We start from the raw sequence: 57,671 nt of genomic DNA, 5'->3' as shown, positions 1-57,671 counted from the left end.
GCCCGGTGCAGAGCGCCTTCCTCACCGGCCTGCGCGAGCGGACCGTCCTCGGCGTGCGCACCGGGGACGGACGGGTACTCGTCCCGCCCGTGGAGTACGACCCGGTCACCGCCGAGGAGTTGCGCGACCTCGTCGAGGTCGGCACCACCGGCACCGTCACCACCTGGGCCTGGAACCCGTCACCGCGCCCGCAGCAGCCGCTGGCCACGCCCTTCGCCTGGGTCCTGGTCCGGCTCGACGGCGCCGACACCGCGCTGCTGCACGTCCTGGACGCACCCGGCCCGGAGGCGGTGCGCACCGGCATGCGCGTCCGCGTCCGCTGGGCCGGACGGCGCACCGGCGCGGTCACCGACATCGCGTGCTTCGAACCCGCCGGGGACGACGGCGGCGAGACCGTGGCGACGGCGCACACCGGCGCGTTCGCCGAACCCGTCACCGGCATCACCGTGCCCGCCCGCCTGGAGTACACCTACGCCCCCGGCCGGGCCCAGACCCGTTACCTGGCGGGCCTGGCCGAGCGCCGCACCCTCGGCGAGCGCTGCCCCTCCTGCCGCAAGGTCTACGTCCCGCCCCGGGGCGCGTGCCCCACCTGCGGCGTCGCCACCGACGAGCAGGTCGAGGTCGGCCCGCGCGGCACGGTCACCACCTTCTGCATCGTCAACATCAAGGCCAAGGGCCTCGACATCGAGGTGCCCTACGTCTACGCCCACATCGCCCTCGACGGAGCCGGCCTCGCGCTGCACGCACGCATCGGCGGCATCCCGTACGACCAGGTGCGCATGGGCCTGCGCGTCGAACCCGTCTGGACCGGCGACGGCCGCTACCCCGACCACTACCGGCCCGCCGGCGAGCCCGACGCCGACTACGACACCTACAAGGAGCTGCTGTGACCACGGAGCCGAGGCCGGAGGCGCGCCGGGAGGTGGCCGTCGTGGCCTTCGCCCAGACCCGGCACGTGCGCGACAGCGCCGCGCTCTCCGAGGTCGAGATGCTGATGCCGGTGCTCCACGAGGTGCTGGGCCAGGTCGGGCTCACCGCGGGGGAGATCGGCTTCACCTGCTCGGGCTCCTGCGACTACCTGGCGGGCCGGGCCTTCTCCTTCACCATGGCGCTCGACGGGGTCGGGGCCTGGCCGCCGATCTCCGAGTCGCACGTGGAGACCGACGGCGCCTGGGCGTTGTACGAGGCCTGGGTCAAGCTCCTGACCGGCGAGGCCGACACCGCTCTCGTCTACTCCTACGGCAAGTCCTCGCCGGGGCGGCTGCGGGACGTGCTGACCCGCCAGCTCGACCCCTACTACCTGGCGCCGCTGTGGCCCGACTCGGTCGCCCTGGCCGCGCTCCAGGCACAGGCGCTGATCGACGCGGGCGACACGGACGAGGCCGCGCTCGCCGCCGTCGCCGGCCGCAACCGGACCGCCGCCGCGGCCAATCCGTACGCGCAGGAGTCCGGTGACCGGCCGCAGGGGGAGTACGTGGTGCGGCCGCTGCGCCGCGGCGACTGCCCGCCGGTCGGCGACGGCGCCGCCGCGGTCGTGCTGGCCGCCGGGGACACGGCACGACGGCTGTGCGCACGCCCCGCCTGGATCCGCGGCATGGACCACCGCATCGAGCCCCACGCGCTCGGGGTGCGGGACCTCACCGACTCGCCCTCCACCCGGCTGGCCGCGGAACGCGCCGGGGCCTTCGACGCGCCCGTCGACACCGCGGAGCTCCACGCCCCCTTCAGCTCGCAGGAGGTCGTGCTCCGCAAGGCACTCGGTCTCGGGGACGACGTCGCGGTCAACCCCTCGGGCGGCCCGCTCGCCGCGAACCCCGTGATGGCCGCCGGCCTGATCCGGCTCGGCGAGGCCGCCGCCCGCATCCACCGCGGCGCGTCCCGCCGGGCGCTCGCCCACGCCACGTCCGGGCCCTGCCTGCAGCAGAACCTGGTCGCCGTCCTGGAAGGAGAGGACCGATGAGCACGGTGACCGGCAAGGAACCCGTCGCGGTCGTCGGCGTCGGCCAGACCCACCACACCTCGGCACGGCACGACGTCTCCATCGCGGGACTCGTCCGCGAGGCGGCACAGCGTGCCCTGGTGGACGCGTCCATGACCTGGGAGGACGTCGACGCGGTCGTCATCGGCAAGGCCCCGGACTTCTTCGAGGGCGTGATGATGCCCGAGCTCTACCTCGCCGACGCACTCGGCGCGGTGGGCAAGCCGATGATGCGGGTGCACACCGCGGGGTCCGTGGGCGGCTCCACCGCCCTGGTCGCGACGAACCTGGTCGCGGCGCGGGTGCACCGCACCGTCCTGACGCTCGCCTTCGAGAAGCAGTCCGAGTCCAACGCGATGTGGGGGCTGTCGCTGCCCGTCCCCTTCCAGCAGCCCCTCCTGGCCGGGGCGGGCGGCTTCTTCGCACCGCACGTGCGCGCCTACATGCGCCGCACCGGCGCGCCCGACACGGTCGGCGCGCTCGTGGCGTACAAGGACCGGCGCAACGCGCTGCGGAACCCGTACGCCCATCTGCACGAGAAGGACATCACCCTTGAGAAGGTGCGCTCCTCGCCCATGCTGTGGGACCCGATCCGCTACTCCGAGACGTGCCCGTCCTCCGACGGCGCCTGTGCGATGGTGCTCACCGACGAGGCGGGCGGGCACCGCGCCCCGGGCCCGGTGGCCTGGGTGCACGGCGGGGCGATGCGCAGCGAGCCCACGATGTTCGCGGGCAAGGACTTCGTCAGCCCGCGGGCCGGTCGCGACTGCGCGGCCGACGTCTACCGGCAGGCCGGCATCACGGATCCGCGGCGGCAGATCGACGCCGTCGAGATGTACGTGCCCTTCTCCTGGTACGAGCCGATGTGGCTGGAGAACCTCGGCTTCGCCGAGGAGGGCGAGGGCTGGAAGCTCACCGAGTCGGGGGTGACGGAGCTCCACGGCGACCTGCCCGTCAACCCTTCGGGTGGTGTGCTGTCCACCAACCCGATCGGTGCCTCGGGGATGATCCGCTTCGCCGAGGCCGCCCTCCAGGTGCGCGGTACGGCGGGCGGGCACCAGGTGGACGGCGCACGTCTGGCGCTGGGTCACGCGTACGGCGGGGGTTCGCAGTTCTTCGCCATGTGGGTGGTCGGATCAGGGCACCCCGGAGAGTGAAGCGGGCATGAACCGGTACCGGTCCCGGGCAGGTTCTTCCATGACCTGTCCGGGCCCCGGCACGGTCGCTAGGCTGGCCCGGACGACGGAGTCGGGAGGAGAGCGGACGTGGCCGAGAGCACGATCGGATCGCCGTTGGCCAACGGGAAGAAGCCGCAGCTTGATCTGGCCGGAGCAACATGGCAGTCGAGCAGCCAGGGCACGGGAGACGTCCAGATCGCCTTCGTCGAGGGCTACATCGCCATGAGGGACGGACGGAACCCCGAGGGGCCCTCGCTGATCTTCACCCCGGCGGAGTGGCGGGCCTTCGTCCTCGGCGCCCGCGACGGCGAGTTCGACCTCACCTGACGCAACCCCGCGGGAGCGTCCGGCGGCTCGCCCTCGTCCGCGACGGCGAGCCGCCGGCGCATGCGGGTGCCGGGGAGTCACGCGGCAGTCGGACGGGCATGTGCCGGGGCACCGCGGCGGCACGTTCCCGCACGTGGGCGTACCTGATCGAGCACAGTCGATCATTCCCCGGACTCTTTTGAACAGCTGTCACCAGTTCGCATTTATCCACTCACGCAGGGTCCCCGGTGGCGTACGCTGAGGTGCCATCGGACAGGTGTCCGAGTATCACCGGTGCGCTCCCGGCGCGCGCCGGATCAGGGGCAGGGGGTGCACTATGGCGAGGCGCACACCGAAGTCCCGGCGGCCGCTCCTCGAACGCGAGGCCGAACTCGTGGCCGTCGACGAGGCGCTGGCCGAACTCACGGGCATACGGGCCGAGGGGGACCGCCCCCGCAGCGGCCCACGGCGCGGTGGTGTGCTCGCCTTCGCGGCCCCCGCGGGCCTCGGCAAGACGACCCTCCTCGCGGAGACCCGGCGCCGGGCCTCCGGACTCGGGTGCACCGTCCTGTACGCCCGCGGCGGCGACCAGGAGCAGGGCGTCGCCTTCCACGTCGCCCGCCAGCTGCTCCAGCCCCAGCTCGCCGGGGCCGGCGACGCGGTGCTCCGCTCCACCCTCGGCAGTTGGTACGGCATCGTCGGCCCCGCCCTGGGGCTGTGCACCGACGGCGAGGGCGCGCCCCCCGACCCGCAGGGCCTCGCGGACGGACTCGACTGGGTGCTCACCCACATCGCCGTCCGCCGGGCCCCCGTGGTCCTCGTGCTCGACGACGCGCACTGGGCCGACCCCGAGTCCCTGGGCTGGCTGGCCGCCTTCGCGCCCCGCGCCGAGGAACTCCCGATGCTCGTCGTCGTGGCGTACCGCCCCGACGAACTCCCCACCCGGGCCGAGGCGTTCCGCGGGCTGCCCGGCCGCTCCGGCACCCGCCCGCTCGGCCTGGAACCGCTCAGCGCCGCCGCCATCGGCCGGCTCGTGCGCGACGCCGTGGGCGAGCACGCCGACGAGGCCTTCTGCCGCGAGGCCTGGGCCGTCACCGCCGGAAACCCCTTCGAGGCCGTGGAGCTGACCGCCAAGGTGCTCGACCGCGCCCTGCGGCCCGACGAGTCCAGCGCGCACCTCCTGCGCGACCTCGCCGCCGCCGCCAAGGGCAGTGGACTCATCGCCCGCCTGGAGCGCCTGGGCACCTCCACCGTCCGCATGGCCTGGGCCGCCGCCGTCCTCGGCACGTCCATCTCGCCGGCGATCGCCGCGAGCGTGGCGGGCCTGGGCGGCGAGGAGGCCGCAGACGCCGCGGACCGGCTGCGCAAGGCCCGCATCCTCACCGGCAGCGACGTCCTGGAGTTCGTCCACCCGCTCATCGCCACCGCCGTGTACCGGGCGATCCCCGACGCCGTCCGGGTCGCCCTGCACGGCCAGGCCGCCTGGTCCGTCGTGGACGCCGGGCTCGGCCCCTCCGCCGCCGCCCGCCACCTGCTGGAGACCCACCCAGAGGGCGACTCCTGGGTCGTGAGCCAGCTGCGCCAGGCCGCCCGGGACACCGCCCGGGCCGGTGCCCCCGACGCGGCCCGCCGTTACCTGGCACGGGCGCTGCGCGAGCCGCCCCCGTTCGAGGACCGGGCGGCCGTGCTCTTCGAGCTGGGCTGTTCCTCCCTGCTCACCGAGCCCGCCACCACCGTCAACCACCTGCGCGCGGCGCTCGACGAACCGATCGTCGACCCGGCGCTGCGCGACGCGATCACCTACCGGCTCTCCCAGGCCCTGGCCCACTCCGACCGGCTCGGCGAGGCCGCGGACACCGTCGGCCAGGCCGCCCGCACCGCCACCAACGCGCGGGCCCGGCTGCGGTTGCAGGAAGAGCAGTTCATGTGGGACGCCTTCCGCTCCGACGAACCCGACTCCCCCGCCCGATCCCGCCGGCTGGCCCGCCTCGCCGACCGGCTGTCCGGACGCGACCTGACCGAGCGCTACATCATCGGCCTGCGCGCCTGGGACGCCACCTTGCGCGGCGAGACCGCCGAGACCGCGCTGCGGCACTCCGACCGTGCCCTGGACGGCGGACTGCCGTGGGCGAGCGAGGACTTCGGCTTCGAGGTCCCGGTGCTGGTCGCGATGACGTACATGTACGCCGACCGGCCCGGCCGCGCCGAGGAGCTCTTCGCCGCCGGCATCGGCGACTACGAGCGCCAGGGATGGCGTGGCGCCCACCTCGCCTTCGGCTACTCCCTGCTCGGCTACGTGCGGTACCGCCGCGGCCGGCTCGCCGAGGCGGAGGACTTCGCCCGCGACGGCCTGCGGCTGGCCGACCGCGTCGGCCGCGGCACCCCGGTCGTCTGGTACACCGTGGCGATCCTCGTCGAGATCCTGCTGGCCCGGGGCCGGGTCCGCGAGGCCGTCGCCCTCGCCGACGAGTACGACTTCCGCGAGCCCTTCCCGGCGGCCGTCACCTTCCCGGACGCCCAGACCGTCTACGGCCAGCTGCTGCTCGCCCGCGGCACGCTCAACGAGGCCATCGCCCAGCTCGCGGCATGCGGCCGGCGACTCGACCGCCGGGGCATGCGCAACCCGGCCTGGTCCCCCTGGCAGCTCCACCTCGCGCTCGCCGAGGCCCGGGAGACCCCGGAGCGGGCGCGCGCCACCGCCGCCGACGCCGTCGAGCGCGCCCGCCAGTACGGCACCGCGTCGGCGATCGGCCAGGCGTTGCGGGTCGCCGCCGAGGTGGCCGCGGAGTCCGACCGGCTCAAGCTGCTGCACGAGGCGGTCGCCCACCTGGAGCGTTCACCCGCCGGCTACGAGCTGGCCCGGGCCCTGGTCGACCACGGCGCCGCCCTGCGCCGTGAGGCCCGGCTCCACGAGGCCGCCGAGCAGCTCTACCGCGGCCTGGAGACCGCCGTCCACTGCGGTGCCGAGGCACTGGCCGAGCACGCCCGCGACGAACTCGCCGCCGCCGGGCTGCGCCCGCGCAGGCTCCGTACGACGGAGACCGACGCCCTCACCGCCCAGGAACGGGCGGCGGCCTCACGGGCCGCCCAAGGCGAGGACGACGAGCGGATCGCCGCAGGTCTGGACACCGACGTGGAGAACGTCACCCGTCTGCTCTCCGCCGTCTACCGCAAGATCGGCACCGACCGGGCAGGCCTCGCCAGGGCCCTGGCACCGTAGCGACGCGACCCCGGGCACAGGGGCCGCCCGGGGACCGTACGATGGGCGCATGTCGTTCCTCCGCCGCCGCAGCGCCGCAACGCCCACAGGGCCGGAATTCGACGTCCTGGCCATGGACCCGGGCGACTGGCCGGGCGAACTCGGCGCCGGGCTGCTGCCCGGTGAGGACGGCAGCTGCCAGGGCATCTTCCTGCGCTACGACCTCTTCGGCGGGCGCGGTCCCGCCATGCTGATCGGCAACCTCCCCGAGGGCTCGCCCGCCCGTGACCTCGAAGAGGGCCAGGTCCCCTTCGAGGTCGCGCAGCTGCTGCTGGCCCTCGGCAACGACGAGCCGGTGGAGGTCGTCGGCACCGAGGACACCCCGGTCATGCACGGTGACAACCTGCTGATCGTGCGCAAGGTGAAGCTCTCCGAGGGGCGCATCGCCTGCACGCAGTTCGACCGCAGCGACGGCGTCCTGGTCACCATCGCGACCTGGGACCGCCCGATCACCGACGACCTCTACCAGTTGCTCAAGCCCCTCCCCGCGGAGATGTTCCAGCAGGGCTGAGCGGGGCCCAGGAGGGCCGCAGGGTCACGTCCTCGGCCTTGACCCAGGCCACCCGGTGGCCGAACTGGATCTCGTACCAGAGCTGTCTGCCACGCACCACCACGTGCTGCGAGGCGTCGAAGGTGACCGCCCGGTAGTACTCGCCGCGCGTCGCCTGGCCCACCGCGTAGCCCTGCCCCGCGAGCAACTTGTACGGCAGCGGGGAGTCCGGCTGCACCGGGACGCCCGCCGGGTAGGCGGACGCCTCCGGGTAGGCGCGCCCGTACACCGGGACCTCGGCGCGGCCCTCCTTCGGCGTGACCAGCAAGCCCGTGGCGGGCAGCGCGGTCCGGTGCCCCCTGGGGTCGTGGAACCAGGCCTTCTGGCCGAGGTACCAGATCGCCGTCCAGTCCCCGCGCCGCTCGGCCACCGCGAACTGCTGGCCGGTCGAGGCACGGGCACCGGTGTCGTTCACCCCGGTCGTCGAAGGGGCCTCCCCGTGCAGACCGGTGTCCCTGACGAGCGGGGCGTCCGCACGCGGCTCGGTGTACAGCCGGACGGCCGTGGAGCCGCGGGACGGGCAGGTGTCGCCGGCGGTCCCGCACCCCGTGTAGACGGGCCGGTTGGAGACGAAGTCCGGGGCGATCGTCACCAGGGCGCTGCCCGGTCCGGCGGTCGGCCGGAAGGGCGCTTCCAGCAACTGGAAGTAGTGCGCCCAGTCCCAGTAGGGGCCGGGGTCGGTGTGCATCCCCGGGATGTTCGCGGGCGTCGGCCCCGGGACGTTGTCGTGGCCCAGGACGTGCTGCCGGTCCAGCGGGATGCCGTAGCGCTGTGCCAGGTAGCGGACCAGCCGGGCCGACGCACGGTACATCGCCTCCGTGTACCAGGTGCCCGGATCGGTGAGGAAGCCCTCGTGCTCGATGCCCACCGACTTGGCGTTGACGTACCAGTTGCCCGCGTGCCAGCCGACGTCCTTCGTCCGCACGTGCTGGTCGACGTGGCCGTCCGCGGAGCGGATCGAGTAGTGCCACGCCAGGTAGTCCGGCTTCTGGACCAGTTGGAGGGTGGTGTCCCAGGTGGCCTCGGTGTCGTGCACGACGATGTAGTCGATCTTCTGGTCGTGCGGACGGTCGGCGAGGTCGTGGTTGCCGTAGTCGCCCGTGCCGTACTCCTCGTACGGGGCCGGGAGCCACTCGCAGGCGATCGTGCGCGGGCACTCCGTCCCGTCCGCGGCGACGGTGCGCAGGCCCAGGGAGCGGAGCTGGGCGGTGTCCGGCGCGAGACCGGGGTGTGCGGCGAGGGTGAGGGTCTCCCCCTCGTCCGTGGTGCGTGTGACGCCGTCCCGGACGACCTGGAAGACGTCGTCGGCGAAGACCGCGGCCGTGGCGGAGTCGTCGGCGCCGGAGTACCGGGCCACCGCGCCGTACCAGCGCGACGGGTCCGAACTCGGCGGTGCGCCCAGCGACTTCTGGGCCCGGGCCAGCAGTGCGGCGCCGCCCTCGACGTTGGCCGCCGGGTTCTCGCGCAGTTCCCCGGCGCTCAGCCCGGTCAGCCCGGCGGCGCGGTCCAGCGTGGTGAGCGCCGGGGACAGCGCACGCGCGTCCACGGCGGGCAGTCCGACGTCGGAGAGGGGACGTCCTACGTCGCCGCGAGGGTCGTCGCCGCCATCACCTCTCCGGGGGAGACCGGTGAGCGCCGTGCGGGCGTCCGTGAGGTGCATGGGGCCGTATCCGGCGGTGACGCTGGGCACTCCGCGGTGGGTGTCCCAGCGCGACTCCAGATAGGCCACGCCCATCAGCACGCTCTCCGGCACGTGGTGGCGCTCGGCGGCGTCCTTGAAGGCCTGCCGGAGCGTCACGTCCCGCTCCTCCGGGGTCGCGCCGGCCGCGGGGAGCGGTGACAGCGCGGAGAGCAGGGCGCCGACGGCCACGGTGACCGTTGCGGCGGTGACGACCTTGCGCGGGCGTCTCGGGTTGTGGGGGGTTCCTCGCACTGCAGCCTCCTGTGGTGACGCACGGGGCCGTTCGGCACCACAGAGGTATCCATTGTTCGACGATCCGTCAACAGTGCGGTGGAGAGACCGTTTACGCATGTCAGCGCCCGTGCGGGAGCTTTCCCCGCACGGGCGCCGTGGCCTGCGGTGCGTCAGTGGACTGGACCACCCGCGGTGCCGCCCGGGCCCTCGGACCGCCCGGCCGGCACCGCGACGGCACCGGAGGGCCCTCCCCTGGCCCCCGGGCCCGTGACCGCGGAGCTCCGCCGTCCACCACGCACCGGTTCCTGCCCTTTCGTCCGGGAACCGGCCGGAGGATCACCTCGTGCCGACGGCGGCCCTGACGGCCCGCCGGGCGAGGCCGGCATCGTCGTGCAACCGGCGCAGCAGCAGTCGCTGCTCCTCGCCGGCCTCGGCCGCGCCCGGACCCGCCGGGACGGTGCTGCGCATCGTGCGCTGCACGGCGGTCTCGTAGGTGCGGATCTCCCGGGTGACCACCAGCATCAGGTTGACCAGGAAGGCGTCACGCGCGATGGGTCCGGCGGCCTGCGCCATCTGGCTGATCTGCCGCCGGGTGACCGGGTCGTCGCCCAGGATCATCCAGAGCACCGCCAGGTCGTAGCCGGGCAGGTACCAGCCGGCGTGCTCCCAGTCGACCAGCACCGGGCCGGCGGGGGAGAGCAGGATGTTGGAGAGCAGGGCGTCGCCGTGGTTGAACTGGCCCTGCGCGTGCGCCAGTCCGTGCAGCAGCTTCTGCAGGTCGCCCATGTCGCGGTCGGTGAGCAGGCCCAGCTCGTGGTAGCGGGACAGCCGTGCCGCGTAGTCGATCGGGGCATCGAAGACCCCGGCCGGCGGACGCCACATGTTGACCCGGGAGATCGCGCTGAGCGCCATCCGCACGTCCGCCCGCGGCGGGGCCTCCGAGGGGTGCCGCTGCAGGGCCGCGACCCGTCCGGGCATGCGCTCGAGGACGAGCGTGCAGCTCTCGGGGTCGGCGGCGATCAGCCGCGGGGCCCTGACCGGCGGCCGGTGCCGTACGAACGCCCGGTACGCGGCGATCTCGTGCCGGTACCGCTCCACCCAGGCGGGGGAGTGGTCCAGCAGGCACTTGGCGACCGCGGGGGCACGGCCCGAGGTGCCGACCAGCAGCACCGAGCGGCCGCTGCGCCGCAGCATCTGGACGGGCGTGAACTCGGGACAGATGCGCTGCACCGAGGCGATGGCCGAGCGCAGCTGCGCGCCTTGGGGTCCGGTCAAGTCGAGCCTCCCGCTGAGCGGGTGGGAGGTCCCCGGCGCGCCCCTGCGCGGAGCGGGCAGCACCGGGCGAGGACGTATGGCGGTCCCGGTCCCGGAGAACCCCGGGAACTGGGTCGGCCGGGGCGGTGCGGACACGGAGGACGATGCTGAATACATATGGGGAGACAGATCCCTTCGTGTGCCAACGAGCTCTTGACGAGGTGGCGGGGCCGGCGCGTGGACGGATCCGGAGCCGGAGTCGGCGTCCGGCCCCGCACCCTGGGGAATGCGGGTCCGGGCCGGCGGTCCGAACTGTCCACGCGCCGTACGCCCCTCGCGTACCAGTACGCACATGCCTCTCGAGTTGTTCAACGCTGATCGGCGTTTTTCGAAAGTTGTTCATATGCGACCGTTCGCGAGCCGGCGAGTGCCGGGCCGGGTGGCGCGTTCTTACTTGACCACCGCATGCGGGTGGCAGACCATCTGGCGCACCCTGGCGAACCATGGCGAATGCTCGCGGCGGCGCTGACCGGCCGTTAGTGTCAACAGTGCCGAGGAACCTGGGGGCTTGGATGGACAAGGAAGCCAACACACGGCTAGAGGACCTGTTCGCACTCACCGGATGGTCCAAGGGAGAGCTCGCGCGACTCGTCAACCGGCAGGCGGCGGCCATGGGCCACCCGCAGCTGGCGACGGACACCTCGCGCGTGCGCCGCTGGATCGAGACCGGTGAATCTCCCCGCGAACCCGTGCCGACCGTGCTGGCGGCCCTGTTCACCGAGCGTCTCGGCCGTGTCGTAACCATCGAGGATCTCGGGTTCGGCCGGCATCGGCGTACGGGAAGGAAGCAGTCCGTCAGCGCCGACGGGCTGCCCTGGCCACCGGAGCGAACAGCCGCGGTCCTCACCGAATTCACGGGAATGGACCTCATGCTCAACCGACGCGGTCTGGTGGGCGCGGGAGCTGCGCTCGCCGCGGGTTCCGCACTCAGCAACGCCATGTACGACTGGCTGCACACCGATCCGGCGCTCGCGGCCGACGCCCCCACCACCAACGACCCCTTCGCCGCCGACGCGGCCTCCTACGACCGCTACGAGGCGGCCCCGGTCGGCTCCCAGGAGATCGAGGCGCTGGAGCGCTCGGTCGAGGTGTTCCGCGCCTGGGACGCGTCCCGCGGCGGCGGGCTGCAGCGCAAGGCGGTCGTCGGACAGCTCAACGAGGTGGGCGGCATGCTCGCCTACCAGCACCCCGAGCACCTCAAGCGCAGGCTCTGGGGCGTGGCCGCCAACCTCGCCGTCCTGGCGGGCTGGATGTCCCACGACGTGGGCCTGGAGCCCACCGCCCAGAAGTACTTCGTCATCGCGGCGCACGCCGCCCGCGAGGGCGGCGACCGGCCCAGGGCCGGCGAGGCGCTCTCCCGCGCCGCCCGGCAGATGGTCCACCTGGGCCGGCCGGACGACGCCCTCGACCTGATGAAGCTGGCGCAGTCCGGCTCCGGGCAGGAGACCCTGCCGCGCACCCGCGCCATGCTCTGCACCATCGAGGCCTGGGCACAGGCCTCCATGGGGCACGGCCAGGCGATGCGCCGCACCCTGGGCAAGGCCGAGGACCTCTTCGCCACCGACCGCGGCGACGTCCCGCCGCCGAGCTGGATGCAGATGTTCGACGAGGCCGATCTGCACGGCATGCAGGCCCTCGCGTACCGCACCCTCGCCGAGTACGAGCCGCTGGCGGCACGGACGGCGCAGCAGCACGCCAAGCATGCGCTGGAGCTGCGCGGCAAGGGCCGGGACCGGTCCAACATCTTCGACTACATCTCACTGGCCTCGGCCTGCTTCATCGCCGACGACCCGGAGCAGGCGGACCGCTACGCCCGACTGGCGCTGCTGACCATCAGGCAGAACTCGTCGCTGCGTACCTGGGACCGGCTGAGGGAGATGTACCGGCTGACGGCCCGCTACTCCGACTTCACCAAGATCCAGGACCTGCGTGAGGAGATCGAGATCGCGTTGCCGAGCGGTCCCCGGCGCAAGGGCCCCGCGATCTGAGCGGAGCACCGCGCGGACGGCACGGACGATACGGACGATGTGGACCTCGATGAGCGGGACCAGCCGACTCGACGCCGAATGAGCCGGCTCTCCCGGATGTCCTCCTCGTGTCGACACATCGAGCACATCGACATGCCGACAGGTCGACCCCCGGCACCGTACCCAGGTGCGGCGCGGCTTTCGCGCGTCGGTGGTCGAGCCGTGGGCCTCAGTGGAACTTGGCGATGAGCACGCAGGCGTCGTCCTCGCGCTCGGGGGCGCCGAGTTCCTCCACCACGATGCGCACGCACTCCTGAGGGTCGCGCGCCAGGGCGAACCTCGGACCGAGCGCCAGAAGGTGCCGCACCGCGGCGGCCGCGTCCGAGGCCGCCACGGCGCCGGTACGCCGTGGCAGCAGGCCGTCGGTGTGCAGCACCAGCAGGTCGCCGGGGAGCAACCGCTCGGCCGCCTGGCCGTACTGGGCGCCGGACGTGGCTCCCAGCAGGACGCCCTCGGGTGCCTCGAGCGGCCGCCCCGTCCCGTCGCGGAACAGCAGCGGGACGGGGTGTCCGGCCTGCGCCCACACCAGCGAGCGGTCCTCCGGGCGGTAGCGGCAGCACAGGGCGCTGCCCAGTGAGGGCTGCGCGGAGCTGTCCAGCAACTGGTTGAGCCCGCCGAGCAGCGGTGCGGGGTCCAGTCCCGTCATCGCCATGCCGCGCAGTGCGCCGAGCAGCATGGCCATGCCGGAGGTGGCGGAGACCCCGTGCCCGGTGAGGTCGCCCACGGTGAGCAGCGTCGAGCCGTCGGGCAGTTGCAGCGCGTCGTACCAGTCGCCGCCGACGAGGGCGCCCGTCGAGGAGGGGAGGTAGTGGGCGGCGAGGTCGACGGTGGTGGGTCCGCCGTCCTGCGGGAACCGCAGGGACCCGCGCCACGGCGGCAGCACGGCTTCCTGCAGTTCGACCGCCAGCCGGCGCTCGGTCTGTTCGATCTGCCGTTCGCGCTGCAGCGAGTCACGGGTCTCGCGCAGCGTCCGCTGGCTGCGGCGCAGTTCGCTGACGTCGCGGAGCACCGCCCACATGGAGGCGGTGGCGCCGGCGGCGTCGAGCACCGGCTCGCCCACCATGTGCACCGTGCGCACGGCACCGTCCGGGCGGACGATGCGGAACTCGCAGTCGATCGGCCGGGCGTCCACCAGGCAGCCGGTCACGGCGGCGGTGAGGGTCTGCTGATCCTCGGCGAAGAGCCAGGAGGGCAGCTCGTCCAGGGTCAGCGGCCCGTCCTCGCGGGTGCGCCCGAAGATGCGGTAGAGCTCCTCCGACCACTGGACACCGTCCGTGACCAGGTTCCACTCGGCGCTGCCGGCCCGCCCCAGGGCCTGCACGGCACCGGGAGCCGGCACGAGGGCGGGGGGCGTCTCCCGGGGCGGGCGCGCCGCGTGGGCGGCGGCACCCTGCTCGGCGCCCGCCTCCCGGTCGCCGAGGGCGGGGAGTCCGTCCCGCAGCTGTCCGAGGTGCGCGCCGAGGTCGTCGAGCTGGTGGACGGCGAGGTCGCACAGCGCGCGCTGCCAGCGCAGCTGCGGGTCCTCCTCGTCCTCGGTGGCGGCGTCGCGGCGGACGGCGTCGACCTTGCCGCGCAGCTGGCGGGTCTGGGAGATGAGCGCGTCCACGGTGCCGGGCTCAGGCTTCGCGGTGGTGCGATCCTCATGCAAATGCGGCGGCATGACGCTCTCCGAACATGTCTCCGAACCGGGCGCCGGCCTCAACGGGGGCCGTACGGATGGGCCAGTCACGACTCTTGCACAAGGAGTGATGGCCCGTAAGGGTTTCTGCAATACCCGATCCGGTGGTGCTGCAGGCATATGCCAGGAGCCTGCGGTGCCCGCACGCTCGGGGGACTCCGCGGAATGCCTCGGTCCGGGTAAGCTGCGGGACGCCGCCCGTGAGCGTGCTCGCGGGCCGCCCGGGTGCCGTGCAAAGGGTTTGAACCCGGGGCGATCTGCGAAGATACCTCGCAGCCGGTAACGGAAAATCCCGTTGCCAACCAACCCCCCGCACCGGATGCTGACCTCATGTTCGACCCCGACATAGCGCCCAGCGGTACCCTTCTCGGCCTCCTCCAGAGAGGACGCGGAGACGGGACACTGCACGCCCTCGCGGCGCAGCGAGCCGACGCGCTCGCCGCGCTGGAGCAGTGCGTCCTGCGCGACCCCCGTCACGACTGGCGCGTGGAGTCCCGCTCCCTCTATTACGCGCGCCTCTACTCGGAGCTCGAGGGCCCGCTCGACGGGATCGAACAGCACCTCTTCCACCCCGACGACATCGTCAGCCCGGACGAGCACCGCTGCGGCCTCGCCCTGTCCGTCCTCGGCCACCTCGCCGGCTACGGCCGCCGGGACGCCGTCCTGCTGCTGCGCCGCTACGCCGCCACCGGCGGCAACTGGGAGTGGGCCCTCGACGAGCTCGCCGTACGTGACGAGGACGACGCGCTGCGTGCGCTCGGCCCGTCCGTGCTCGCCCGTTTCCCGCGCACCACGGAGGGTGACGCCCAGCTCGCCGCCGCGCTCCGCGAGGCGTACGAGCCACGGCCCTGGCGCTTGTGGTCCGAGGATCCGGACCCCGCCGTCTCCGAACGCGTGCGCAAGGCATCGGAACAGACCGCCTTCGACCGTTGGCAGCGCCAGATGCGGCCCGCCGGGCCGACCCCGGGCTGGAGCGTGGGCGCCGTGCTCGAATGGGCCCAGGAGGGCCTGGCCGCCCACCCGGCGGAGCACCGAGACGCCCCCGCCGCCCGCTGCCTCGCCGCCGTCGCCGGTCCCGAGGACCGCGAGGAGCTCGTCCGCGCGGCCCGCGGCGGCCCCGAGGCGGCCCGCGCCGCCGCCCTCCGCCACCTCTCGGACCGCCAGGACCGCGAGGCCCTCGACCTCATCGAGGCCGCCGCCCTCTCCGCGTCCGAACTCGTCGCCCGCGCCGCCGTCGAGTCGTTCGAGCGGATGCGCAGCGTCGCCGCCCTCACCCGGGCCCGCCTGTGGTCACGCAGCGAGGACGCGCTCGGCGCGGCCGCCGCCCGCATGCTCGCCTGTCGCGGCGGCGAACAGGACGCCGACCGCGTCCTCGGTGCGCTGCGCCGCCTCGTCCAGCGCGAGGGCGCCGACGCCGAGGGTCTGGCCGCGCTCGTCGAGGGGGCCGGCCGGCTCTCCATCGAATGCGCCGCCCCCGTGCTGCGTCACGTCTACCGCGAGACCAGCTCCTCACAGCTGCGCGGCGTCGCCGCCCACGCCCTCGGCCGCACCGACCCCAGTTTCGGCGCCGGGCTCGCCGTCGAGTGCCTGTGGGACTGCGAGGAGACCACCCGCGAACTCGCCGCGCGCACGGCCACGACCGCGGACGTCCGCGTCCTGGCCCGGCTGCGCAGCCTCGCCGCGGATCCCGCGGAGGAGGCCGAGGTCCAGACCGCCGTCCGTGGCCGCCTCAGTTCCGGCGACCCCGCGCGGTAGCCCCCCGGCCGCGGCTGCCGTCGCCCGCGCCTACCGTGTCCCCGTAGCCGGAACACGGAGCGTGAGGACGGCACATGCCGGGACCGGACCGGATGTACGGCCGTGACCTGCCGCTGCTGAGCCTGACCTTCGCCCGCCGTATCCCGCCGTGGGAACTCCTGGCGCGGATGGGTGTGAACGGCCGGCCGGCCCTGCTCACCCAGGAGGAACTCGCCGAGGAGTCCGGCGACCTGCTGTACGCCGACGACGGGTACATGGTCAGCGCCGGCCGCCACGGGGAGTGGGCCCGGGCCTGGGAGCACGGCAGTTGGCGCTGCGTCGAGGGCGACCGGCTGGTCCTCGACGTCTCGGCGGGGACGCAGGCTCTGGTGCTGCACGCCAACGAGAAGCCGACGGTGGAGTTCCGCTACGCCGAGGACGGGCACCTCGTCACGGGCATCAGCACCCTGCCGGGCCTCCACCCGGACCACTTCACCGGCCGCGATCCCCTGCGGTTCACTCCCGCGCTGCGTGCCCTGGGGGCCGTACCCGAGGACGGGGACCACGGCCCGCTGGGCCCGCGCGGACTCTTCCACCGCCTCGCCGAAGGACTCGGCGCCGGCCTCCCGCACGCCGACCTGACCGTCCGCCCCTTGCTCGTCGCCGGGCTCCTGCCCGGACCGGCGAGCGGCGTCCGACGCCGCCGGGCGCCGCGTCCGGAGGAGACCCACGGGCGCCGCCGCGGCCGGAAGGCCCGATCCCGAGCCAACGCTCACGGCACGTTCCCCAAGGTGAAAGATCCACGTGACCCGGACAACGCCCGGGGAGCCGACAACGTCCGTATGCGAGTAGCCATCGTCACCGAGTCCTTCCCACCCGACGTCAACGGAGTGGCCCACTGCGCGCTGCGCACGGCCGAACACCTGGTCCGCAGGGGCCACGAGCCGCTGGTGATCGCGCCGGCCGGCCCGCACGAGTCCGCGCCGGGCGACGAACCGTGCCCCGTCGTGCGCGTGCCGTCGGTGCCGCTGCCCGGCTACCCGCAGGTCCGGGTGGCGCTCCCCGGCCGCAGGACCGCGGCGGCGATCGCCGCGCACCGCGCCGAACTCGTCCACCTGGCCAGTCCGTTCATCCTCGGGGTGCGCGGCATGGCCGCGGCCACCCGGCAGCACATCCCCGCGGTCGCCGTCTACCAGACGGACCTCGCGGGGTACGCCCGCACCTACCTGAGCCGCGGGGAGAGCACCGCGTGGCGCCGCATCCGCGCCGTGCACACGGCCGCGGACCGCACGCTCGCCCCGTCCAGCGCCTCCCAGCGCGACCTGGAGGCGCACGGCGTCCCGCGGGTGCACCTGTGGCCGCGCGGCGTGGACTCCGTGCGCTTCGACCCGGCCCACCGCGACGAGGCGCTGCGCCGTGAACTCGCCCCGAACGGCGAGGTCCTGGTCGGCTACATCGGCCGCCTCGCCCCGGAGAAGCACGTGGAGCTGCTGGCCGGCGCCTCCCGGCTGCCCGGCGTGAAGGTGGTCGTCGTCGGCGACGGCCCGAGCGCCCAGGGGCTGCGCGAGGCGCTGCCGGGCGCGGCGTTCCTCGGCCGCCGCACCGGGCACGACCTGGCGCGGATCTACGCCTCCCTCGACGCCTTCGTCCACACCGGGCCCTTCGAGACGTTCTGCCAGACCGTCCAGGAGGCGATGGCCAGCGGGCTGCCCGTCATCGCCCCCGCCGCCGGGGGTCCGCTCGACCTCGTCGACCACGGCCGCACCGGCCTGCTCGTGCCGCCCGGCGACGTGGACGCCGTCACCGGCGCCGTACGGCTGCTGGCGAGCGCCCCCGCCATGCGCGACCAATTCGGCGCCGAGGGGCGCGCCGACGTGGCCGCACGCACCTGGGAGGCGGTCGGCGACCTGCTCCTGCGGCACTACGCGCAGGTGCTCGACGCCCGTACGGCGGTGGCGGCATGACCGGCCCGCTGCGCATCGTCAGGCTGGCGAACTTCGTCACGCCCACCTCCGGAGGCCTGCGCACCGCGCTGCGCCACCTCGGCGAGGGCTACCTGGCGGCCGGCCACGACCCGGTCCTGATCGTCCCGGGTCCCGCCGCCAAGGACGAAATGACCTCCCAGGGCCGCGTCATCACCCTTCCCGGCCCCCTGGTCGCCGGGACCGGCGGCTACCGCGTGCTGACCGGCAGGCCACGGCTGGAGGCGGTGCTGGACGGCCTCCGACCGGACCGGCTGGAGGTCTCGGACCGCACGACGCTGCGCTGGACCGGGGAATGGGCGCGCCGCCGCCGGGTGCCGTCCGTGATGGTCTCCCACGAGAGCGTCGACGGGGTGCTGCGCACCTGGGGCCTGCCCAGCGCCCTCGCCAAGGGCGCCGCCGACCGGCTCAACCGCCGCAGCGCGCACGTGTACTCGCGCATCGTCTGCACCACCGCCTGGGCCGCCGCGGAGTTCGAACGGATCGGGGCCCGCAATGTCGTACGGGCGCCGCTCGGCGTCGACCTCGAGGCGTGCCACCCGGTGCACCACGACCCGGAGTTGCGCGCCCGGTACGCCGGCAACGCAGAGGTGCTGCTGGTGATGTGCTCCCGCCTGTCGCCCGAGAAGCGGCCGGGACGCGCCCTGGAGGCGCTCGCCCACATGCGTCACCAGGGCGTGGACGCCGTCCTCGTCGTCGCCGGGGACGGGCCGATGCGCGCCCGTCTGGAGGCGCGGGCCCGGGAGGCCCGGCTGCCGGTCACCTTCCTCGGGCACGTCCCCGTACGCCGCGCCCTGTCCGCCCTCCAGGCCACCGCCGACGTGGTCCTGGCCCCGGGCCCGGTGGAGACGTTCGGCCTGTCCGCCCTGGAGGCCCTCGCCTGCGGCACCCCGGTCGTCGCCAGCGCGCTGTCCGCGCTGCCCGACATCCTCGGCCCGGCCGGTGCCGCCGCGACCGACGACGGTCCCGCCTTCGCCGACGCGGTCGGGCACCTGCTGTCCCGCCCCGAGCCCATGCGCCGCGCCATCGCCCGCGCCCAGGCCGAGCGCTACGGCTGGCCGGCCGCGGTCGGCGCCTTCCTCGCCGCGCACGACGCCGCGCCCCGGCTCACCGCCCCGGAGGTCACGTCATGACGACGGGCACGCGGACGCCCACCGTCCCCGGACGTCCCAGACCCGCAGCCCACCCGCCCACCGGAACCGAGGCCGCGGTACCCGTCCGCACCCGCACCGAGGAGATGCGCTTCGCCGCCCTCGGCGACTCGCTCACCGAGGGACTCGGCGACCCCGTCGCCGGCGGATGGCGCGGTTGGGCGCCGCTCCTGGCGCAGGGGCTGGCCGCCGAGCCCTCGGCCGTCCGCCTGCTCAACTGCTCCCGCAGCGGCGCCCTCACCAAGGACGTCGTCGAGGAGCAGCTCCCCCGCGCACTGGACCACCGGCCGCACCTGGCCTCCGTGGTGGTCGGCGCCAACGACACCCTCCGCGGCAGCTTCGACATCGAGACCGTCGCCCGCCGCCTGGACACCGTCCTGGCCCAGTTGCGCGCCCACGGCGCCGAGGTGCTCACCGCCTGCCTGCCGGACCCCGGCCGCATGCTGGGCCTGCCGTGGCCGCTCGCCCGCCCGCTGGGCCGCCGGATGGCCGCGCTCAACCAGGTCGTGCACGTCCTGTCCGAGCGGTACGACGCCGTGCACCTGCACGCCGCCCGGCATCACTGGGTGGCCGACCGCGCGTCCTGGAGCGCGGACCGGCTGCACCCCAGCGAGCTGGGCCACCGGCTGCTGGCCCGGGAGTTCCACGAGCTCCTGGTCGCACGCGGCCTGTCGGACGGCGAACCGCCGTCCACGGCCACCGGCGGCCCGGGACCGGGCGCCGCGGCGAGCGTCCGGTGGATGGCGACCAAGGGCACCCGCTGGGTCGCCGACCGCTGCACCGATCTGCTGCCGGACCTGCTGCGGCTCGCCGGACGGGAGGTCCGGCACCGGCTGGCGGGCACCGACGGGCTGCTGGACCTGCGCTCCCGCGACGCCACGGCCGCCGCGCTGGCCCGCCTGGGAGGGGCGTGCCTGGGACAATGAGGACGTGACCGGACGCTGGGAGTTCTGGATCGACCGGGGCGGCACCTTCACCGACGTCGTCGCCAGACGGCCGGACGGCGGTCTGGAGACCTGCAAGCTGCTCTCCCACGACCCCGGCCGCTACCGGGACGCCCCCGTCGAGGGCATCCGGCGCATGCTCGGCCTGGGCCCCGGCGAACCCGTACCCGCCGAGCGGATCTCCGCGGTCAAGATGGGCACCACGGTCGCCACCAACGCCCTCCTGGAACGCAGGGGCGAGCCGACCGTCCTGGTCGTCACCGAGGGCTTCCGCGACGCGCTGCGGATCGCGTACCAGAACCGGCCGCGGCTCTTCGACCGCAGGATCGTGCTCCCCGAGGCGCTCTACGAGCGCGTCATCGAGGTCCCCGAACGCGTCGACGCACACGGCGAGGTCGTCCGTCCGCTCGACCCCGACGCCATCGGCGCGGCCCTGCGCGAGGCCCGCCGGGACGGCCTGAAGAGCGTCGCCGTCGTCCTGCTGCACGGCTACCGCCACCCCGCCCACGAGCAGGCCGTCGCGCGGGCGGCCCGTGAGGCCGGATTCGACCAGGTCAGCTGCTCCCACGAGGTCAGCCCGCTGATCAAGCTGGTCCCGCGCGGCGACACCACCGTGGTGGACGCCTACCTGTCGCCGATTCTGCGCCGCTACGTGGACGAGGTGGCCGCCGAGCTGCGGGGCGTCCGCCTGATGTTCATGCAGTCCAACGGCGGGCTCCGCGAGGCCGGTCACTTCCGTGGCAAGGACGCCGTGCTGTCCGGCCCGGCCGGGGGAGTGGTCGGCATGGTCCGCGCCTCCCGGCAGGCCGGGTTCGACCGGGTCGTCGGTTTCGACATGGGCGGTACCTCCACCGACGTCTCCCACTGGGCGGGCGAACTGGAGCGCGTCCTCGGCACCCAGGTGGCGGGCGTACGGATGCGGGCGCCCATGATGAACATCCACACGGTGGCGGCCGGCGGCGGCTCCGTCCTCCACTTCGACGGGCAGCGCTACCGCGTCGGCCCCGACTCCGCGGGCGCCGACCCCGGCCCCGCCTGCTACCGCCGCGGCGGCCCGCTGACCGTCACCGACGCCAATGTGATGCTCGGCCGCGTCCAGGCCGCGCACTTCCCGGCCGTGTTCGGCCCGGACGGCGACCAGCCGCTGGACACCGAGGCCGTCCGCGCCGGCTTCGCACGGCTCGCCGACGAGGCCGCCGCCGCGACCGGCGACCGCCGCACCCCGGAGGAGGTCGCCGCGGGCTTCCTGGAGATCGCCGTTCTGAACATGGCCAACGCCGTGAAGAAGATCTCCGTCCAGCGCGGCCACGACATCACCCGTTACGCCCTCACCAGCTTCGGCGGAGCGGGTGGCCAGCACGCCTGCGCGGTCGCCGACGCCCTGTCCGTCGACACCGTCGTCGTGCCCCCGCTCGCGGGGGTGCTGTCCGCGTACGGGATCGGGCTGGCCGACGCCACCGCCATGCGCGAGCGCTCCGTGGAGACCGGGCTCGGCGAGGACGGGCTGGCCGCCCTGCGCGGGGTCCGCGACGAGCTCGACGGCCTGGCCCGCGCCCAACTGCGCGAGGACGGCGTCCCCGACGACAGCGTCGAGACCGTCACCCGAGTCCACGTCCGGTACGCCGGTACCGACGCCGCGCTCCCGGTGCCGTTCGGGACCGTCGAGGCCATGCGCGAGGCGTTCACCGCGGACCACCGCGCGCGCTACGCCTTCACCATGGACAAGCCCCTGGTCGTCGAGGCGGTCTCGGTCGAGGCGGTCGGTTCCGCGGGCCCGCCGGGACGCCACTTCGTGGAGCAGCCGGCCCGGGAGGGCCCGCTGCGACCGGCCGCCGAGGTGTCGCTGTACGCGGAGGGCCGACGGCAGGACTGCCACCTGTTCCGCAGGGACGGGATGCGCCCGGGCGACACCGTGGACGGGCCCGCCGTGATCGCCGAGGCCGACGCGACGACCGTCGTCGACGACGGCTGGCGGGCCGCAGTGGGCGAGCACGGCCACCTCCTGCTCACCCGGGTGCGGCCCCGGCCCGGCCGGACGGCGGTGGGGACCGAGGTCGACCCGGTGATGCTGGAGGTCTTCAACAACCTCTTCATGTCGATCGCCGAGCAGATGGGCGTGCGCCTGGAGAACACCGCCCACTCCGTCAACATCAAGGAGCGCCTGGACTTCTCCTGCGCCCTGTTCGACCCCGAGGGCAACCTCATCGCCAACGCCCCCCACATCCCCGTCCACCTCGGCTCCATGGGCGAGTCCATCAAGGAGGTGCTGCGGCGGAACGAGGGCGGCATGCGACCGGGCGACGCCTACGCCGTCAACGACCCCTACCACGGGGGCACCCACCTGCCCGACGTCACCGTCGTCACCCCCGTCTTCGACGACGAGGGGCGGTCGCTGCGCTTCCTGGTCGCCTCGCGCGGCCACCACGCCGAGATCGGCGGGCTCACCCCCGGCTCCATGCCTGCCTTCAGCCGCACCGTGCACGAGGAGGGAGTCCTCTTCGACAACTGGCTCCTGGTCCGGGACGGCCGCCTGCGCGAGGAGGAGACCCGCGCCCTGCTCGCTGACGCCCCGTACCCCTCGCGCGACCCGGACACCAACATCGCCGACCTGCGGGCGCAGATCGCCGCCAACGAGAAGGGCATCGCCGAGCTGCGGCGCATGACCGCGCAGTTCGGCCTCGACGTCGTGCACGCCTACATGGGGCACGTGCAGGACAACGCCGAGGAGTCGGTACGGCGCATCGTCGCCGTACTCGACGACGGCGAGCGCGCGTACGAGACCGACAACGGCGCGGTCATCCGCGTCGCCGTCCGCGTCGACCGCGAGGCGCGCTCCGCCGTCCTGGACTTCACCGGCACCTCGCCGCAGCAGGAGGGCAACTTCAACGCGCCGCGGTCCGTGGTCATGGCTGCCGTGCTCTACGTCTTCCGCACCCTCGTCGCCGACGACATCCCGCTCAACAGCGGCTGCCTCGAGCCGCTGGACGTCCGCGTACCCGAGGGATCGATGCTCGCCCCGCAGTACCCGGCGGCCACCGTCGCCGGCAACGTGGAGACCTCCCAGGCCGTCACGGGCGCCCTCTACGCGGCGCTCGGGGTGCAGGCCGAGGGCTCCGGCACGATGAACAACGTCACCTTCGGCAACGACCGGGTGCAGTACTACGAGACGGTGGCCAGCGGTGCCGGGGCGGGCGAGGGCTTCGACGGCGCCGACGCCGTCCAGACCCATATGACCAACTCCCGGCTCACCGACCCCGAGATCCTCGAGTGGCGCTACCCCGTCCGGGTGGAGGGCTTCGCCCTGCGCGACGCGAGCGGCGGCGAGGGCCGCTGGCACGGGGGCCGCGGCGTTGTGCGCCGCATCCGCTTCCTGGAGCCCATGACGGTCGCCCTGCTGTCCGGCCACCGGCGGGTCGCCCCGTACGGCCTGGCGGGCGGCGCTCCCGGCGCCCTCGGCGAGAACCGCATCGAGCGCGCCGACGGCACCGTCACCCCGCTCGGCGGGGTCGACTCGGCCGAGGTGGGCCCCGGTGACGTCCTGGTCGTCGCCACGCCGGGCGGCGGCGGCTACGGGGCCGCCGGCGCCTGAGGGGCCCGGACGCGGGGGTGCCCGGACCGCGCCGTTTGGGCCGATGTCGGTCCGAGCGCCTAGTCTGTGCGTCGTGACCACGACCGTTCCGCACCAGCTCAGCGGCGGTGTCCGGCCCGCGCCGGGCCCGGCCGCCGACGAGGGCCTGGCCCGCCGGCTCAAGGCCCTGGCCTGCACCGCGCCGCTGCACGACCTCGACGCGCGCAAGGCCAACCTCGCGGGCGAGTACTCGGTGTACGCGATGGCGGAGGTCGCCCTGGCCGCCATCGACCTGGTCACGCTCAACATGGACTTCGACACCGGCGCCGACCACGACCAGATAATCTCCCGGCTGCTGCCCCGCATCGCCGCCCAGGCCCCCGGCCGTCCCGCCGCCGAGCACGAGCGGGTGGGCCGCTGGGTCCTGGAGAACCTGATCAACGTCGGCAGCGTCGACCGCGGCTTCCGCGCCGTCTACGGCACTTTCGGTCCCGACGGCGCCTACGTCCGCCGGGACTACGACTTCAAGCTGATCGAAGAGGTCCCGGGCCGCGACGGCACCGTCTACCTGCGCACCACGGACGAGGCCGTCAACGTGCTCGTCGGCGCCCTCGACACCGACGTGACCAGCGCCCAGATCGCCGCCGAGGTCAAGCTGGAGGTACTGATCAACCGGGGCCGCCTGGCCGACGCCCAGCTCGCCGCGGAACAGGCCCGCTACCGCACCGTGCAGTACGCCGAGACACTGCGCCGCGCCCTGGACGCCACCCGGCGCAACGTCCGGGCCGTCGACTGGATCAGCACCGTCCCCGACATGATCGCCGAGGCGCTCGACCACGTCGCCGACCGCTACCGGCACGAGAACGCCATCCTGACCAACATCCGCAAGGCCCGGGACGAGTCGGAGGACCCGGAGCACAAGCGCCGCGCCGCCGAGCTCGTCGACATCGTCAAGGACTGCATCCGCCGCCACACCCAGCTGCAGTCCCGGCTGCTGGAGGCCGGCCCGATCTTCCGCGCCGAGCAGGACCGGCAGGCCTTCGCCGCACCCCGAGGCGGTGCCCTGGTCGGCATGCTCGACCTGTACGGGCAGCTGGTCGCGCCCGTCCTGCCGCTCCCGGTGGAGCAGGCCACCCGTGTCACCGACGCCTGGTTCGCCCGCGGCACGGGCCTGCGCACCCCCGCCTCGGTACGCGTCACCGACCTCGTGGACGCGCTGCTCACACCACCGCTGGAGCGCGAGCACCTCGGAGCCGAGATGCCCGAGCCCGACCTCGTCGCCACCCCGGACGACAGCCGGTTCAGCGAGGAGCAGCTCGAGACCGCCCTGGAAATCCTCGACCTGCCGCACGACGCCCCCCGCCGGCTGTCCGGGCTGCTCGCCGAGGCCCGCCGCCTCGACCCCGAACTGCCCTACCTGGTGGCGCTGCTCGCGGTGCACGCGGCCAGCCCGCCCGTCGGTACGGCCTACCGGCAGGGGGAGGAGCGGCTGCTGTTCGCCGTGGACGACGGCACCCGGCTGGACGACCCCGAGTTCGGCGGTGCCGACCTCATCGTGGGCACGGCCCGGCTGGACGCCGCCGGGATGGCCGCCGAGCGGTCCGAGGTGGCGTGACGATGAGCGAACCGACCATCCGTACCGAGGAGACGACCCCGTGAGCGACCACCGCGACGGCGAGAGCACGCAGCCGCCCGCAGCGGCCCCCGGCCCGGCGGCGGCCGTCACCCCGGGAGACGCCGCGGACGCCGCCCGCCTCGTCTCCTTCGGCCTCCAGCCCAAGCTGCTTCCCGCGCGCGACGCCGAGTACGCCGAACTGATCCGCCGCTACCGCGAGGAGCCGCTGTTCTCGCGGCTGGCCGACGCCGTGGCCGCCGGACTCGGCCTGGTCGTGCTGGAGGTGTCACCACGGGCGGGCATGGCACTTGCCGCCGGTGAGGACTCGGTCTTCGCCGTCCGCATGGGCGACTACTCGCGCCGCGCCGCCTCCGACGCGGGTGACCGCTTCCTGCACGGCCTGGCCCACCTCGCCACCGCCGCGATGGCCTTCCCGCGCCCGGAGGACCTCGCCGACGACGCGTACATCGGCCGCGTCACCGTCAACGGCATCGACGGCTTCCTGCGCCAGGCCTGCCGCCGACTGGAGGAACGGGCCGACGAGCAGGGCGAGAACACCGACCCGGCCACCGACGCCCCCGGCCTCGAGGCCGCCTGGCGGGTCTACGTGCGCCGCAGCTCCACCGGCGCCACCAAGGACGCCCGGCGCCTGGCGGGCTCCACCACCGGCATCGTGGGCAAGGCCGTCTCCTTCCTCGTGGACTCGGGGTTCCTGCAGCGCACGGGTGACGAATCGGGCGGCACCTACCGCACCACCGCCCGCTACCAGCTCCAGGTGCGCGACATGGCGGGCAGCGCCGCCATGGCCGAGCTCCTGGACCTGGGCATCGTGCCCCGGGCCGGTGAGTCCGCGGCGCTGATGCCGGCGGAGGAGGGCGAGGACCTCGGCCTCGTGGCCGGAGCCGGTCTGCCCTTCCACTCCTGAACGGCGGACCGCCCCGCCCCCGGATCCTGGCGATCCACCCGAACCTGCCGACCACAGACCACCACCACGAGAGCCCCTCATGTACGAGCTGTCCCGGGTCCGCCTCTACTCCATCGGGCCCGCCGGCGCGCGCTACGCCGACACCGTCCTGGACCTGCGCGGAGTCGGCGAGTTCGTCCCGCAACCCGCCCCCGCCCAGGCGGAGTTCTTCGAGGACGAACCGACCGGGCCGCCGCGCCGTCCGGCGCCTGCCGGGGTGCTCTTCCTGGAGAACGGCGGCGGCAAGTCCGTCCTGCTCAAGCTGATCTTCTCGGTCATGCTGCCCGGCCACCGCAACACCCTGGGCGGCGCCAGCTCCGGTGTGCTCCGCAAGTTCCTGCTGGCCGACGACTGCGGCCACGTCGCCCTGGAGTGGCAGCACACGGTCACCGGCGAGCTGGTCGTCGTCGGCAAGGTCAGCGAGTGGCGCGGACGCCAGGTCTCCTCCGACCCGCGCAAGTTCGCCGAGGCCTGGTACTCCTTCCGGCCCGGCCCCGGGCTCGGTCTGGACTCGCTGCCGGTGGCCGAGTCCACCGCCGTGCGTCCGTCCGCCGAGGGCGCCTCGGGCGCCCGCGGCCGCCGCCGCACCATGAAGGGCTTCCGCGACGCCCTGACCGACGCCGGACGCTACTACCCGCACCTGGAGGTGGTGTGGGAGGAGATCCACGACCGCTGGAACGAGCACCTCGGCGAGCTCGGCCTCGACCCCGAACTCTTCCGCTACCAGCGGGAGATGAACGCCGACGAGGGCGAGGCGGCCGGTCTCTTCGCGGTGAAGAAGGACTCCGACTTCACCGACCTGCTGCTGCGCGCGGTCACCGACACCCGGGACACCGACGGCCTCGCCGACCTCGTGCACGGCTTCGCGGGGAAGCTGGGCCGCCGGGCCGAGCTCACCGCGGAACGCGACTTCACGGCGGGCTCCCTCGAACTGCTCGGCCGCATCGTCGACACCGCCGCCGCCCGTGAACAGGCACGCGGTGTGCACGCCCAGTCCGAGCGCCGCGCCCGTGCCCTGGCCCGCAGGCTGTCCGCGCGCGCCCGCGAGGAACGGGGCCGCGCCGCCGAGCTGGCCCAGGAGACGGCCCGCGCCGCGCACACCGTCACCGACGCCGAGGCCGCCCGCGGCCGCAGCGCCCTCGTCGCGTCCGAACTCGCCTACCGGCACGCCACGCTGGCCCTGGCCGCGGGCGAGAAGAGCGCCACCGCGCTGCGCCGCGAGCTCAACGACGCCCGGACGCTGCAGTCCGCCTGGCAGGCCGCGGAGACCGTGCTGCGGCACCGGGCCGCCGCCGACCGCCTGGCCCGGGTCACCGCCGCCATCCGCGAGGCGGAACGGGACGCCGCGCCGGCTCTGGCCGCCCGCACGAAGGCCGCGGGCGACCTCGTCCGCGCCCTGAGGGCCGCCGCGGACACCGCCGACGAGCGGGCGGACGCGGAGGAGGAACGCTCGGCGGGACTCCAGGCGCAGTCCGAGGCGGCGCACCGCGACGCCACCGCCGCCGCAACGGGGGCGCAGCGCGCCCGCAGCGAGTCCGGGCACCTGGTGCAGCGGCTGGCGGAGGTCGAGCAGGAGACCGCCGAGGCGGTCCGGGCCGGCTGGCTGGACGACTCCGCCCCCGACGCCGACCCGGCCCGTGCCGCCCTGGAGGCCTCGGACGCCGAGAAGGGGGCCGCCGGCGCCGCGGAGGCCGCCCGCGACGCGGCCCGCCGGGCCGGTGAGCGGGCCCGGGAGGCCGCGGCCGCCGATGCCCGCGCCGAGCTGTCCGCCGCCCGCGCGGCCGACGCCCTCGCCGCGGCCGAGGCCGCCCACGCCGCCGAGTCACGTGTCGCGCACGCCCTCGCGGCCGAGCCGCGGCTGGCCGAACTGCTCAGCCTGCCGCCCGTGGAGGCCCCCGGGACCGTCCCGACGGCGGACGCGGCGGACGCGGCGGACGCGGCGGACACGGCGGGAGACACCGCCGCGGACCGCGGTCCCGCCATCCCCGCCCAGGTCTCCGCGGCCCGGCGCGACGCCCCCGCGGCCGGACGCCGACCCGCCGAGCAGGGACCGCTGACCGCGGCCGAGCTCGACGCCTTCGCGGAGCCCCTCAAGGAGATGCTGGACGGGGCCGTGGCCTCCGCCGAGCGGCAGTTGTTCGACCTGCGCACCGCCGCCGCCGACGACGCCCGCATCCTGGCCGCGCTCGGCGACGGCGGGCTTCTGCCGCCGGGCCCCGACGTGCTCGCCACCGTCGAGTACCTGGGTGAGCACGGCATCCCCGCGCTCCCCGGCTGGCGTTACCTCGCGCAGGCCGTCGACCCGGCCGACCACGCCGCCGTCCTCGCCGCCCGCCCGGAGCTGGTGGACGGCGTGGTCGTCACCGACCCCCAGAGCTACGTACGGGCCCGCGAGGTGCTGGCGCAGGCGGCGCTCCTGCCGCGGTCGACCGTCACGGTGGGCACGGCGGCCGCGCTGCTCGCCCCGCCGCCCCCGGCGGGCGCCGGGACCGAGCTCTTCCTCGTCCCGCCCAACCCGGCCATGCACGACGAACTGGCCGCCGACGGCGAGCGGCAGGCGCTCCGCGCCCGCGCCACCACCCGCGAGGAGGACATCCGCGGGCTCGCCGCCCGCCTGGCCGAGGACCGGACCCTGGCCGCCCGGCTCTCCTCGTGGCGCTCCGGCTGCCCGAGTGGCCGGCTCGCCGAGCTCGCCGCGGCCGTCGAGACCGCCCGGGAGACGGCGGGCGCCGCGCGCGAGGAGCTGGCGGAGGCACGCTCGGTACGGATGGAGGCCGACGAGGCCGCGGCCGAGGCGAGCGCCCTGCGCGACGAGCGCCAGGAGGTGGCGCAGCAGGCCCGGCGGGCCGCCGACGCGCTCGCCGGTCTCGCCTTCCGGCTGCGGGAGCGGGCCAACTGGCAGCGCAGGAGCCGGGAACTGGCCGAGGACGCCGCCGAGGCCGAGACCCGCGCCGAGGCCTGCCTGACGCTGGCGCGCGCCGCCGACGAGGACCGCCGTGCCGCCCAGCGCGCCGCGGACGACGCGCGCCGCACCGCGCGCGTGCTCCGTGCCGAGCGCTCGGAGATCACCGGTGCCCCCGACGACGCCCTCGACGACGAGGACGGCGCGGGGCAGCCGGCCGGCTCGCTGCCGGCCCTGCGCGAGGCCTACCGTGCCGCCTCCCAGGTGTACGAGAAGGTGGGCGTCGGTGCCGACCTGCGGGCCGAACAGGCCCGCGCCGAGAGCACCGAGCAGTCCGCGCTCACCGAACTGGAACGCCTCACCAACAAGGTGCGCACCCGCGCCGCCCAGCTGCTGGAGGGGCCGGACGGCGCCGACGGTCCCGCCCGGCAGGCCGCGGCCGCCCGCGCGGAACAGCTGGTGGCGACCCTCGACTCCCGCGCCTCCGCGGCCAGCGAGCAGCTGGGCCGGCTCCGCGGCGAGGCCGAGCGGCACGCCCCGGTGGACGGCGACGCGCACACCGAGCTCCCCGAGGAGCTGCTGCCCCGCGATGCCGGGCACGCCCAGGAGCTGCTGCGCGGCGCCAACGGCGAACTGGCCGCCCGCACCGACGCACTGGTCCATGCCCGGGACGGCCACGGGGACCTGGTGCGCGCGCACCGGGCAGCCGAGGACGCCGCGACCGGTTTCGACGAACTCGCCGCGTTGCTGCGGGACCTGCTCCGCGACGGCGACCGCCAGCCCGAGGAGGGCGAGGAGGAGCCCGAGCCGTACTCCGGCTCCCTGGAGGAGGCCAGGACGGCCGTCGCCGAGACCCGCCGCAGCCTGCGCGGCTGCGCAGCCGACCTGTCGGCGGCCGAGTCGCAGCTGCGGGAGTCCTGCGACGTACTCGTGCGCCACGCCAACGCCGCCCGCTACGAGCAGGTGCGCACCCCGGCCCGCCAGCAGATCCGCGAACTGCCCGGCTCCGCGCTGCCCGAGCACGCGGCCTCCTGGCACTCCGCCTTCACGCCGCGACTGCGCGTCCTGACCGACGAACTGGAGCAGCTGGAGCGCAACCGCGACAGCATCGTGGACCGGCTGCGCGGCATGGTGGAGTCCTCGCTGGCCACCCTGCGGTCCGCGCAGCGGCTGTCCCGCCTGCCGGAGGGGCTGGGGGAGTGGTCGGGACAGGAGTTCCTGCGGATCCGCTTCGACGACCCGGACCACGCGGAGCTCAACGAACGGCTCGGCACCGTGATCGACGAGGCGACCCGGGCGGCCGTCCGGAAGAACTCCGACCTGCGCCGGGACGGGATGTCGCTGCTGCTGCGCGGGGTCGCCGCCGCCCTCGAACCCAAGGGCGTGGTCGTCGAGATCCTCAAGCCGGACGCGGTGCTGCGCGCCGAGCGGGTCCCGGTCGGGCAGATGGGCGACGTCTTCTCCGGCGGCCAGCTGCTCACCGCCGCCATCGCGCTCTACTGCACGATGGCGGCGCTGCGCAGCAACGACCGTGGCAGGGACCGGCACCGGCACGCGGGCACGCTCTTCCTCGACAACCCGATCGGCCGCGCCAACGCCACCTACCTGCTGGAGCTGCAGCGGGCGGTCGCCGACGCGCTGGGCGTCCAGCTGATCTACACCACGGGTCTGTTCGACACCACGGCGCTCGCCGAGTTCCCGCTGGTCGTACGGCTGCGCAACGACGCGGACCTGCGCGCCGGCCTGAAGTACATCAGCGTCGAGGAACACCTGCGGCCCGGACTTCCCGTCCGGGACCCGGAGTCCGAGCCGGTGCACGGGGAGATCACGGCGACGCGGATGTTCCGTCGCCCGGCGGAGCAGTCGGCCCCGCAGGGCGGCTGACCCCGGGCGACCGCGCCGCGGGGCCCGGGTACGTGGGGTCGGGCCGGGCACCCGGGGCGGTGCGGGTTCCTCAGGCGGTACGGGCGCCGGTGCCGGAAAGGTGCCGGCCGCGTTCGGCGTCACGGTCCTCGGACCGCGCCCGCCGCCGCTCCCGCCGGCGCTCGCGGCGCAGCCTGCGGGCCGCGCTGCTCGGGCTGGACACCACGCCGTTGCGCTGGTTCCAGACCTGGCGGGTGATCCACACGTCCAGCACCGCCCAGGTGGCGAGGACGGTGAAGGCTATGGCGGTGAGCATCGCCGGCGCCGCGAGCCAGGACTCGCCGGCGGTGCCCAGCGCGGCGATCACCGCGGCGATCAAGGTCAGTGAGACGACGAGCACGGCCCGCACGGCCGCCCGGCGCACCGGGTCGGGCATGCGTGGCCTCCCCACGGGCTCCTCGACCCACAACGGCCGCCGGGCCTTCCGCGGCGGAATGTCCCGATCCAGTGCGTCCTCGACGAGGTCGTCCATGAAATCTGCTCCCCTGCGGCATACCGGTGCTGCGGTGCCGGATCCCCGATGTCCGACTCCAGAGTGGCTGCCCGGTTTCCGCCGATGAATGCCTTCCGCATTCCGGAGCACCCCCTCCCCGCCTGTCATACGCCGGAGACGCCCCTCGGGTTCCCTGTGCGCTGCATTTCGGCCAGCCCTGCGGGCTGTTCATCCGTACTAATCGGGTCGTCCCGGGGCAAGAGCGGAAGCGGGGCTTTCGGATTGGTCATGCGGCAGTAGTAGGCTCGCGCCGTTTGCAGTCGGAACACGACAGCCCTTGACCGGGTTTGACGTTGGGGAGGCCATGCGCTTTCGCGGTACGACGATCCGGCGGAAGATCGTGGCACTGCTGCTCATTCCGCTGGTGTCCCTCACGGCCATCTGGGCCTTCGCCGCGACCCTGACCGGGCGTCAGGTCTGGGGCCTCTTCGGCGTCGAGCAGACCGTCAACGAGCTCGGCTACCCGGTCGAGGACAGCATCCAGGCCCTCCAGCAGGAACGCCGTTCCGCCATGCTCTACTTGGCCGATCCTCGACGGTCCGACGCCCGCGGCACCCTGCTCGCCCGGGAACGCGAGACGGACAAGGTGATCGCCCGGCTGCGTGACAACGCGCGCGTCGTCGGCAACCGGGAACGGCTGACCTCCGACTCGCTGCGCCGGCTCGACCTCGTCGTGCGCGGGTTCGGCGCCCTGGAGACGCTGCGCGACAAGGTCGGCAAGAGCAGCATCACCCGCAACGACGCCTTCGGCGCGTACAGCGGCCTCTTCGACCCGGCCTACGCCTTCCTGGACTCGCTGAACCCGATCAACAACGCCGCCATCGACAAGCAGGGCCGCGCCCTCATCCAGGTCACCCGGGCCCGCGAGGCGCTCAGCCAGGAGGACGCCCTCATGGTGGCGGCCATCGCGGCGGGCCGCATGAGCGCGGCAGAGATGCGCTCCTTCACCTTCGCCGTCGCGGAACAGCGCGCCTACTACGCGGACAACCTGCACCTGCTGACCGACGACGAGCGCACCATATATGACGCCTACTGGGCCGGCCCCTCCGGCCACGCCCTGCGCGCCGCCGAGGACGCGGTCATCTCCGCCGGCGCCTCCGGCGCCCCCCAGGCCGCGGACCGGGTGTCCTGGCAGACCACGGCCGGAACCGCGCTCACCGACCTCGGCCGCATGGGCGTCGAGGCCGGCGACCTGCACAAGAAGCGAGCCGAACCGATCGGCATGCGGCTGGTTGCCACCGCCGCGATCGCCGGCGGCCTCGGCCTGATCGCGGTCGTCGCCTCCGTCATCGTCTCCATACGCATCGGCCGCAGCCTCATCGTCGACCTGTCCCGGCTCCGCAAGGAGGCCCAGGAGGTCTCCGGCACCAGGCTGCCGCGCGTCATGCGCCGGCTCGCCGCGGGCGAGGAGGTCGACGTAGAGACCGAGGCGCCGCGGCTGGACTACCCCGACGACGAGGTCGGCCAGGTCGGCAAGGCCGTCAACACCCTGCAGCGGGCCGCCGTCGAGGCAGCCGTGCGCCAGTCCGAGATGCGCCGCGGTGTCTCCGATGTCTTCGTCAACCTCGCCCGCCGCAGCCAGGTGCTGCTGCACCGCCAGCTCACCCTGCTGGACGCCATGGAGCGGCGCACCGAGGACCCGCAGGAACTCGCCGACCTCTTCCGGCTCGACCACATGACCACCCGCATGCGCCGCCACGCCGAGGGCCTGGTGATCCTCTCCGGCGCCGTGCCGTCCCGGCAGTGGCGCAAGCCGGTGCAGCTGATGGACGTGGTGCGGGCGGCCGTCGCCGAGGTCGAGGACTACGAGCGGGTCGACGTGCGCCGGCTCCCGCGGCTCGCCGTCACCGGCCACGCCGTCGCCGACCTCACCCACCTCGTCGCAGAACTCATCGAGAACGCCACCGTGTTCTCCCCGCCGCACACCAGCGTCCAGGTGCACGGCGAGTCCGTCGCCAACGGCTTCGTCCTGGAGATCGACGACCGCGGTCTCGGCCTCACCCCCGATGCCATGCTGGAGGCGAACCTCCGCCTCGCCGAGACCCCCGAGTTCGAGCTCTCCGACACCGACCGGCTCGGCCTCTTCGTGGTCAGCCGGCTCGCCCAGCGCCAGGGCGTCCGCGTCTCGCTCCGCCAGTCCCCGTACGGCGGCACCACGGCCGTGGTCCTCGTCCCGGCGTCGCTCCTGACCGAGCCCGGCGAGGAGCAGCCCGGGGAGCCCCTCGACGAGGCGGTCGCGGAGGCCGCCGCGGAGGACGGGACGGCAGCGGCCGACCAGGACGAGCCGCGGGTCAGACCCATGTCGGCCGCCACCGAGCACAGCTTCCGCCAGTGGGGTCTGGCCCCGGAGCCGGACGACGAGCCGCGCGAGCACCGGCCGCACGTCACCGGGACCGACGGGACGCCGGCGCCGGCCGGCGCACGCGACGCGGCCTCGAAGGCCGCCCCGTCCCTGGCACCGGGCGACGGCCTCACCGTACTGCCGCGCCGCCGCCGCACCCCGGTCCTGGTCGCCGAGAACGGCCGCGCCGTGGGCGAGGCGCCCCGTCCCGACGAACCCGCGCCGCAGGAGGAGCCCGCCGTGCCCGTGCCGCAGCAGGAGCCCGCCGGCGCCGGACTGCCCCGCCGGGTCCGCCAGGCCAGCCTCGCCCCGCAGTTGCGCGGCGACTCCACCACCCAGACGCGTACCGCAGCCGCCGACGGCGCGGACGACGACGGCGGGCGCGAGCGCTCGCCCGAGGAAGTGCGCGACCGCATGGCCTCACTGCAGCGAGGATGGCTGCGCGGCCGCGCCGACAACGCCGACGACCTCGGCACCGACGGCACCGACGGCACCGACGACGTTCGCCCCGCCGACCGTCCGGGAACCACCCCGGCGGAGCGCGGCGGCGACAGCACAACCAGAACCACCACGGAGGGGAACGGTCCATGACGGCACCATCGAGCGCGACCCGCGAGCTCAGCTGGCTTCTCGACGAACTGGTCGGTCGCGTGGCCAGCATCCGCAAGGCGCTGGTGCTCTCCAGCGACGGCCTGGCCACCGGCGCTTCCGAAGGCCTCACCCGTGAGGACGCCGAGCACCTCGCCGCCGTCGCCTCCGGCTTCCACAGCCTCGCCAAGGGCGTCGGGCGGCACTTCGAGGCCGGCAAGGTCCGGCAGACCCTCGTGGAGCTGGACGAGGCCTTCCTGTTCGTCACCGCCGCCGGCGACGGCAGCTGCCTGGCCGTGCTCGCCGACGCCGACTCCGACGTCGGGCAGGTCGCCTACGAGATGGCGCTGCTGGTGAAGCGGGTCGGCGTGCACCTCGCGACCGCGCCGCGCACCGACGACGACGCGGCGCGGGCGGTGTGACGAGTACGTCATGAGCTCCGAAGCGGACCGCTGGTACGACGACGACGCCGGGCCCGTGGTGCGGCCCTACGCCATGACGCGCGGCCGTACCAGCCACGCCGCGGAAGCCCGGCTCGACCTGATCGCCCTGGTGATCGCCGAGTCCCGCAGCGCGGACGATGACGCCGACGTCGACCGCACCCTGTCGCCCGAGCACCTCGACATCGTCGAGCTCAGCCGGGAGCAGCCGATGTCGGTCGCCGAGCTGGCGGCCGACCTCGACCTGCCCGTGGGCGTCGTCCGGGTGCTCGTCGGCGACGTCCTGGAAGCCGGCCTGGTCCACATCAGCCGACCCGTCCCGCCGGCGGAACTGCCGGACGCCGGGCTGCTCCGCGACGTCATCGACGGCCTGCGCGCGCTCTGAACCCACCGGGGGCACCGTGCGGGCACACCGGCGCCCGTGCGGTGCCCCGTCATCTTCCCCGGGGTCCCGCGATGGCGCCGCTGACCGGTAACGGCCCCGGGACCGCTGGCAGTTGTGCGGTCGGACCGTAGTAATGTTCCACTGCGCAGCTGATCCCCCGACGCAGTCCCTAGGACCCAGGATGCCTCTGACCTGTGTAAACGGCACGACCGGAGGAGTGAGCCATGGCCTTCGGACGCTCTGAGAGCCGCCTTTCCCCCGTCGAGCCCGTCACGCTGAAGATCCTGGTGGCCGGCGGCTTCGGCGTCGGCAAGACCACGCTCGTCGGCGCGGTCAGCGAGATCCGCCCGCTGCGCACCGAGGAGACGCTCAGCGAGGCCGGGCGGCCCGTCGACGACACCGCGGGCGTCGAGGCCAAGCGCACCACCACCGTGGCCATGGACTTCGGCCGGATCACCCTCCGCGACGACCTGGTGCTCTACCTGTTCGGCACGCCGGGCCAGGACCGCTTCTGGTTCCTGTGGGACGAGCTCGCGCAGGGCGCCCTCGGCGCGGTCGTCCTGGCCGACACCCGGCGCCTGGAGGACTGCTTCTCCGCGATCGACTACTTCGAGCGCCGCGGCATACCCTTCGCCGTTGCCGTCAACGTCTTCGACGACTCCGAGCGGCACCCCGCCGACACGGTGCGCGACGCGCTCGACCTCGACCCGGAGGTACCGCTGGTGATGTGTGACGCACGGGACCGCGCCTCCGCGAAGAAGGTGCTGATCACCGTGGTCGAGCACGCGGCCCAGGTGGCCGGCGACCGCAGGACGGCCGCCGCCAACTGAGCCGCGCGCACCGCGGGTGCGGGCGCGGCGCCGGTCAGCCCACGGCGGCCGGCGCGGGGCCCTCGTCCTCGTCGTCGTCCTGCCAGCCGAAGCTCCGCTCGACCGCCTTCTTCCAGCGGCGGTACTCCTTCTCGCGGGTCCTCTCGTCCATCCGCGGCTGCCACTCGGCGTCCTTCTGCCAGTGCGCCCGCAGCGTGTCCAGCCCGTCCCACACGCCGGTGGCGAGCCCCGCGGCGTAGGCCGCGCCCAGTGCCGTGGTCTCCGAGATCCGCGGTCGCACCACGGGAACGCCCAGCACGTCCGCCTGGTGCTGCATCAGCAGGTCGTTGGCCGTCATGCCGCCGTCGACCTTGAGCCCGGTGATGTGCACGCCGGAGTCCTGGTACATCGCGTCGACGACCTCGCGGGTCTGCCAGCTGGTCGCCTCCAGCACCGCGCGCGCCAGGTGGGCCTTGGTCACGTACCGGGTCAGGCCGGTGATCACGCCGCGTGCGTCGGAGCGCCAGTAGGGGGCGAAGAGCCCGGAGAAGGCGGGGACGATGTACGCGCCGCCGTTGTCCGGGACGCTCGCCGCCAGCGCCTCGATCTCGTCGGCCGCGGAGATGATGCCGAGGCTGTCGCGGAACCACTGCACCAGGGCGCCGGTGATGGCGATCGACCCCTCCAGGCAGTAGACCGGCGCCTCCCCGCCCAGCCGGTAGCCCATCGTGGTGAGCAGTCCGTTCTTCGACGGCACGGGCCGGTTCCCGGTGTTGAGCAGCAGGAAGCTGCCCGTCCCGTAGGTGTTCTTGGCGTCGCCCGTCCCGTAGCAGGCCTGGCCGAAGATCGCGGCCTGCTGGTCGCCGAGGGCCGAGGCCACGGGCACGCCGCCCAGCTGGCCGACCGCGGTGCCGTACACCTCGGAGGAGGAGCGGATCTGCGGGAGGACCGCCTCCGGGACGTTCATCGCGGCGAGGATCGCCGGGTCCCACTCCAGCGACTCCAGGTTCATCAGCATCGTGCGGCCGGCGTTGGTGACGTCCGTGACGTGGACGCCGCCCTCCGTGCCGCCCGTCAGGTTCCAGATCAGCCAGGAGTCGATGGTGCCGAAGGCGATCTCGCCGTTCTCCGCGCGGCGGCGCAGCCCCGGCACGTTGTCCAGCAGCCAGGACACCTTGGGGCCGGAGAAGTAGCTGGCCAGCGGCAGCCCCGTGGACTCGCGGAAGCGGTCCTGGCCGTCCTGGCCGCCCAGCCGCTCGCACAGCGCGGCGGTACGGGTGTCCTGCCACACGATCGCGTTGTGCACCGGCCGGCCGGTGGTGCGGTCCCACAGCACGGTGGTCTCGCGCTGGTTGGTGATGCCGAGCGCGCTGAGCTGGTCCGGGCGCAGCCGGGCCTTGGCGAGCGCGCCCGCCACCACGGCCTGCACCTTGGCCCAGATCTCGGTGGCGTCGTGCTCCACCCAGCCCGGCTTGGGGAAGATCTGGCGGTGCTCGCGCTGGTCGAGCGCCACGATCGACCCGTCGGAGTCGAAGACGATGCAGCGGCTGGAGGTCGTTCCCTGGTCGATGGCGGCCACGTATCGGGTCGCCGTGCCGGACGTATCGGTCATGACCGCCTCACTTGAACGCGACGTTGTAGATGAGACCGGACAGGGCACCGCCGATCAGCGGACCGGCCACCGGGATCCAGGCGTAGGTCCAGTCGGACGTGCCCTTGAAGGGGATCGGCAGGACGGAGTGGACGATGCGCGGCCCGAGGTCGCGGGCCGGGTTGATGGCGTAGCCGGTGGGGCCGCCGAGGGAGAGCCCGATGCCGGTCACGAGCAGTGCCACGATCAGCGTGCCGGTACCCGTCTCGCCGAGGCCCTTGCTGAGGCCGAAGGCCAGGATCGGCAGGACGAGCCCCATGGTGGCGATCGCCTCCGTGAGCAGGTTCTGCCACCAGACGCGGATCTCGGGGACGGTGGAGAAGATGGCGAGCGTGGGCTGGCGGGTCTCCTCGGCGCGGTTCGCCGCGAACTGGCCGTAGTACACCAGCCAGCACAGGACGGCGCCCAGCATCGCGCCGATGATCTGCCCGGCGAGGTAGACCGGCACCTGGCTCCACTTGCCGGAGCTGATGGCGACACCGAAGGTGACGGCCGGGTTCAGCTGCCCGCCGGACAGCGGGCCCGCGGTGTACGCGCCGGCCAGGACCGCGAGGCCCCACCCGAATGAGATCACGATCCACCCGGATGCCCGGGCCTTCGAGTGGTGCAGGAGCACCCCGGCCACCACGCCGGCGCCGAACAGGATCAGGATCGCCGTTCCGATGATCTCGCCGACAAAGACGTCTCCGTTGGAATACATGACGGCTCCTTCGTGCGGGCGCACGTGTCGGGCATGCGCCGCCAGAGAATGGCGCACGGAGACGCGGGTACGGAGGTCCCGCCTCCCGCCCGGCCTCCGCGCCACCCGGAAGTGTTGTCCCGGGGTGATGGAGCGTCAAGGTATCGGACGGATCACCTGATTACGACCACCGACGAGCCGTGCCCGAACAGGCCCTGGTTCGCCGTCACCCCCACGCGGGCGCGCGCGACCTGCCGGGTCCCCGACCGTCCGCGCAACTGCCCGGTCAGCTCGCACACCTGGGCGAGCGCCTGGGCGGGCACGGCCTCCCCGAAGGAGGCGAGGCCGCCGCTGGGATTGACCGGAATCCGCCCCCCGAGCGCCGTGGCCCCGTCGCGCAGCAGCTTCACCGCCCCGCCCGGCAGGCACAGGCCCAGGTCCTCGTACCAGTCCAGCTCCAGCGCCGTCGACAGGTCGTACACCTCCGCCAGGTCCAGGTCCTCCGGGCCGATGCCGGCCTCCTCGTACGCGGCGCGGACGACGGCCGCCCGGAAGCCCTCGGCCGGCTCCCCGGGTGGGACCGTGAGGGCGGAGTCGGTGGCGATGTCCGGGAGGTCGGGCACCGTGCGCGGATAGACCGGGGTGACGGTCGAGACCGCGCGGATGCGCACCGGGTCGGCCGTCGCACGGCGCCGGGCGAAGTCGAGGCTGGACAGGACGACGGCGGCGCCCCCGTCGGAGGTGGCGCAGATGTCCAGCAGCCGCAGCGGGTCGGCGACGACCGGGGAGGCCGCCACCTCGGCGGCCGTGACCGGCGTCCGGTAGCGGGCGAGCGGGTTCGCGGCGCCGGCGGCCGCGTTCTTCACCTTGACCTGGGCGAAGTCCTCGGGCGTGTCGCCGTGCAGCGCCATGCGGCGGCGTGCGTACAGCCCGAAGTACGCCGGGTTGGTGGCACCGAGCACGCGGAAGCGCAGCCAGTCGGGGTCGTCGGGCCGGTCGCCGCCGGCGGGCGCGAAGAAGCCCTTGGGGGCCGCGTCCGCGCCCACGACCAGGGCGGTGTCCACCAGGCCGGCGAGGATCCGCGCCCGGGCGGTGTCGAGGGCCTGCGCTCCGGAGGCGCAGGCGGCGTAGACGCTGGCCACCCGGGCGCCCTGCCAGCCCAGCGCCTGTGCGAAGGCCGCCCCCGCGACGTAGCCGGGGTAGCCGCCGCGCACCGTGTCCGCGCCGACGACCAGCCCGACGTCGCGCCAGTCCAGTCCCGCGTCGGCGAGCGCGGCGCGCGCCGCCACGACCCCGTACCGCGTGAAGGGCCGGCCCCACTTGCCCCAGGGGTGCATGCCCACGCCGAGCACGGCCACGTCGCGGTTCATCGTCCGCCTCCCACGGGGCGCCAGTGCCAGGTGGTCCAGGTGTGCTCCGCGTCCTCGTGCAGCACGCCGGGCACCAGTTCGACCTCCATGCCGACGGCCAGATCGGCCACGCCCGTCCCGGGTGCGGCCTGCCCGAGCACGATCATCCGCTCCGCCGTCAGCTCGACCGCCACCAGGGCGCGGGGCTCCCAGGGGAGCGAGGGATCGGAGAAGTAGGGGGCGGGCGGGCGGTAGCGGGCGTCGGTGTACGACCAGATCCGGCCCCGCCGGGACAGCGGGACCTCCTCAAGGTCCTCCTCCGTGCCGGGGCAGGCCGGGTTGCGGCAGGCGTGGTCCTCCCGGGGGAAGAACACCGCGCCGCAGCCGCGGCAGCGGGTGCCCAGCAGCCGGAAGTCACCGCCGTCCGCGGTGTCCTGCGTGAACCATCCCGCCACAACGGGTTTCCGTGACCGCGCCACGGCCGGCCCCCTCCCCAAACGATCTGACGGAACGTCAGAAGTGTGCCACGGGTGGGGTGCGCCGCGAAACGGGATGGACGCTGTCGGTGCCGGGTGTTAAGTTCTTCTCGTAGCGAGAAATACTCGAAGTGAGAACAACTTCGGGTGGGAGCAGCCCGGAACGACCGGCGAGGGGTGGCGCACGATGGCAGACCGGCAGGGTGAGGACGCGTTCCTCGCCGCCTATGACCCGCGCGCCTTCGAGCCCATCGCCGTGACCGTCGACGTCGTCGCCCTGACCCTGCGCCAGGGTGCCCTGCACGTCCTGCTGGTGCGCCGCGGGGGCCCGCCGTACGAGGGCGCCTGGGCACTGCCCGGCGGCTTCGTCCAGGCCGGCCGCGAGTCCCTGGACGAGGCGGCGGCCCGCGAACTGGCCGAGGAGACCGGGCTCGACGCGGCACGCGGCCTCGGCCGCGTCCACCTCGAACAACTCGGCTCCTACGGCCGCCCCGACCGCGACCCGCGCATGCACGTCGTCTCCGTCGCCTACCTCGCCTTCGCCCCGGACCTCCCCGAGGCGCAGGCCGGCAGCGACGCCGCGGCGGCCGAGTGGGTGCCCGTCGAGGCACTCGCACCGCAGGGGAACCCGGACGCCGCCACCGAGCGTCCCAAGGAGCAGGACCGGCCGGCCGGGATCCACGGGGGTGGTTCCGGCCGCCGGTCCGGCCGGGCGTCCGTCCTCGGAACCGGCCACGACACGGGAGACGGCACGGGCGAGGACACGGGCCTCGTCGCCCGCCTCGCCTTCGACCACGGCACGATCCTCGCCGAAGGTCTCGACCGGGCCCGCGCCAAGATCGAGTACACCCCGCTGGCCACCGCCTTCCTCGGCGAGGAGTTCACCGTCACCGAGCTCCGCTCGGTCTACGAGGCGGTCTGGGGCCGCGCCCTGCACGCCGGGAACTTCCACCGCAAGGTCCTGTCGGTGCCGGGATTCGTCGAGTCCACCGGCGCCACGGCCGGCCGCGGCGGTGCCAAGGGCGGCCCCCGGGCCCGTCTCTACCGCGCCGGCGACGCCCGCCTCCTGCACCCCGCACTGCTCCGCCCCGACCGTGAGGACAGTGTCCGATGACCGCCACGACGCGCTCCGCGTCCGCACACCGTGTCCGCACCTTCGACGACGCCCTGGCCGCCCTCCGCCGGCCGTTCCCTGCCGACGCCGGCGAGGCCGCCCGGCACTACCGCAGGCTTGCCCGCCTCCTCCACCCCGACACCGCCCCGCCCGGCCGCGCGGACGAGGCCGAAGCGGCCTTCGTCCGGCTCACCGCCCTGTGGCGGCGGCACTCCGGCGGCGGCCAGGCCCTCACCACCGCGGGCGGCGTGTACCCGCTGGGGCCCGTCCTCGCCGAGGGCGACCTCGCCGTGCTGCGCGCCGCCGGGCCCGGCACCGTGCTGAAGATTCCGCGCCGGCCCGCCGACAACGACCTGATGGAGCGTGAGGCCGACGCCCTCACCCGGCTGCACACCGTCGGCGACGCCCGGCACCACGCCTACGCGCCCCGGCTGGCCGAGTCCTTCCGCCACCGCGGCCCCGACGGCACCGAACGCCGCGTCAACGCGCTCCAGCGGCTGCGCGGCTTCCACACCCTCGCCGAGGTCCGGACGCTGCACCCAGGCGGCCTCGACCCGCGCGACGCCGCCTGGATGTGGCGCCGTCTGCTGGTCGCCCTCGGCTGGGCGCACCGGGCCGGCCTGGTCCACGGCGCCGTGCTGCCCGAGCACGTCCTCATCCACCCCGCCCAGCACGGTCTCGTACTCGTCGACTGGTGCTACTCCACCGAGCGCGGCGCGACCGTCCCCGCCCTCGTGGAGCGGCACCGCGCCCTGTACCCGCCCGAGGTCCCCGGTCGGCGCCCCGCCACCGAGGCCACCGACATCCACCTCGCCTCGCGCTGCGTCGAGCAGTTGATGGGGGACCGCGCGCCGCGTCCGCTGAGCGCCTTCCTCCGCGGCTGCACGCTCCCTTCCGAGGCCCGCCGCCCGCACGACGCGTGGCGGCTGCTCGCGGATCTCGACGAGGTCCTGGAACGCCTCTACGGCCCGCGCGCCTTCCGCCCGTTCGCCATGCCGGGCACCGGCACCTGACACCCGTCACCAAGGGGGAACCACCATGGGCAGCGGAAGCTGGTCCACCAACGTCTACGACGCCGCCGCGCGCTACCGCGCCGCCAGCGGCACCGGCGCCTTCGCCTACAGCGACCGCGTCACCTCGTCTGCACCGCGCGGTTCCTGGACCGCGCACCCCTCGCTCGACCCCAAGGACATCGGAGTCCGCGAGAGCCGCGACTCCGACGAGCACCCCACCTCGCTCGCCATCGCCGTCCTGTTCGACGTCACCGGCTCCATGCGCACCGTCCCGCAGGTCCTGCAGACCAAGCTCCCCGAGCTCTTCGGCCTGCTCCTGCGCAAGGGCTACACCGAGCACCCGCAGATCCTCTTCGGCGCCGTCGGCGACGCCACCTGCGACCGGGTCCCGCTCCAGCTCGGGCAGTTCGAGTCCGACAACCGGATGGACGACGACCTCGGCAACATCCTGCTCGAAGGCGGGGGCGGCGGCCAGATGACCGAGTCGTACGAGCTCGCCATGTACGCGATGGCGCGGCACACCTCGATCGACTGCCACGAGAAGCGCGGCCGCCGCGGCTACCTCTTCCTGATCGGCGACGAGCTGCCCTACGGCAAGGTCAAGGCCCGCGAGGTGCGCGAGGTCCTCGGGGACGACCTCGCCGAGGACATTCCCGTCACGCGGATCGTCGCCGAGCTGCAGCGGAAGTTCGACGTCTACTACATCCTCCCGGCGGGCTCGTCCTACGTCGGCAACACCGAGGTCCTCGGCACGTGGCGGGGGCTCCTCCGCCAGAACGTCATCGAGCTCGACGACCTCGACGCCGTCTGCGAGACCATCGCCCTCACCATCGGGCTCGGCGAGGAGGCCATCGACCTCGCCGAGGGCCTCGCCGACCTCGCCGACCTCGGCTCCACCGCCACCGGCACCGTCGGCAAGGCCCTCACCGCCCTCGACCGCGACCGCGCGGCCGTCGCGGTGACGGACACGTCCCTGATCGACGGCGACGGCCACGGTGCCGCGACCGGCACCACCCGCCTGTAGGCCCCTCCCGGAGGACCCCGTGCACACCATCGTCGTCGACCTCGGCTACGGCGACGCCGGAAAGGGCACCGTCGTGGACCGGCTCTGCGCGAGCGGGCCGGTCCACGCGGTGGTCCGCTTCAACGGCGGTGCCCAGGCGGCGCACAACGTCGTCACCACGGACGGACGCCACCACACCTTCGCCCAGTTCGGCTCCGGCACCCTCCGGGGCGTCCCCACCCACCTGTCCCGCTTCATGCTGGTGGACCCCCTCGCGCTGGCCGCCGAGGCCGACCACCTCGCCGCCCTCGGGGTCCCCGCGCCGTACGCCCTGCTCAGCGTCGACCGCGCGGCGCGCCTCACCACCCCGTACCACGCCGCCGCCAACCGGCTGCGCGAGCGGGAGCGGGGCGCGGCCCGCCACGGTTCGTGCGGCATGGGAATCGGCGAGACCGCCGGCTACGCCCTCGCCCACCCCGAGGACGCCCCCACCGCGGGGGACTGCGCCTCACGCCCCCGGCTGCTGCGCAAACTCCGCCTGCTGCGCGACCGCCTGGCCGACGAGTTCGGGCAGCGGCTGCCCGCACCACCGCCCGAGGACTGCGCCGACGCCTTCACCGCCTTCGCCCGCGCCGTCACCCTCACCGGTGACGGCCACCTCGCCCGCGTCCTGCGCGAGGGCCCGGTCGTCCTCGAGGGTGCCCAGGGCGTCCTCCTGGACGAGTGGCACGGCTTCCACCCGTACACCACCTGGTCCACGACCACGTTCGCCCATGCCGAGACCCTGCTCGCCGAAGCGGGCTGTGAGGCCCGCCGGCTCGGCGTCGTACGGACGTACACCACCCGGCACGGCCCCGGACCGCACGTCACCGAGGACCGGGAACTCGCCCCGCTGCTCCCCGAACCCCACAACGGCCACGGCCGTTGGCAGGGCGCCTTCCGCACCGGCCATTTCGACGCCGTCGCCCACCGCTACGCCGTCGAGGCCAGCGGCGGTGTGGACGCCCTCGCCCTCACCCACCTCGACGCCCTCCGCCGCTGCCCGCGGCTGCGGCTGGTCCGCGCGTACGACACGGGCGAGACGCGGCTGCCCACCGCCCCGCCCGGAGACCTCGGCCGCCAGGCCGCCCTCACCGAACGGCTGCTCAAGGCCCGGCCGGCCCGCTGGGACGTACCCGGCCCCGATCCGGCCGCCTGGTCGGAGGCGGTCGGCGAGGCACTGGGCGCTCCGGTCGTCCTGGAGTCCCACGGCCCGACGGCCGCCGACAAGCGGGAGGTTCAGCGAAGGATCCCGGCCTGCCGGGCGGCTGTGATCCAGGAGGGGAACTCCGAGAGGATCCGGTCGTAGAGCTCCGCGTCCGGCACGGTGGCGATGTCGTCCACGGCGAAGAAGCCGACGTTGTCCACACGCCGCCCCGGCAGGGTGTCGAAGCGTTCCAGCACCCCGTAGTTGGCCCTGCCCATACCGACGAACTGCCAGAACACCGGCTCCTCCACCGCCTCCCGCAACTGCTGCTCGATCTGGGCGTTGCGGTAGACGCCGCCGTCGGAGAAGAACAGCACGAGCGTCGGCACCTCCGTCGGGTACGCCCGCACGAACCCCCTGACCTCGGCGATGACCTTCTGCTCCTCGTTCTGGATGCCGACGAACCGCATGTCGACCTGCCCCGGCTGCAGCCCGTGCCGGGGCTTCTTGGGACGGCCGAACAGGCTCAGCTCGCCCACCCGCACGTGCAGCCCCAGCCACTGCGGGAGTTCGGCGATCCGCAGGTCCGGCAGCCGCGCCGGGTGCGAGGCGAAGGTCCACGCCTGCATGTCGCCGTCGTCGTCCAGCTGCGCCGCGACCGCCGCCATGCGCTCGACCACGTCGGCGACGACCCCGCGCGCGTACAGGCCGCTCATCGAGCCCGAGGCGTCCAGCACGAGGATCACGCGCGCGACGACACCCGCCGCGCCGTGCTTGCGCAGGCTGACGGCCACCTGCTCCTTGCGCAGGTTCAGCCGTTTGCGCATGTCGGGCGGCAGGTGTTCCTCACCCTTGGTGAGCCGCGTGGCCGGCGGGTGGGGAGCGGACGCGGACGCGGCCGGGAACGGCGGCGGGGGCGGGGGAGGGGGCACCGTCACGGGCAGTGCGGGCCGCGGGTACTGCACCGGGGGAGGCGGCGACGCGGCCGGTGCGGACGGCTCCGCCGGCGGCTGCGGCGCGTCGACGGTGATCCCGAAGTCGGTCGCCAGCCCGGCCAGTCCGGAGTTCCAGCCCTGCCCGACCGCACGGAACTTCCAGACCCCGTTGCGCCGGTACAGCTCGCCGCCGAGGAACGCCGTCTCCGTCGTCGCCTGCATGTCGAACCGCGCGATCTCGGCGCCGTTGCGCGCGTCCAGCAGCCGCAGCCGCAACCCCGGCACCTGGCCGAAGGCGCCGCCGTCCGCTGAGGCGCACAGCACGATCCGCTCGACCGCCGGCTCTACGCGGGCCAGGTCGACGTCGAGCGTGTCCGAGGCCTGCCCCGGCCCCGACTGCTTCCCGGTGTGGCGCACGGCGCCGGAAGCGTGCTCGGGCTGGTTGTAGAAGACGAAGTCGGCGTCCGAACGCACCCGTCCTTCGCCGGTCAGCAGCAGCGCCGAGGCGTCGACGTCGGGCACGCCTGGACCCGCGGTCCAGCCGAGCACGGCCCGTACGGCGGGCACGGGAACCGGCAGATTGGCGCCTTTTCCGAGGGATTCGGGTGTCACGGACGCCAGTGTGCCCTCTCACCCGCCGCGACGGACAGGGCTCCGCACGACCCCGTGCCCGGGACGGTCGCTCCGGTACAGTCCGCGCGTGATCACTCGTCAGAAGGACAGCCACTGCTCCTACTGCGGCACGGAGTTCGCCCCCGATGCCGGATGGCCGCGGACATGCGCCGCCTGCGGTGGCATCACGTACCGCAATCCGCTCCCCGTCGCCGTTGCCCTGCTGCCCGTGCGCGCCCCGGAGGGCACCGGTCTGCTCCTCGTGCGCCGGTCCATCGAGCCGCGCCGCGGACTGCTCGCCCTTCCCGGCGGCTTCGTGGACCTCGGCGAGACGTGGCAGGAGGCCGTGGTCCGCGAACTCGACGAGGAGACCGGCATCAAGGCCGCCGCCGGCGACGTACGGCTCGCGGACACCCTCAGCGGCGACACCGGGCACCTGCTGGTGTTCGGCCTCCTGCCGGAGCGTGCCGCCGAGGACCTCCCGCCGGCCGTCGTCACCGACGAGACCGACGGCCGGCAGATCCTCCTCGCTCCCGCGGAACTGGCGTTCCCGCTGCACACCGAAGCGGTGCGCAACTGGTTCGGCGGCCGCTACTGAGACGCCGCCGAACGGCCGCTACCGATGAACGGCGGTGCCGCGCACCCGCACCCGGTACCCCACCTCGTCGTGCTCCTCACGGACGACGACGACCTCGCCGTCCACCACCCTTGAGGTGAAGCGCTCCACGCGCGGGTCGGCCCAGCCGTCCCCGGCGTCGGTGACCAGGGTGCCGCCCCCGCCGCGTCCGGGCGCCGGCGCCCACACCTCCAGGGTCACCGTGCCGTCCTCCTCCGCCACCGGCACGACGGCACCGGCCCTGGCCAGCACGGGCACGCGCTCGGGCGGCGCGGGCAACAGCACCTGCCCGGGCCCCTGGTACGCCCGCTCGGTCGCGGTGTCGTACCACAGGCCCCTCGGCAGCCGCACCGCCCGTTCCGTTGCTCCCTGCTCCAGCACCGGCGCCACCAGCAGCGCGTCCCCGAGCAGGAAGGCGTCCCCGCAGGCGCGCAGTTTGCGGTCCTCCGGGTCGCCCCACCACACCGGCCGCACATAGGGCGCGCCCGAACCCCACGCGATGTGCGCCAGCGTGTACAGGTACGGCATCAGGCGCTCCCGCTCGCGCATCGCCGCCCCGGCCGCCTCCAGCACCTTCGGCCCGAACTCCCACGGCTCGCGGTGTCCGGCGTCGATCGCCGAGTGCGTACGGAAGAACGGGAAGTACGCGGCCATCTGGAACCAGCGCAGGTAGAGCTCCGGCGACGGGCTCCCGGTGAACCCGCCCACGTCCGGCCCCGAGTACGGCACCCCGCACAGCCCGAGCCCCAGCACCAGCGACAGCGAGGAGCGCAGCCCGGGCCAGCCGGTCGAGACGTCGCCCGACCATGTGCCGCCGTACCGCTGCATGCCCGCCCAGCCGGAGCGGGAGAACAGGAACGGCCGGGAGCCGGGGCGCAGTTCGCGCAGCCCCTCGTGGCCGGCCCTGGCCATGGTCAGCCCGTACACGTTGTGCGCCTCGCGGTGGTCGCCGCCGCGGCCCTCCAGGGCGTGCCGGGCCGAGCGGGGGAGCGTGGTGTCCCCGAACGCGGCGAAGGACACCGGCTCGTTCATGTCGTGCCACACCCCGGCGAAGCCCTGCGTGAGCCGCTCCGCGTAGAGGCCGCCCCACCACTTGCGCACCCGCGGGTCGGTGAAGTCGGGGAAGACCGCGTCGCCCGGCCACACCACGCCGTGCACCGTGCGTCCCTGCGCGTCCCGTACGAAGGCGTCGGCGGCTGCCCCGCTGTCGTGGACCGGGTTGCCCGGCTCCAGCTTGACCGCCGGGTCGACGATCGACACCAGGCGCACCCCCTGTGCGTGCAACTCCTCGGCGAGCCCCGGCAGGTCGGGGAAGCGCTCGCCGTCGACGGTGAAGACCCGGTGGCCGTCGTAGTGGTCGATGTCCAGGTGCAGCGCGGACAGCGGCAGCTCCCGCTCGCGGTAGCCCGCCGCGACCCGCCGCACCTCCGCCGCCGTCCCGAAGCCCCAGCGCGAGTGCTGGTACCCCAGCGCCCAGCGCGGCGGCAGCGCGGGCCGGCCGGTCAGTGCGGTCCAGGAGGCCAGGATCCGCGCGGGCGTGCCGGGGATCACCCAGTAGCGCAGCGGGCCGCCGTCCATCCGCGTCTCGCAGCCGCCGGGGCGGTCGTGGCCCGAACCCGCGCCCTCCTCGCCGTCGCGCAGGGTCACCCGGCCGTCCCAGGTGTTGTCGTGGAAGACCAGATGGCTGCCCGCGTCGGCGACGACCAGTTGCAGCGGCATGGTGATGTACAGCGGATCGGTCTCCGGCTCGAAGGCGCCGCCGGGGTCGGTGTTCCACAGCCGGTACGTGCCCTCGCCCAGCCGCGGCCCCGAGGCCCGCCCGCCGAGCCCGAACACGGCCGCGTCCGCCGCCGTCTCCGAGCGCTGCACCCAGCGCGGCTGCGCACCGTCGGCCGGGTTCACCGGGTCCCACCAGCGCGGCGGCAGGTCGCGCCGCAGCAGCAGGCCGCCCGGTGTGCGGAACTCCACCGCCCCGTGCCGCGAGACCAGCACCGTGATCCGCTCCGACACCACCCGCCAGCCGTCCTTGTCGGGCTCGATGACCGCCCGTGCGTCGGCGTCGGGGCAGCTGCCGTCCAGCGCGTACGAGGGCTCCGGCTCGGCACCGTCCCAGCCGCAGAACACCGCACCGCCCGCCGCGACCCGCACCCGCAGGGTCGAGCGGGCGAAGCGCACCAGCCCGCCGCCCGGCAGCGGGTCGGCGCCCTCGGCGGGTCCCGGCACCCGCGCCCGCTCCGGTCCCCGCCGCGGCAGGTCCCGTGCGTCGGTGCGTTGTCTGCGCCATGCCGCGCGCACGGCCCTCAGCCCGTTCGCCGATCCGACCTGCCGTACCTGTCGCACCAGGTCCCGAGCATCCATAAGGCCCACCCTTTCACCGTTCCCGCCCGCCCCGCCGCCGGCCGGCCGCCTTCCATCTGGCGGCCGGGCACATGCTTCCACCCTCGAATGTGTGGGGTGTGCCCTGGCGCCGGAGACGATCACGTGGCATCGTCCTGCCCAGCCGCGACCGGGGACATTCCGCCCGGCCGGGGTCCAGCCGCACATCACGCAGCGTCGCGTACCGTCCGGGAGCCGCCCCATGAGCACCACACCTGAGCCCACCGCCGACCCGGCGACCGAGCAGCCCCTGTGGCAGCCCGGCCCGGACCGTGTCTCCGGTGCCCAGGTGACGCGCTTCCAGGCCTGGGCCGCCGAGCACCACGGCGCGCCCGCCCCCGACACCGCCGACCCCGTCGCCGGCTACCAGGCGCTGCACGCCTGGTCGGTGCGTGAGCCCGGGACCTTCTGGCGGTCCGTCGTCGAGTGGTTCGACGTGCGCTTCTCCTCGCCTTACGAGACCGTCCTCGCCGACGCCTCCATGCCCGGCGCGAAGTGGTTCCCCGGGGCCACCCTCAACTACGCCGAGCACGCCCTGCGTCCCGCCGGCGACGCGGCGCGGGCCGGAGAGCCCGCCCTGCTCCACCTCGACGAGCGCCACGAGATCGGCGCCACCAGCTGGGCCGACCTGCGCCGCCAGGTCGCATCCCTCGCCCACGAGCTGCGCGCCCTCGGCGTACGCCCCGGCGACCGGGTCAGCGGCTACCTGCCCAACGTCCCCCAGGCCGTCGTCGCCCTGCTGGCCACCGCCGCCGTCGGCGGCGTGTGGACGTCCTGCGCCCCGGACTTCGGCGCCCGCAGCGTGCTGGACCGCTTCCAGCAGGTCGAGCCCGTCGTCCTGTTCACCGTCGACGGCTACCGCTACGGCGGCAAGGAGCACGACCGCACCGGCGTCGTCGCCGAGCTGCGCGCCGAACTGCCCTCGCTGCGAGCCGTTGTGCACATCCCGCTGCTGGGCACGCCCGCCCCCGAGGGCGCCCTGGAATGGGAGTCCCTCGTCTCCGGCGACCCCGAGCCGGTGTACGAGCAGGTCCCCTTCGACCACCCGCTGTGGGTGCTCTACTCCTCCGGCACCACGGGCCTGCCCAAGGCCATCGTCCAGTCCCAGGGCGGCATCCTGCTGGAGCACCTCAAGCAGACCGGCCTCCACCTCGACCTCGGGCCGCGGGACCGGTTCTTCTGGTACACCTCCACCGGCTGGATGATGTGGAACTTCCTCGTGGGCGGCCTGCTCGCGGGCTCCACGATCGTCCTGTACGACGGCAGCCCCGGTTTCCCCGACACCGGCGCCCAATGGGGCGTGGCCGAGCGCACCGGCACCACCGTGTTCGGCACTTCCGCCGCGTACGTCATCGCCTGCCGCAAGGCCGGCGTCCGCCCCGGCCGCGACCACGACCTCTCGGCCGTCACGTGCGTGGCCACCACCGGCTCCCCGCTCCCGCCGGACGGCTTCCGCTGGATCCACGACGAGGTCAAGGAGGACCTGTGGATCGCCTCCGTCAGCGGTGGCACCGACGTGTGCAGCTGCTTCGCCGGTGGCGTCCCGACCCTTCCGGTGTACATCGGAGAGCTCCAGGCCCCCTGCCTCGGCACCGACCTGCAGGCCTGGGACCCCTTCGGCAAGCCCGTCACCGACGAGGTCGGCGAGCTGGTCGTCACCAACCCCATGCCGTCGATGCCCATCCACTTCTGGAACGACCCCGACGGCAGCCGCTACCACGACAGCTACTTCGAGATGTTCCCCGGCGTCTGGCGGCACGGCGACTGGATCACCCTGACCTCGCGCGGCACGGTGGTCATCCACGGCCGCTCCGACTCCACCCTCAACCGCCAGGGCGTCCGCATGGGCTCCGCCGACATCTACGAGGCCGTCGAACGGCTCCCGGAGATCCGCGAGTCGCTGGTCATCGGCGTCGAACAGCCCGACGGCGGTTACTGGATGCCCCTGTTCGTGCAGCTCGCCGAGGGCGCGGTGCTCGACGACGCCCTCCGCGACAAGGTCAAGCGCACCATCCGCGAACAGCTCTCCCCCCGCCACGTCCCGGACGAGATCATCCCGGTCCCCGGCGTCCCGCACACCCTCACCGGCAAGCGCATCGAGGTACCGGTGAAGAAGCTGCTGCAGGGCACGCCGCTGGACAAGGCGGTCAACCCGGGCTCCGTCGACAACCTGGAGCTACTCCGGTTCTACGAGGACCTGGCCCGCGCCCGCGGCTGAGCGCACGGGGGTGGGGCGGGATCCGGGCCGCTCCCGCCTCACCCCCCGTACGTCGCGCCGAACTCGCTGAGGACGTCCGCGAAGTCGGCCGCCAGGGCACCCGCCTCCACGGGCCGCAGCCCCGCCGTCGTGATCCGCACCCCCGGCCCCGCCGCGAGCCGGAACCTCGCCCCCGCGGCCACCCACCACCCGCGCGAGCGAAGTCCGTTCACCACCGCCGCCTCGTCCCGCACCGGCACCCACACGTTGAGCCCGCTCGCCCCGTGCGCCGCGATCCCGCGCCCGCCCAGCTCCGCCACCAGGGCCTCCCGCCGCTCCGCGTAGGCGTCCCGAGCCGCCTCCACGAGCAGCCGGGCCGCCGCGTCCGTCATCAGCCGTGCGGCCATGCCCTGCAGCACATGACTGATCCAGCCCGAGGTGAGCAGCAGCCGCCCGTCGTGCCGCGCCAGCGTGGTGGGGTCGCAGGCGAGGGCCGCCCACCGCAAGTCCGTGCCCAGGTACTTGGTGACGGTGCGCACCTGGGCCCAGCGCGGGAGCCCGCCCGCGGTGAGGGTGTTCAGCGGCACGCCCGCGATCTCCGCGGCGTGGTCGTTCTCGACGACGAGCACGTCGGGCGCCTCCCGCAGCACACCGAGCAGCGCGTCCCGGCGTTCGGGCGAGAAGGCCCCGCCGTACGGGTTCTGGGAGCGCGGGCTGCACACGACCGCGCGGGCCCCGGCCCGCAGCGCGTCGCGCAGCGCGTCGGGCCGCAGGCCCTCGTCGTCCACCGCGACGGGCACCATCCGCAGCCCCAGCGCGGGCACCAGGTCGAGCAGGTGGTGGTAGCCCGGGTCCTCCATCGCCACCGCGTCGCCGGGCCGCAACTCGACGGAGAGCAGCCGCCCGACGCAGTCGAGCGCGCTGTGCGCGAACGTCACGTCGTCCGGCGGCACCCCGTCGCGGTCGAACCACGTGCGGGTCAGCTCCTCCAGTTCGGGAAGGCGCGGCGCCGACCGGTGCGAGCGCACTCCGGGTGTCACGCGCACGGACGGCGGCAACTCCGGGAGGAACGCCGGGTCCGGATGGCCGCCCGCCAGGTCCCGCAGCCCGGCGGGCACCTTCGGCGGCCTCCTGGACGCCACCGCCGGCGCCTCCGCGACGACGGTGCCGCCACGCCCGCGCGTGACGACGATCCCGCGCTGCCGCAGCTCCTTGTAGGCGGTCGCCACCGTGCCCGGGCTCACCCCGAGGCGGTCGGCCAGCGTCCGCACCGGCGGGAGCGCGGCCCCGGGGGACAACCTCCCGTCGGCCACGCCCCGTTCGACGGACGCGGCAATGCCCTTGGCGTTCGTGCCGCTGATCGCATATTGTGCTGCCACATTCGTAAGTCTGTATCAATACAAACTTCGGGTCAAGGGGGCAGTGCATGCGATTCCCTCGCAGCCGCAGAGACATCGAGGACCTCGTACCCGGCGGCCGCGACGGCCGCCGCATGCTCTTGGTGAGTCTCACCGACAAGGCCGGATCCGGCCTCTGGTACGGCACTTCGGCGCTCTACTACACCTACGTCGCCGGACTCGCCCCGCACCAGATCGGCCTCCTGCTGGGCGTAGCCGGAGCCGTCGGCGTCGCGGGTACCCCCGTCGCGGGCCGCATCGCCGACCACGTCCCGCTCACCCGGCTGCTCCCCGCGGTCCACACCCTGCGTGCCGTGGCCGCCGTCGGCATCCTGCTCACCGGTACCTTCTGGCTGCTGCTGCCCATCGCCGCGCTCGGCAGCCTCGGCGACCGTGCCGCCTCGGTCCTCACCAAGCTGTACGCCGCCCGCGTCGCCGGCCCGGACCGCGTGCGCTACCAGGCCCTCCAGCGCACCGTCGTGAACATCGGCTTCGGCATCGGCGGCCTCGCCGCGGCCGTCGCCCTCGCCATCGGCACCGACACCGCCTACCGGGCCATGCTCATCGGGGACGCCCTCTCCTTCGCCGGCGCCGCCCTGCTCGTCCTGCGCTGTGCCGAACCGCCGTCCCCCGTACGCGTGGTGGCCACCGCGTCCGCCGGCGCCGACGGGGAAGCGCCCCGCAGCAAGGCCCCGTCCACCAGCCCCTGGCGCGACCGCGGCTACCTCGCGTACACCGCCACCGAGACCCTGCTCCTCCTCGACGACACGGCCCTCAACGTCGGCCTGCCCCTGTGGATCGCCACCGCGACCGTCGCGCCGCACAGCCTCGTCGCGCTGCTCTTCGTCCTCAACAACGTCCTCGTCGTGCTCTTCCAGGTCCGCCTCAGCCGCCTCGGCGACGAGCCGCGCAGGGCCGCCGCCTCCCTGCCGCTGCTCGGCGTCGCCTTCCTCGTCGCGGGAGGCGCCATGGCCGTCTCGGCGGTGGACTCGGCGGGCATCGCCGTCGTCGCCCTCGTCGTCGCCGCCACGGCCTTCACCGCCGCGGAGATCGTGCACGCCGCGATCTCCTGGGAACTGTCCCTCGCCCTCGCCCCCGGCCGGTCCCAGGGCGCGTACCTCGGCGTCCACGGACTCGCGCAGTCGGCCCAGCGCTCGGCCGGACCGGTACTGCTCACCTCCGCCGTCATGGCCGCGGGCCCGCTCGGCTGGCTGGGCCTCGGCGCCGGCCTCGCCGCCGTCTCCGTCGGCCAGCGCACCCTCGTACGCCGCCGCCTGGACCGGCTGGACGCCCTGGACCGGCCCGGGTCCGCCGCACCGGGGACCCCCGTCGCCCCCAGCGCGACGGTCACTGTCAGTGGCGGCGGCTACGGTGAGTGACAGTTGACCGCCGTACCGAGGGGGAGCCGTCATGGCACACACCAAGCACCGCAAGCAGAGCGCCCGCCCCGCCCGCCGCGCCGCGAGGACCGGCCGCCGCACCCTGCGCCGTGAGTCGCCGACCACCGTCGCCGTCCTCACGGACGCCGCCGACTTCGCCGCCATGCGCGGCTACCGGAGCTTCACCTTCGACGACCACACCGCCTACCTGCGGCAGATCGAGGGCCTGCTGCGATCGCTCACCTCCCGCGGCATCCACGTGCGCGTCGGCCCCTTCGACCCGGACGAGTACGCCGAGTACTGCGCCGACACCGGCCACGACCCGGACAGTTCGCGCTCCCGCACGCGCTACGCCGCCGACGTCACCACGGCCGGGCCCACCGTCCCGTACACCGGACAGCCCATGGAACTCCTGGTCACCGAGCTCGAGTACGAGGCGGGCCGCCAGGCCACCTGGGAACGGGCCTCCGGCATCCTGGCCGGCGCTGGGGACTGCGCCGGCTGCGGCGACGACCTCGCCCGCACGTCCTTCGACCGCGCGTCCCAGGCCCTGATGCGCCTCCTCGAAGCCGCCGGACCGGGCCACCACCACCTCGTGTGCAGCGTGCCCGCCGAGGGCACCACGCTGCTCGCCGCCATGCACGCCCGCTGCGACGAGCACGGCATGGTCCACCTCGTCGAGGCCGAGGCCCTGGTCTGCTGCACCGTCCTCGCCGCCGGGATCGCCGAGGACAGCCCCGGAGGCGTCGTCCTGCGCAGCGGCGCCGGCAGCGGACAGCCCCCGCCCGACCGCCCGGACGAGGTCCGCGGCTGGACCCTGCGCGACGGCTGGCTGCAACCCCTCACCGAGGCGCAGGTGTTCAACGCCTACTGCACCGACGCCGAGTCCGGCGACCCCGTGCCCCCGGAGCCCGGCGTCGTCCACCGCCCCGGATTCGTCCTCCCGCCACCCGAGGACGGCTGAGCAGGGCAGCGCGGGGCAGTCCGGGGAACGCCGAGGGGCGCCCCACCACCGGTGGGACGCCCCTGGCCGGGACGGGAAGCGATCACTCCCCGGACAGCACCGCCTGCGCCGCGCGCCGCGCCTCGTCGGCAGTGTCGGTCGCCCGCGCGGCGGCCGCCGCACGCTCGCACTGCGCCAGGGTGTACTTCGCCAGCGTCGCCCGCACGTAGGGGAGGGACGCCGAACCCATCGACAGGCTCGTCACACCCAGACCCGTCAGCACGCACGCCAGCAGCGGATCGGAGGCCGCCTCACCGCACACACCGCAGCTCTTGCCCTCGGCCCGCGCGGCCTCGGCCGCCGCGGCGACCAGGTCCAGCAGCGCCGGCTGCCACGGGTCCTGCAGCCGTGAGACCGAGCCGACCTGGCGGTCCGCCGCGAAGGTGTACTGCGCCAGGTCGTTCGTCCCCAGCGAGAGGAACTCCACCTCCTGCAGGATCGAACGCGCCCGCAGTGCCGCCGACGGGATCTCCACCATCGCGCCGAACTTCGCGTGCAGCCCGGCCTCCCGGCACGCGTCCGCGAACGCCTTGGCGTCCACCCGGTCCGCCACCATGGGCGCCATGACCTCGAGGTACACCGGCAGGCCCTCCGCCGCCCTGGCGAGCGCCCGCAGCTGCGTGTGCAGCACATCGGGGTGGGCGAGCAGCGTCCGCAGACCGCGCACGCCCAGCGCCGGGTTCGGCTCGTCCGCGGGCGTCAGGAACTCCAGCGGCTTGTCGGCCCCCGCGTCCAGCACTCGGACGACGACCCGGCCCTCGGGGAAGGCCTCCAGCACCTGCCGGTAGGCCTCGACCTGCTTCTCCTCCGACGGCGCGTTCTTCGAGTCGTCCAGGAACAGGAACTCGGTGCGGAACAGGCCCACGCCCTCCGCACCCGCCCTCACGGCGGCCTCGACGTCCGCGGGACCGCCGACGTTCGCCAGCAGCGGCACCTTGTGCCCGTCCGAGGTGGCACCGGGACCGGAGGTCGCGGCGAGGGCCGCCCTGCGCTCCTCCGCCGCCTTCGCCAGCTCGGCCCGGCGTTCCTTGCCCGGGTCGACGTAGATGTCGCCGGTGCTGCCGTCCACGGCGACGACCGTGCCCTCCGCCAGCTCCGTGGCACCCGGCAGCGCCACCACCGCGGGCACCCCCAGCGCACGCGCGAGGATTGCGCTGTGGCTGGTCGGCCCACCCTCCTCGGTCACGAAACCGAGCACGAGCGACGGGTCCAGCAGGGCCGTGTCCGCCGGCGCCAGGTCCCGCGCGATCAGCACGTACGGTTCGTCGCTGTCCGGGACGCCCGGCATCGGCACCCCCAGCAGCCGCGCCACGATCCGGTTGCGGACGTCGTCCAGGTCCGCGACCCGCCCCGCCAGGTACTCGCCCGCGTTGGCGAGCAGCGCCCGGTAGGAGGCGAAGGCGTCGTACACCGCGCGCTCCGCCGAGCTGCCCACCGCGATGCGGCGCTCCACGTCGGCCATCAACTCGGGGTCCTGCGCCATCAGCGCCTGGGCCTCCAGCACCGCCTGCGCCTCGCCACCGGCCAGATTGCCGCGCGCGATCAGGTCGTTGGCAACCGCGTCGACCGCCTGGCGCGCCCGGGCCTGCTCGCGCGGCGCCTCGTCGGCCGGAATCTGCTTGGCCGGGGGCTCGAGAACCGCGGTCCCCATGTGCCGTACCTCGCCGATCGCCACGCCGTGGCTGACACCGACGCCTCGCAGCGTTGTCTCCATCTCACCCGTCTCCGGTTGTCGCGGACGCTCGCGACCGCGTTGCCTGTGTGTATGCGTCGGGAGTGGCCTTGCCGAAAAGGCTACGTCCAAGAGAAGAGGGTGGCCCCGGCGCTTGTCTCTCCGTCCTGGACGAGGCCCGTCAGCGACTCGGCCGACGCCTCCAGCGCCACCACCGGGCACACCGGGGACTTGCCGGCGGCCTCGACCGCCGCGGGGTCCCAGCGCACCATCTCCTGGCCGCGCACCACCGTGTCGCCCTTGTTGACGAGCACCTCGAAGCCCTCGCCGTTGAGCTGCACCGTGTCGATGCCGAGATGGGTCAGCACCCCGTGCCCCTCCGCGTCCACCACGACGAACGCGTGCGCGTGCAGGGAAACGACCACACCGTCCACCGGCGACACGGCCACCGACGGCTCGCGCACGGGGTCGATCGCCGTGCCGGGCCCCACCATGGCGCCCGAGAACACGGGGTCGGGCACAGCGGCCAGACCGATGACGCGCCCGGTCAGGGGCGACGAGACAGTCGTCATGATGAAGCCTCCAAGCAAGTGGTCCAGACCACTCAAGGATGCCACCCCCACGAGGCCCGGCACACCACGGCGCCGCGCGCCACCCCGGATTTGCTCCGACCGGGCTCCTCCAGTACTTTGGGTCAACCCCCGCGACGAGAACGCCACGGAGACGTGCGTCCTCACAGCGGTCCGGTAAATCCGACGGAAAGCATCTGCTAAAGTCGGAGAGCGCGAAAGCCGAAAGGCGGAAACGCAAAAGCGGTAAAAGCAGGGAATCCCCGCCGGCGGGAATCGGGCCCGAAAGAGTCTGATAAGCTGGTGACAACGAAGGGAAAGCCCGGAGGGGCCGGTGAAACGGTCTCGAAGGAAGCTTCCGTTCCTTGAGAACTCAACAGCGTGCCAAAAGTCAACGCCA

40 protein-coding genes and 1 pseudogene (1 of these 41 running past the window's edge) are annotated in these 57,671 nt (G+C 74.3%); 28 read left to right on the top strand and 13 right to left on the bottom strand.

Annotated elements, in window-relative coordinates; all coding sequences use genetic code 11:
• The 6 genes from ACFW3D_RS19465 to ACFW3D_RS19440 all read left to right on the top strand — a co-directional run.
• On the top strand, positions 1-890 hold the 3' portion of the coding sequence (locus ACFW3D_RS19465) for an OB-fold nucleic acid binding domain-containing protein (protein ID WP_500505423.1). It extends 58 nt beyond the left edge of the window; 890 of the gene's 948 nt are visible here — the last part of the coding sequence; its start codon lies off the left edge, out of view; its stop codon occupies positions 888-890.
• Positions 887-1,960, top strand: coding sequence for a thiolase family protein (locus ACFW3D_RS19460; protein ID WP_500505422.1), 1,074 nt, complete (start codon positions 887-889; stop codon positions 1,958-1,960). The genes ACFW3D_RS19465 and ACFW3D_RS19460 overlap by 4 nt, the downstream gene beginning before the upstream one ends.
• Positions 1,957-3,135 (top strand): thiolase family protein, encoded by a 1,179-nt coding sequence (locus ACFW3D_RS19455; RefSeq protein WP_500505421.1) that lies wholly within the window; start codon positions 1,957-1,959, stop codon positions 3,133-3,135. Before ACFW3D_RS19460 ends, ACFW3D_RS19455 begins: the two co-directional genes overlap by 4 nt.
• A 108-nt stretch (positions 3,136-3,243) precedes the next feature.
• Entirely contained in the window at positions 3,244-3,483 is a 240-nt protein-coding gene (locus ACFW3D_RS19450) for a DUF397 domain-containing protein (protein WP_500505420.1), read from the top strand.
• A gap of 316 nt (positions 3,484-3,799) precedes the next feature.
• Positions 3,800-6,682 (top strand): ATP-binding protein, encoded by a 2,883-nt coding sequence (locus ACFW3D_RS19445; RefSeq protein ID WP_500505419.1) that lies wholly within the window; start codon positions 3,800-3,802, stop codon positions 6,680-6,682.
• Positions 6,683-6,731: 49 nt separating this feature from the next.
• The gene (locus tag ACFW3D_RS19440) at positions 6,732-7,232 is read left to right on the top strand and encodes a hypothetical protein (RefSeq protein ID WP_500505418.1); all 501 of its coding nucleotides are present in this window, start codon (positions 6,732-6,734) and stop codon (positions 7,230-7,232) included.
• On the opposite strand, the gene ACFW3D_RS19435 is transcribed toward ACFW3D_RS19440, so the two are convergent.
• A complete protein-coding gene (locus ACFW3D_RS19435) occupies positions 7,195-9,204 on the bottom strand; it encodes an N-acetylmuramoyl-L-alanine amidase (RefSeq protein WP_500505416.1) in 2,010 nt (669 codons plus the stop codon). The two genes, ACFW3D_RS19440 and ACFW3D_RS19435, sit on opposite strands and share 38 nt — an antisense overlap.
• A gap of 318 nt (positions 9,205-9,522) precedes the next feature.
• Entirely contained in the window at positions 9,523-10,617 is a 1,095-nt protein-coding gene (locus tag ACFW3D_RS19430) for an aminoglycoside phosphotransferase family protein (RefSeq protein WP_500505415.1), read from the bottom strand.
• A gap of 395 nt (positions 10,618-11,012) precedes the next feature.
• Between ACFW3D_RS19430 and ACFW3D_RS19425 the strand changes: the two genes are divergently transcribed.
• Entirely contained in the window at positions 11,013-12,488 is a 1,476-nt protein-coding gene (locus ACFW3D_RS19425) for a DNA-binding protein NsdB (RefSeq protein WP_500505414.1), read from the top strand.
• A gap of 208 nt (positions 12,489-12,696) precedes the next feature.
• Here the strand turns inward: ACFW3D_RS19425 and ACFW3D_RS19420 are convergent, their stop codons facing one another.
• Positions 12,697-14,187: a PP2C family protein-serine/threonine phosphatase gene (locus ACFW3D_RS19420; protein WP_500505413.1), complete on the bottom strand. Its 1,491-nt coding sequence runs from the start codon at positions 14,185-14,187 to the stop codon at positions 12,697-12,699.
• Positions 14,188-14,535: 348 nt separating this feature from the next.
• On the opposite strand from ACFW3D_RS19420, the gene ACFW3D_RS19415 reads away from it, so the two are divergent.
• The 9 genes and pseudogenes from ACFW3D_RS19415 to ACFW3D_RS19375 all read left to right on the top strand — a co-directional run bounded on the left by ACFW3D_RS19415 (position 14,536) and on the right by ACFW3D_RS19375 (position 30,949).
• The gene (locus ACFW3D_RS19415) at positions 14,536-15,960 is read left to right on the top strand and encodes a HEAT repeat domain-containing protein (protein WP_500505412.1); all 1,425 of its coding nucleotides are present in this window, start codon (positions 14,536-14,538) and stop codon (positions 15,958-15,960) included.
• Positions 15,961-16,034: 74 nt separating this feature from the next.
• A pseudogene (locus tag ACFW3D_RS19410) lies at positions 16,035-16,487 on the top strand (DUF6461 domain-containing protein); the annotation flags it as partial.
• Between the two features lie 294 nt (positions 16,488-16,781).
• Positions 16,782-17,903 carry a glycosyltransferase family 4 protein gene (locus ACFW3D_RS19405; RefSeq protein ID WP_500505490.1) on the top strand — a complete coding sequence of 374 codons (1,122 nt, stop codon included), beginning with the start codon at positions 16,782-16,784 and terminating at the stop codon, positions 17,901-17,903.
• Positions 17,900-19,054 (top strand): glycosyltransferase, encoded by a 1,155-nt coding sequence (locus ACFW3D_RS19400; protein ID WP_500505411.1) that lies wholly within the window; start codon positions 17,900-17,902, stop codon positions 19,052-19,054. The genes ACFW3D_RS19405 and ACFW3D_RS19400 overlap by 4 nt, the downstream gene beginning before the upstream one ends.
• Positions 19,051-19,998, top strand: a complete 948-nt coding sequence (locus ACFW3D_RS19395) for an SGNH/GDSL hydrolase family protein (protein WP_500505410.1) — start codon at positions 19,051-19,053, stop codon at positions 19,996-19,998. Before ACFW3D_RS19400 ends, ACFW3D_RS19395 begins: the two co-directional genes overlap by 4 nt.
• Positions 19,999-20,002: 4 nt before the next feature.
• Complete coding sequence (locus tag ACFW3D_RS19390; protein WP_500505409.1) at positions 20,003-23,605, top strand: hydantoinase B/oxoprolinase family protein; 3,603 nt, start codon at positions 20,003-20,005, stop codon at positions 23,603-23,605.
• Between the two features lie 43 nt (positions 23,606-23,648).
• Positions 23,649-25,199: a hypothetical protein gene (locus ACFW3D_RS19385; RefSeq protein WP_500505407.1), complete on the top strand. Its 1,551-nt coding sequence runs from the start codon at positions 23,649-23,651 to the stop codon at positions 25,197-25,199.
• A gap of 40 nt (positions 25,200-25,239) precedes the next feature.
• Positions 25,240-26,124, top strand: a complete 885-nt coding sequence (locus ACFW3D_RS19380) for a hypothetical protein (RefSeq protein WP_500505406.1) — start codon at positions 25,240-25,242, stop codon at positions 26,122-26,124.
• A 79-nt stretch (positions 26,125-26,203) separates the two neighbouring features.
• A complete protein-coding gene (locus ACFW3D_RS19375; RefSeq protein ID WP_500505404.1) occupies positions 26,204-30,949 on the top strand; it encodes a coiled-coil domain-containing protein in 4,746 nt (1,581 codons plus the stop codon).
• Between the two features lie 70 nt (positions 30,950-31,019).
• Here the strand turns inward: ACFW3D_RS19375 and ACFW3D_RS19370 are convergent, their stop codons facing one another.
• Positions 31,020-31,460, bottom strand: a complete 441-nt coding sequence (locus ACFW3D_RS19370; RefSeq protein WP_500505403.1) for a hypothetical protein — start codon at positions 31,458-31,460, stop codon at positions 31,020-31,022.
• Between the two features lie 325 nt (positions 31,461-31,785).
• On the opposite strand from ACFW3D_RS19370, the gene ACFW3D_RS19365 reads away from it, so the two are divergent.
• The 4 genes from ACFW3D_RS19365 (at position 31,786) to ACFW3D_RS19350 (ending at position 36,065) form a co-directional block, all read left to right on the top strand.
• Positions 31,786-34,413, top strand: a complete 2,628-nt coding sequence (locus ACFW3D_RS19365; RefSeq protein WP_500505402.1) for a sensor histidine kinase — start codon at positions 31,786-31,788, stop codon at positions 34,411-34,413.
• A complete protein-coding gene (locus tag ACFW3D_RS19360) occupies positions 34,410-34,832 on the top strand; it encodes a roadblock/LC7 domain-containing protein (RefSeq protein ID WP_500505401.1) in 423 nt (140 codons plus the stop codon). Before ACFW3D_RS19365 ends, ACFW3D_RS19360 begins: the two co-directional genes overlap by 4 nt.
• A 10-nt stretch (positions 34,833-34,842) precedes the next feature.
• Positions 34,843-35,235 (top strand): DUF742 domain-containing protein, encoded by a 393-nt coding sequence (locus ACFW3D_RS19355; RefSeq protein ID WP_500505399.1) that lies wholly within the window; start codon positions 34,843-34,845, stop codon positions 35,233-35,235.
• Between the two features lie 224 nt (positions 35,236-35,459).
• Positions 35,460-36,065 carry a GTP-binding protein gene (locus ACFW3D_RS19350; RefSeq protein WP_500505398.1) on the top strand — a complete coding sequence of 202 codons (606 nt, stop codon included), beginning with the start codon at positions 35,460-35,462 and terminating at the stop codon, positions 36,063-36,065.
• Between the two features lie 34 nt (positions 36,066-36,099).
• Here the strand turns inward: ACFW3D_RS19350 and glpK are convergent, their stop codons facing one another.
• The 4 genes from glpK to ACFW3D_RS19330 form a co-directional block, all read right to left on the bottom strand.
• The gene (gene glpK / locus ACFW3D_RS19345) at positions 36,100-37,656 is read right to left on the bottom strand and encodes a glycerol kinase GlpK (protein ID WP_500505397.1); all 1,557 of its coding nucleotides are present in this window, start codon (positions 37,654-37,656) and stop codon (positions 36,100-36,102) included.
• Positions 37,657-37,663: 7 nt separating this feature from the next.
• Positions 37,664-38,395 carry an MIP/aquaporin family protein gene (locus ACFW3D_RS19340; RefSeq protein ID WP_500505396.1) on the bottom strand — a complete coding sequence of 244 codons (732 nt, stop codon included), beginning with the start codon at positions 38,393-38,395 and terminating at the stop codon, positions 37,664-37,666.
• A gap of 152 nt (positions 38,396-38,547) precedes the next feature.
• Positions 38,548-39,744 (bottom strand): lipid-transfer protein, encoded by a 1,197-nt coding sequence (locus ACFW3D_RS19335; protein WP_500505395.1) that lies wholly within the window; start codon positions 39,742-39,744, stop codon positions 38,548-38,550.
• Positions 39,741-40,202 carry a Zn-ribbon domain-containing OB-fold protein gene (locus ACFW3D_RS19330; protein ID WP_500505394.1) on the bottom strand — a complete coding sequence of 154 codons (462 nt, stop codon included), beginning with the start codon at positions 40,200-40,202 and terminating at the stop codon, positions 39,741-39,743. The genes ACFW3D_RS19335 and ACFW3D_RS19330 overlap by 4 nt, the downstream gene beginning before the upstream one ends.
• 184 nt (positions 40,203-40,386) lie before the next feature.
• Between ACFW3D_RS19330 and ACFW3D_RS19325 the strand changes: the two genes are divergently transcribed.
• The 4 genes from ACFW3D_RS19325 to ACFW3D_RS19310 are packed head-to-tail and all read left to right on the top strand — an operon-like array spanning position 40,387 to position 44,677.
• Positions 40,387-41,313, top strand: coding sequence for an NUDIX hydrolase (locus ACFW3D_RS19325; RefSeq protein WP_500505393.1), 927 nt, complete (start codon positions 40,387-40,389; stop codon positions 41,311-41,313).
• Positions 41,310-42,326, top strand: a complete 1,017-nt coding sequence (locus ACFW3D_RS19320) for a molecular chaperone DnaJ (protein ID WP_500505392.1) — start codon at positions 41,310-41,312, stop codon at positions 42,324-42,326. The genes ACFW3D_RS19325 and ACFW3D_RS19320 overlap by 4 nt, the downstream gene beginning before the upstream one ends.
• 25 nt (positions 42,327-42,351) lie before the next feature.
• On the top strand, positions 42,352-43,350 hold the full coding sequence (locus tag ACFW3D_RS19315) for a hypothetical protein (RefSeq protein ID WP_500505391.1): 999 nt from the start codon (positions 42,352-42,354) through the stop codon (positions 43,348-43,350).
• A 19-nt stretch (positions 43,351-43,369) separates the two neighbouring features.
• The gene (locus ACFW3D_RS19310) at positions 43,370-44,677 is read left to right on the top strand and encodes an adenylosuccinate synthetase (RefSeq protein ID WP_500505390.1); all 1,308 of its coding nucleotides are present in this window, start codon (positions 43,370-43,372) and stop codon (positions 44,675-44,677) included.
• Here ACFW3D_RS19310 and ACFW3D_RS19305 read toward each other — a convergent pair.
• Positions 44,608-46,062, bottom strand: coding sequence for a VWA domain-containing protein (locus ACFW3D_RS19305; protein WP_500505389.1), 1,455 nt, complete (start codon positions 46,060-46,062; stop codon positions 44,608-44,610). The two genes, ACFW3D_RS19310 and ACFW3D_RS19305, sit on opposite strands and share 70 nt — an antisense overlap.
• Positions 46,063-46,150: 88 nt before the next feature.
• On the opposite strand from ACFW3D_RS19305, the gene ACFW3D_RS19300 reads away from it, so the two are divergent.
• Positions 46,151-46,660: an NUDIX domain-containing protein gene (locus ACFW3D_RS19300; RefSeq protein WP_500505388.1), complete on the top strand. Its 510-nt coding sequence runs from the start codon at positions 46,151-46,153 to the stop codon at positions 46,658-46,660.
• A gap of 18 nt (positions 46,661-46,678) precedes the next feature.
• Here the strand turns inward: ACFW3D_RS19300 and ACFW3D_RS19295 are convergent, their stop codons facing one another.
• Positions 46,679-49,036: a glycoside hydrolase family 31 protein gene (locus tag ACFW3D_RS19295; protein ID WP_500505387.1), complete on the bottom strand. Its 2,358-nt coding sequence runs from the start codon at positions 49,034-49,036 to the stop codon at positions 46,679-46,681.
• 220 nt (positions 49,037-49,256) lie between these two features.
• Between ACFW3D_RS19295 and ACFW3D_RS19290 the strand changes: the two genes are divergently transcribed.
• Positions 49,257-51,272, top strand: a complete 2,016-nt coding sequence (locus tag ACFW3D_RS19290; RefSeq protein ID WP_500505386.1) for an acetoacetate--CoA ligase — start codon at positions 49,257-49,259, stop codon at positions 51,270-51,272.
• 38 nt (positions 51,273-51,310) lie between these two features.
• Here ACFW3D_RS19290 and ACFW3D_RS19285 read toward each other — a convergent pair whose 3' ends face one another.
• A complete protein-coding gene (locus ACFW3D_RS19285) occupies positions 51,311-52,630 on the bottom strand; it encodes an aminotransferase class I/II-fold pyridoxal phosphate-dependent enzyme (RefSeq protein ID WP_500505385.1) in 1,320 nt (439 codons plus the stop codon).
• A 47-nt stretch (positions 52,631-52,677) separates the two neighbouring features.
• Here ACFW3D_RS19285 and ACFW3D_RS19280 point away from each other — a divergent pair, with 47 nt between their 5' ends.
• Both ACFW3D_RS19280 and ACFW3D_RS19275 read left to right on the top strand, forming a co-directional pair.
• Positions 52,678-54,027 carry an MFS transporter gene (locus ACFW3D_RS19280; RefSeq protein ID WP_500505384.1) on the top strand — a complete coding sequence of 450 codons (1,350 nt, stop codon included), beginning with the start codon at positions 52,678-52,680 and terminating at the stop codon, positions 54,025-54,027.
• 31 nt (positions 54,028-54,058) lie between these two features.
• A complete protein-coding gene (locus ACFW3D_RS19275) occupies positions 54,059-54,991 on the top strand; it encodes a DUF8829 domain-containing protein (RefSeq protein WP_500505383.1) in 933 nt (310 codons plus the stop codon).
• An 82-nt stretch (positions 54,992-55,073) separates the two neighbouring features.
• Here ACFW3D_RS19275 and ptsP read toward each other — a convergent pair whose 3' ends face one another.
• Positions 55,074-56,744, bottom strand: coding sequence for a phosphoenolpyruvate--protein phosphotransferase (gene ptsP / locus ACFW3D_RS19270; protein ID WP_500505382.1), 1,671 nt, complete (start codon positions 56,742-56,744; stop codon positions 55,074-55,076).
• Positions 56,745-56,824: 80 nt separating this feature from the next.
• Positions 56,825-57,274, bottom strand: coding sequence for a PTS sugar transporter subunit IIA (locus ACFW3D_RS19265; RefSeq protein WP_500505381.1), 450 nt, complete (start codon positions 57,272-57,274; stop codon positions 56,825-56,827).
• Positions 57,275-57,671 lie beyond the last annotated feature (397 nt).

It is taken from the genome of Streptomyces sp. NPDC058864 (assembly GCF_042742985.1).
Taxonomy (GTDB): Bacteria; Actinomycetota; Actinomycetes; order Streptomycetales; family Streptomycetaceae; genus Actinacidiphila.
This window is presented reverse-complemented; position numbering and strand designations above follow the sequence as displayed.

Bases quoted from the DNA above. Each gene is read 5' to 3' on its own strand.
- ACFW3D_RS19335 (WP_500505395.1), bottom strand. From the start codon at position 39,744: ATGAACCGCGACGTGGCCGTGCTCGGCGTGGGCATGCACCCCTGGGGC.
- ACFW3D_RS19425 (WP_500505414.1), top strand. From the start codon at position 11,013: ATGGACAAGGAAGCCAACACACGGCTAGAGGACCTGTTCGCACTCACC.
- ACFW3D_RS19400 (WP_500505411.1), top strand. From the start codon at position 17,900: ATGACCGGCCCGCTGCGCATCGTCAGGCTGGCGAACTTCGTCACGCCC.
- ACFW3D_RS19415 (WP_500505412.1), top strand. From the start codon at position 14,536: ATGTTCGACCCCGACATAGCGCCCAGCGGTACCCTTCTCGGCCTCCTC.
- ACFW3D_RS19420 (WP_500505413.1), bottom strand. From the start codon at position 14,187: ATGCCGCCGCATTTGCATGAGGATCGCACCACCGCGAAGCCTGAGCCC.
- ACFW3D_RS19445 (WP_500505419.1), top strand. From the start codon at position 3,800: ATGGCGAGGCGCACACCGAAGTCCCGGCGGCCGCTCCTCGAACGCGAG.
- glpK (WP_500505397.1), bottom strand. From the start codon at position 37,656: ATGACCGATACGTCCGGCACGGCGACCCGATACGTGGCCGCCATCGAC.
- ACFW3D_RS19320 (WP_500505392.1), top strand. From the start codon at position 41,310: ATGACCGCCACGACGCGCTCCGCGTCCGCACACCGTGTCCGCACCTTC.
- ACFW3D_RS19405 (WP_500505490.1), top strand. From the start codon at position 16,782: ATGCGAGTAGCCATCGTCACCGAGTCCTTCCCACCCGACGTCAACGGA.
- ACFW3D_RS19350 (WP_500505398.1), top strand. From the start codon at position 35,460: ATGGCCTTCGGACGCTCTGAGAGCCGCCTTTCCCCCGTCGAGCCCGTC.
- ACFW3D_RS19355 (WP_500505399.1), top strand. From the start codon at position 34,843: ATGAGCTCCGAAGCGGACCGCTGGTACGACGACGACGCCGGGCCCGTG.
- ACFW3D_RS19385 (WP_500505407.1), top strand. From the start codon at position 23,649: ATGTCGGTCCGAGCGCCTAGTCTGTGCGTCGTGACCACGACCGTTCCG.
- ACFW3D_RS19375 (WP_500505404.1), top strand. From the start codon at position 26,204: ATGTACGAGCTGTCCCGGGTCCGCCTCTACTCCATCGGGCCCGCCGGC.
- ACFW3D_RS19395 (WP_500505410.1), top strand. From the start codon at position 19,051: ATGACGACGGGCACGCGGACGCCCACCGTCCCCGGACGTCCCAGACCC.
- ACFW3D_RS19440 (WP_500505418.1), top strand. From the start codon at position 6,732: ATGTCGTTCCTCCGCCGCCGCAGCGCCGCAACGCCCACAGGGCCGGAA.
- ACFW3D_RS19265 (WP_500505381.1), bottom strand. From the start codon at position 57,274: ATGACGACTGTCTCGTCGCCCCTGACCGGGCGCGTCATCGGTCTGGCC.
- ACFW3D_RS19295 (WP_500505387.1), bottom strand. From the start codon at position 49,036: ATGGATGCTCGGGACCTGGTGCGACAGGTACGGCAGGTCGGATCGGCG.
- ACFW3D_RS19290 (WP_500505386.1), top strand. From the start codon at position 49,257: ATGAGCACCACACCTGAGCCCACCGCCGACCCGGCGACCGAGCAGCCC.
- ACFW3D_RS19370 (WP_500505403.1), bottom strand. From the start codon at position 31,460: ATGGACGACCTCGTCGAGGACGCACTGGATCGGGACATTCCGCCGCGG.
- ACFW3D_RS19315 (WP_500505391.1), top strand. From the start codon at position 42,352: ATGGGCAGCGGAAGCTGGTCCACCAACGTCTACGACGCCGCCGCGCGC.
- ACFW3D_RS19365 (WP_500505402.1), top strand. From the start codon at position 31,786: ATGCGCTTTCGCGGTACGACGATCCGGCGGAAGATCGTGGCACTGCTG.
- ACFW3D_RS19455 (WP_500505421.1), top strand. From the start codon at position 1,957: ATGAGCACGGTGACCGGCAAGGAACCCGTCGCGGTCGTCGGCGTCGGC.
- ACFW3D_RS19360 (WP_500505401.1), top strand. From the start codon at position 34,410: ATGACGGCACCATCGAGCGCGACCCGCGAGCTCAGCTGGCTTCTCGAC.
- ACFW3D_RS19325 (WP_500505393.1), top strand. From the start codon at position 40,387: ATGGCAGACCGGCAGGGTGAGGACGCGTTCCTCGCCGCCTATGACCCG.
- ACFW3D_RS19340 (WP_500505396.1), bottom strand. From the start codon at position 38,395: ATGTATTCCAACGGAGACGTCTTTGTCGGCGAGATCATCGGAACGGCG.
- ACFW3D_RS19430 (WP_500505415.1), bottom strand. From the start codon at position 10,617: ATGTATTCAGCATCGTCCTCCGTGTCCGCACCGCCCCGGCCGACCCAG.
- ACFW3D_RS19280 (WP_500505384.1), top strand. From the start codon at position 52,678: ATGCGATTCCCTCGCAGCCGCAGAGACATCGAGGACCTCGTACCCGGC.
- ptsP (WP_500505382.1), bottom strand. From the start codon at position 56,744: ATGGAGACAACGCTGCGAGGCGTCGGTGTCAGCCACGGCGTGGCGATC.
- ACFW3D_RS19275 (WP_500505383.1), top strand. From the start codon at position 54,059: ATGGCACACACCAAGCACCGCAAGCAGAGCGCCCGCCCCGCCCGCCGC.